The sequence below is a fragment of the Nioella nitratireducens genome, from assembly GCF_001879715.1.
Classification (GTDB): domain Bacteria; phylum Pseudomonadota; class Alphaproteobacteria; order Rhodobacterales; family Rhodobacteraceae; genus Nioella; species Nioella nitratireducens.
The window spans coordinates 112,733-162,032 of record NZ_MNBW01000010.1; the positions used below are offsets into that span (position 1 = coordinate 112,733).

Below are 49,300 nucleotides of genomic sequence, written 5' to 3' on the forward strand. Positions count from 1 at the left end.
GGGTGCAGCGGTTCGAAAAGGGCCTTGATCCTGTCGGTATCTGTCGCCTCGATAGCCTCCAGAACATTGTCATAGAGCGACGCGTCGAGCGCATAGGCGTCGTCCTGCGGCTCCGGTTTCTGGAGGTCTTCTATCGCCATGCGCACCCGCCCTTAAGGTCTTTTCCGCTTTTTCGGATACTATAGAGACGGCGGGCAGGATATGACAGGTGTGGAACCGACAAAGGACCCCGAAAATGCGCGAAACCCTTTTGATCGGGCAAATCCTGACCTTTTCCGCCGATCCGTTTGTCGCGGGCCTGGACGCGGTCCATCATGACAGCCGGGGCGCGATCCTGGTCCGCGACGGCGCGATTGCCGCCACCGGCCCCGCCGACGCCCTGATCGCCCGGCACCCGCAGGCCGAGCGGGTGGATCACGGTCAAGGCCTGATCCTGCCGGGCTTTATCGACGCCCATGCCCATTACCCGCAAACCGGCATCATCGCCTCGTGGGGCAAGCGCCTGATCGACTGGCTGAACAGCTACACGTTCCCGGAAGAACTGCGTTTCAGTGACCCAGCCTATGCCGCCGAGGCCGCCGCCTGCTATTTCGACCTGACGCTGGCCAATGGCACCACCACGGTGGCGAGCTACTGCACCATTCACCCCGAAAGCGTCGATGCCTATTTCAACGAGGCCAAAAAACGCGGGCTCCGCGCGCTTGGCGGCAAGACCTGCATGGACCGCAACGCGCCCGACGGCCTGCGTGACAGCGCCCAATCGGCCTATGACGACAGCAAGGCGCTGTTGGAAAAGTGGCACGGGGTGGACCGCCTCGGGTATGTCATCACACCGCGTTTCTCGCCCACCTCCACGCCCGGGCAACTCTCTGCCCTCGGCACCCTCTGGGCCGAGCACCCAGAGTGCCTGATGCAGACCCATCTCAGCGAGCAGACCGACGAAATCGCCTGGGTAAAATCGCTTTTCCCCGAGGCGCGCGATTACCTCGACACCTACGAAGCGCACGAGCTTCTGGGCGCGGGCGGGCTTTATGGCCATGCGATTCACCTCGAACAGCGCGAAATCGACCGGTTGAGCGAGGTCGGCGCCGCCCTCGTTCACTGCCCCACCTCCAACACTTTCATCGGCTCCGGGCTGTTCGACATGCGGCTTGCGGGGGCGCTTCGCGTGGGGCTGGCCACGGATACCGGGGGCGGCTCCAGCTTCTCGATGCTGCGCACGATGGCCGCAGCCTATGAAATCGGCCAGCTCAGGGGCAATCCGCTGCACCCGGCCCAACTCCTGTGGCTCGCCACCCAAGGCTCTGCCCGCGCGCTGCGCATCGACGACAAGGTGGGCCGCATCGCGCCGGGGATGGAGGCCGACCTCATCGTGCTCGACCTCGCCTCGACCCCGGGAATCGCACAACGCAGCGCCCGCGCCGAAACGATTTGGGAGGCGGTCTTTCCCACGATCATGATGGGCGACGACCGCGCCATCGCTGCGACCTACGTGGCCGGAATGCGCGCCTGATCCCTTCTTCTTGGTCGAAATACTCAACTGAACCCGCGCATCAGGCCCGACCGCATTCGACTGCGGGCCGCAACCAACGGTCCATGGCAATGCGGCCCGGCGAAGGCTCCCCTTTCAAGGGGGGCTTGAGACGGGTCGCGCCCCTCACCCCATCAGGCGCGTTGCCAGCCGCCGTTGTCGTTCCAGCACCATGGGCAGATCGAGGGTTGTCACCTGGCCGCCCGCCACCACCTGCCGTCCCTCGATGAAAAGATCGCGCACCTTGGCGGGCCCCGCCAGCAGGATCGCTGCGGCGTCCCAACTGCCCGCCGCCTCGACGCCGCGCAAATCCCAGACCGCAAGGTCCGCGCGCTTGCCCACGGCGATCTGGCCGCAATCGGGACGCCCCAGCACCTCGGCCCCGCCACGCGTGGCGATACGCAGCGCCTCTCGCGCGCTCATCGCGTCCGCCCCTTGCGACACCCGTTGCATCAGCATCGCCTGCCGCGCCTCGGCCACCAGATTTCCACTGTCATTCGAGGCAGATCCGTCGACGCCAAGCCCCACCCTGACGCCGGCATCGCGCATCGCCCGGACCGGCGCGATGCCAGATCCGAGGCGGCAATTGGAACAGGGACAATGGGCCACGCCTGTGTGGGATTTGGCGAAGAGGTCAATCTCTTGTCCATCCAGTTTCACACAATGGGCGTGCCAGACATCGGCGCCGGTCCAGCCCAGGTCTTCGGCATATTGCCCCGGCCGGCAGCCGAATTTTTCAAGGCTGTAAAGGATATCTTCATCGTTTTCCGCCAAATGGGTGTGCAACATCACCCCTTTGTCTCGGGCCAGGGCCGCGGCATCGCGCATCAGTTCACGACTGACAGAGAAAGGAGAACAGGGTGCAATCCCCACCCGGCACATCGCCCCTTCGGCCGGATCGTGGAACGCGTCGACAACACGGATACAATCCTGCAAGATCGCCTCTTCCCGCTCGACCAAGGCATCGGGCGGCAATCCGCCATCGCTTTCACCGATGCTCATCGCCCCGCGCGTGGGATGAAACCGCATGCCGATCAGACCCGCTGCCGCGATGGTATCGTCCAGCCGCGCGCCATTGGGATACAGATAGAGATGATCCGAGGTCAGCGTGCACCCCGACAGCATCAATTCGGCCATCCCGGTCAGGGCCGAAACATGCACTTCCTCGGGCCCGAAGCGTGACCAGATCGGGTAAAGCGTCTGCAACCAGCCAAACAGCAGGGCGTCCTGTGCTTCCGGCACCGCGCGGGTCAGGCTCTGATACAAGTGGTGATGCGTATTCACGAGGCCGGGCGTCACAAGGCAACCCTCGGCCAGATGCGCCTCGCCGCCGGTCAGGCCGGGACCGATTTCGGCGATCACCCCGTCCCGAATGCGGATATCGGCGCCCGAAAGCTCCGTGTTTCCGTCATCCATGGTCAGAATGCGATCGGCAGATTTGATGATGATATCGGACATGGCAACCCTCTTCGCTCCGACGCCCGTTTCGGTGGAGGGAGGCGCGGCACCGACAGAAAGGGCAAAGGACTCGGGGGGATCGCCGCAGATGAGGCCAGCCTATCGCGGCCCGCCCGCGCGGCTCAAGCCTCAGCCCGCCTGAAGCAGTTTCAGGGCGGCGCCATGCAATTCGGCACTCGCCGCCGCCAGAACCTGCCCGCCCTCATGCACCGGGCGCCCCTGCCAATCGGTGACGATCCCGCCGGCCGCTTCGATGACGGCAATCGGCGCGGAGATGTCATAGGCGTTCAGCCCGGCCTCGATCACCAGATCGACCTGCCCGGCGGCCAGCAGCCCGTAGGCGTAGCAATCCATGCCGTAGCGGGTCAGCTTGACCCTGTCGCGCACCCGCTCGAAGGCCAGACGCTCCTCAGTGGTTCCAACCTCGGGGAAGGTGGAAAACAGCGTCGCCTCGGACAAACGGCGCCCGCCGCGCACCGCCAAGGCTTGCGCTCCATGCGGCCCGGATACCGCCGCCTGCCCCAGCCCGCCTTCAAACCGCTCGCCGATATAAGGCTGGTCGATGATGCCGTAGAACGGCCCGTCGGCATCCTGAAGGCCGATCAACACCCCCCATGTGGGCGTGCCGGAAATGAACCCGCGCGTGCCGTCAATCGGGTCGAGCACCCAGGTCAGACCGCTGGTGCCCGCGACAACGCCATGTTCTTCCCCCAGAATCCCGTCATCGGGGCGTCGGTCGGCCAACACGGCCCGCATGGCAGTTTCCGCCTCGCGGTCGGCCACTGTCACCGGGTCGAACCCATCGGTCAGCTTGTTGTCCGCAGCCAGTCCCGCGTTGCGAAAATGCGACAGGGTCGCGCGCCGGGCGGCCTCGGCCAGCGCCCGGCCCGTGGCTACAAGCTCGGAGGCAAGGGATTGCGAAAGATCGGAACGGGTCAACATGGCGGGGCCTCGTGCGGGGTTTGTCCCGTCTCGGGTGGCACGCCGCCCCGACCCCGTCAAGCGCGGATCAGGCCGCCGCCCCCGACAGAACGCGGGCCAGTTCAAAGATCTGTTTGCGCTGATTTTCCGGGATCGCGTAATAGGAGCGCACCAGTTCCAGCGCCTCCTTGTCGGCCAGCACATCGCCCGGCAGGGTCGCGCCCGGGTCCACCCCGCCATCCAGACCCTCGAAGAAATATGCCACGGGCACCTCCAGCGCGGCGGCGATGTCCCACATCCGCGAGGCACTGACGCGGTTCATGCCGGTTTCGTATTTCTGGATCTGCTGGAACTTGATCCCCACGCGCTCGGCCAATTGCTGCTGCGTCATGCCTACCATCCACCGACGATGGCGGACGCGTTTGCCAACATGGATGTCGACAGGATGTTTCATTCTTATCTCCTTCGCAGCGCCGGGCCGGGTCCGCTTTGGACGTCGTCTAAGCCTGAGGAGTGATCTAGGCCGCCCGGGATACTTGGCAATAACAATAACCCTCTGCGGGAGCGCGCGCAAAAGGACGCATTGTCCCGGTTGCAACGGTCCGCTGGCACGTTAGCCTGCCCCGGCAACAGACCAGACAAGGACCACAGGATGCGCGCCTATCGCCTGACCAGCTTCGACACCCCGCCACGGATCGCGGACATCGACACACCGGCCCCGGCCAAGGGCGAGGCCCTCGTGCGGATCGCGGCCTGCGGGCTGAACTTCGCCGATCTTCTGATGGTCAAGGGCCGCTATCAGGACACGCCGGAACCGCCCTTCACCATGGGGATGGAAATCGCCGGCACAATCGAGTCGCTTGGCCCCGACACCGACGGCCCTGCCCCCGGCACCCGCGTTGCGGTCTTCGCGGGACAAGGCGGGCTGGCCGAATTGGGGTGTTTTCCGGTCGACCGGATCACGCCCATCCCCGATGGGATGCCGTTCGAGGACGCTGCCGCCTTCCTCGTGACCTACGGCACCTCGCACCTGGCGCTCGGACATCGCGGGCGGCTGCAAAGGGGCGAGCGGCTGCTGGTGCTGGGCGCGGCGGGGGGTGTCGGGCTGACCGCCGTTGAAATCGGCGCCCGCATGGGGGCCGAGGTCATCGCCTGCGCCCGTGGCACGGCCAAGCTGGCGGTCGCCAAATCCGCCGGGGCCACCCACCTGATCGACAGTGAAACGCAGGATATCCGCACCGAGGTCAAGGCACTTGGCGGCGCCGACGTGGTCTATGACGCCGTGGGCGGCGACCAGTTCAAGGCCGCGCTTCGCGCCACCAATCCCGGTGGGCGGCTTATTCCCATCGGCTTTGCCAGCGGCGAGGTGCCCCAGATTCCAGCCAATATCCTGCTGGTGAAAAACCTCGACGTGATCGGGCTTTACTGGGGCGGCTACATGCAATTCGCGCCCGAGGTGCTGACCGGCAGCCTGTCCGACCTCTTCGCCATGTACGAGGCTGGCGGGCTGCATCCTCATATCGGCGCGACGTATCCGCTGGATCAGACCGCCGACGCCATGGCGCTGATGAAGGCGCGGAAATCCACCGGCAAGGTCGTGGTGACGATCTGATCCAACGCGGCGCGCGGTCCTTTACATGCGCGCCGCCCACTCTCGCCTATTGATGCCGCAGGTCCAGGAAGCGCAAAACCGGTTTCCACATTTGCGCGCCATGATCTAGCGGCAGGCACTGGCGGCCTCCAACGCCGCCGTGCTCCACGGGCCGAGGTCACGGGCGACGAGTTGTGCGCCCTGCACGCGCGTTGCGAGAAGCCGCTGCCAATCGCTGTCGGCGGTCAAAATCTCGGGCCCCTGCCCGCAGTCGCGGATCGCAGAAGAGATATGCGCGTCGCCAATGCGGTGATTGGTCAGGCCCGAAACCGCCGCGACCTGGGTCAGCGCACCGGGTGTATACCGCCAGACACGTAGGGTGCGGGCCAGGTGCGGGCGGTCAATATACGCGATCTCCACCGCGCCATCGCCGTCAAAATCACCCGCGCCGACTATCGCCAGCCAACGGCGCGGCTGGCCGATATAGGGGGTGGCTGCGTCCAGAACCAAGTTACTCCCGGTCCAGCGATAGACCGCCAGCTGCGCACCAAACCGACGGTGACTGCGCGCGACGATCACCTCATCGGTGCCGTCGCCATCCAGATCGACCAGCCGGGGGGCCACGTCCTCGAACACGTGATCGGCCTCCAGCGTCAGCGCATGGCCGCACAGCCCGTGATTGCCCGGCGCATCGACCCAAAGCGTTTCGGGCTCGTCCTGTCGTCCAAGCACGAAATGGCGATAGCGTGTCACGGGATCGTCGAACCACGCGCGCCCGATGGCACCCCGTGTTGTCGCATCGACCGTGACGCTACCGGGATAGGCCGTCAGGCTGGCCTGATCGACCGTGCAGGCCGCCGCCCCACCCGCGCAGAACAGGGCCAGCGCACAGGCAAGCCCCACCCGCATCAGATCTGCTTTTCGGGCATCCGCACGACCAGCCCATCCAACTCGTCCGAGACCTTGAGCTGGCAGGTCAGGCGCGAAAACTCGTCCGGTTCATAGGCGAATTCCAGCATGTCCTCTTCCATTGGGTCGATGGCGGGCAGCTTGTCCTTCCACGCCGCGTCCACATGCACGTGGCAGGTCGAGCAGGCACAAGCCCCGCCGCAATCGGCCTCGATGCCCGGAATATTGTTGTCGCGCGCACCTTCCATCACGGTCAGACCGTTGGGAACGTCGACGACATGCTCGGTGCCATTGAACTCGATATAGGTGATCTTCGCCATGGGTGCCTGTCCTTAAACTCAGTCCGGGCATTACGTAGCGGCCCAAAACGGGCTTTGCCAGTCCGAATGCGTCACTTTTGCGCGGGGAAATTGCGCGCTTGCGTCATCTCTCTTATGTTCTATCTTTGTTCCCATGGAGCCCGATATTCGCCCCCCAGACTGGCCGCGCCCGCCCGTGGCGATCCAACACGCGCTGCTCGACCGACCGCCGCTGAATGCGCGGGTCACAGTGGCCGGGCTGGTCCTGGTGCGCCAGCGGCCCGGCACCGCCAAGGGGGTGATTTTCCTGACGCTGGAGGATGAAACAGGCGTCTGCAACGTCATCATCTGGCGCAAGATCTACGAACGCTTTCGCCGCGCGGTGATCGCCGGGCGGCTGTTGCGGGTGACGGGCCGGGTACAGCGCGACCACGGCGTCACCCATGTCGTTGCCGAAGAGGTCGAGGATATCTCGCATATGCTGGATGAGCTTCTGGCCCGCCCCGACGACCGTTAAGCCTTTGCCGCAAGGCCAAAACCCTGTATCCTATGCCCCAAGACAAGGGCCCCGCGCAGACGGGCCGACCGAGGCAGGCACAAGACAGGCGCACGGCAGACCCATGAAAGTTTCCCTTCCCCTTCTTGCGGGCCTGATGGGCTTGGCCGCCTGTGGCGCGGGCCCCGGTGCCGAAGTCGCCCGGCTGATGGAGCGGGACGGCACCATCATCTCGCGCGGGGAAGGCCCGGAAGACGCCCGTCCCGACGCTTGCTATGCCCGCGACCAGACGCCTGCCGTCATCGAAACGGTAACGGAACAGGTGATGGTCCAGCCACCGCAACTGGCCTCGGACGGGGCCGTGCGAGAGCCCGCGATTTTCCGCACCGAGACCCGGCAACGTATTGTTCAGGAACGACAAGAAGTGTGGTTCGAAACCCCCTGCCAATCCGAGACCGACCCCGCATTCATCGCCTCGGTCCAGCGGGCGCTTGCCGCGCGCGGCATCTACCAAGGCCCCGTCAACGGCGTGATGGACCGACCCACCCGCCGCGCGATCCGCCAGTTTCAAGACCCGCAAGGGCTGGATTCGGGCGTTCTGTCGCTGGCCGCTGCGCGCCTCTTGGGCCTAGCCGTCTGGGATCCGGTCGCCGCGGCACGTCCCGACTACGCGGCATCTGAAGAATAATCACAGCCTTGCTTGCCGGATCGACCTTGACTCGACTCATTTTTGACGTTGATCTCATTTTCATAAATGCGAGATCCAATGACCGAGACCACCCAAACCCCCGCACGCTTTGCCAAGGCACTGCTGATCCGCTGCAGGGGCGCCAGCAAGCGCGACCGCACCCGCGCACGCCTGCAAGCGGCGATGGCCGAACTGCTGGACGATCGTCCACCCGCAGACCTGAAGGTCGCCGATATCTGTCGCGTGGCGGGCAGCGCGCATGGCACATTCTACACCTATTTCCCCGACATTCGGGGCGCGCTGGCGGATACGCTGCTCGAATTCATCACCTTCCTTCAAGGTGAGATGCGACAAGCCGCCCGCAATGGCCCCACGCCCGAGGACCGCTCGCGCCGATCGACCGCCGCCTATCTTGATCTTTTCGCAGCCAATCGCGGGCTGATGCGCTGCCTCGTCACGCGGCTCGATGCTTTCCCCGAGGCCAGCGCTGCCTTTCAGCGCCTCAACCGCGACTGGGCCGAGACCGTGGCCGACGCTTGGGGGCGGCGGGGCGCAACATCCCGCGATGAACTGCTGCGCCGCGCCTACGCGCTTGGCGGCATGGTCGATCAATACCTGATCATGCTGCATTTCGGGGACGACCCCACGCTCGCCGCGCTGTCGCAGGACCGCACCGCGCTGATCGAGACCTTGTCACATATCTGGGAAAGAGGAATGACGGGATGAGCCTGATCGACGGGGCCGAATTTCAGAGGGCAGACGCCCTGCTGCCCGCGCAGCAGGCGGCATGGAACCGGCAGCGCGCCCATGTGGCGGACAACTCTGCCTTTTACCAACGGCTCTGGGACGGCGCGGCACCGCCCACCGACCTGCGCGATCTGCCAACCCTGCCGCTGTCGGACAAGGCTGGGCTACGGCTGAGTCAGGCTGCGCATCCGCCCTTCGGCGACTACCTTGCCACGCCGCGCGCCACCGCCAACCGGCTGCACCGCACCTCGGGCACCACCGGGCAAGCGATGAACCTTGCCCTTTCGGCCCGCGATGCCGCGATTACGGCGGCGGTCGGCGGGCGCTGCCACGGCGCGGCGGGGCTGACGGCGGATCACACGGTGGTGCATTGCCTGAACTACCAGATGTGGATGGGTGGCGTGACCGATCACATGACGTTGGAGGCAACCGGCGCGCTGGTCGTGCCCTTCGGCGTCGGCTCGACCGAATTGCTGATCCGCACGATCCAAGAGGTCGGCATCAACGCGATCTCCTGCACGCCCTCTTATCCGGCGGTGCTGGAACGGGTGCTCGACCGGCTCGGCATGGTTCCCCGCAATCTGGGTTTGAAACTCGGCCTATTCGGCGGCGAGCCGGGGCTGGACGACCCGGCTCTCAGGGACCGTATCCGGGAAACCTGGGGGATGGAGCCGCGCAATGCCAACTACGGCGTGTCTGACGTGTTTTCGAACTTCGCGGCGCAATGCGAACATGACTCGCGGCTGCATTTCATGGCTTGGGACGTGCTCTGGCCCGAACTGATCGACCCCGACAGCGCCACGCCCCTGCCCTTGCAGGCGGGAACCGAGGGCGAGCTTGTCCTCACCCATCTGGCCCGCGACTGCCAACCTTTGGTTCGGTTCCGCACCGGAGACATCATCGCGGTGGACGACACCGCTCCCTGCCGCTGCGGGCGCCATGGCTTTCGCTTCCGGGTGGTGGGACGCAGCGACGACATGGTGGTGGTGCGCGGGCTGAACCTGTTTCCCAGTATGGTCGCCGCCGTGCTGAGCGGGATCGAAGCGCTTTCGGGCGATTACCGGATCGTGCTGGACACGCCCCCACCCTATGACGCGCTGCCCCTGACGGCGGAACTGGCGCGCGGCGTCGCGGCCAGCGATGGGCTGCGCAACAGCGTGGAACAGGCCGTGAAACGCACCCTCGGCGCCAGCGCCCGCGTCACGCTGGTGCCGCACGGCACCTTCCCCGTAACCGAAGGCAAAACCAAACGCGTCCTGCGGGAGTACTGAGCGATGAGCGATTTCACCTATGACACCGTGCTCAGCGATCTGGTCGACGACGGCGTGCGCCGGATCGCCCTGAACCGGCCAGACCGGCTGAACGCGATGAACCTGACCCTCATCCGCGACGTGGCCCGCGCCTTCGACGATGCCAATGCCGACCCGGCGACACGGGCGATCATTTTCACCGGCGAGGGCCGCGCGTTCTGCGCGGGCGACGACCGGCAGGACCACACCCACCCCGCAAGCGAGGAAGAGGCCCGCAGTCTGGTCACCGCCATTCAGGCCGCGACCCGCGCGATCTGTTTCGGCCCCAAGCCGGTTGTGGGCGCTATCAACGGATGGGCCGTGGGCGGCGGGTTCGAATGGGCAATCAACTGCGATTTCCCGATCTGGGGCGACAGCGCCAAGGCGTTCTTCCCCGAGGTCTCGCTCAATCTCTTCGTCACCGGCGCGGTCACCACCCTGTTGCCCGCGATGGTCGGTCTTGCCAAGGCGCGCGAGATGCTGATTTTCGGCGACCGCTACACGGCGACCGAGTTACACAGCCTCGGCGTGGCCTGGCGCGTTGCCCCGGATGACGCGCTTGCGGACGAGGCGCTCGTCACCGCGCGCCGCCTCGCCGCGCTGCCACCGCTTTCGACCCGCGCGATGAAACGGGTGCTGAACGCGGCGGCCATGCCCGACATGTCCCGCGCGCTGGATCTGGAGACAGAGGCCACCGTGGCGGGCTTCCTCGACCCCGAAACCACCCGTCTCCTCAAGGATTTCAGATAAAAAATCCCCCGCCGGATCGTCTCCGGCGGGGGCTGCCCTGGCATGACTCAGGGGCTTTCAAAAGACCCGCAGGCCTTACTTGTTGATCGGCAGCGCCACGAACCGCGGGGTGCCGTCACGGCGGATCAGCAGCAGAACACTGTTCTGACCGGCATCTTCCGCTTCCGTCACTCGGGTCCGGAAGGCTTCAACATCCGACACCGGCTGTTGGCCGACCTCGGTGATGACGTCGCCCGCCATCAGCCCACGATCAGCCGCATCCGAGGTGGGATCGACCGATTCCACCAGCAGGCCGGTTTCGATGCCATTGGCCTGACGCGCCTCGTCGGTCAGCGGCGCCAGCGACATTCCCAGCACGTCCGAAGACGGGGCAGGCACCACCGGCGTATCGCCGTTCTGATCGGGGAAAGCCGCGTTTTCCGAGGTTTCGCGCCGACCAAGCGTCACCAGAAGCGTCTGAGTTTCGCCATCGCGGTAGACCACCACGCGGACGGTTTCGCCCACCGGCGCATCGCCCACGACCCGCACCAGTTCGCGGGTGTCATCGACGGCCACGCCGTTGAAGGTGGTGATCACGTCACCCACTTCCATCCCGGCCTCGCGGGCGGGGCCTTCGGGCACATCCGTCACCAGCGCGCCGCTGGCCTGATCCAGACCCAGACCTTCGGCGATATCGGCAGACACGTCCTGAATGCGAACGCCCAGCCAGCCACGGCGGGTTTCGCCGAAGTCCTGAAGCTGTTGCACCACGTGCGACACGACGTTGGACGACATCGAGAATCCGATCCCGATCGAGCCGCCATTGGGGCTGAGGATCGCGGTGTTCACACCGACCACCTCGCCATCCATGTTGAACAGCGGCCCACCCGAGTTGCCACGATTGATGGCGGCGTCGGTCTGGATGTAGTTGTCATAGGTGCCCGACAGCGCCCGTTCGCGGGCCGAGACGATCCCGACCGAGACCGAAAACCCTTGGCCGAGCGGGTTGCCCATGGCCATCACCCAATCGCCGACGCGGGCGCTATCGCTGTCGCCAAACGCAACATGGGTCAACGCCGAGGCCGGTTCTACCTTCAGCAGGGCGATATCGGTGTTGGGGTCGGTCCCCACGACGTCGGCCGGCAACCGGGTGCCATCGCGGAAGTCGATCATGATTTCGTCAGCCCCGTCGATGACGTGGTTGTTGGTGACGATATAGCCGTCTTCCGAGATCACGAAGCCCGAGCCGAGCGCATTCGAACGCCGGGGCGCCGGGGCCGGACCTTGGCCCGGGTTGCGGTTCATGAAGTCGTTGAAGAAATCCTCCAGCGGCGACCCCGGCGGAACCTGCGGCATAGGCCCTGTATTCGCAGCCACGAGGCTGGTGGTGGTGATATTGACGACCGCGTCGCCCACTTCATCGACGAGATCGGCAAAGCTGCCGGGCCCCGCGATCTGCGCCCGTGACGGCACCGCAGTGCCGGCCAGCGTGGCCAAGGCCATGGCGATGATCAGGAAAAGGGTCGTCACGGGATAGGCCAATGATCGGCCCTGGGGCCTGGTCAGCGCGACGGCCCTGGTATGTGCGGTTTGCATGGTCACTCGATTTCCTCCTGTCAAACCAAAGGTAGGCTGTCCCTGCCCTCTCGTGTTCAAGATATTTGCGGCACGGCGGCCGCATTCAACCGTCTCGTCTTTCATTTGAGTCACATGGGCGTGATAGCGCCCAGATCGTCGCGGTTCAGGCGCGGCAAAGACCGGCTCTCTTGATCTATACCGCAACTCAGGGCCAATGTTGGACCAATTCGGAGGAAACCATGCAACCCCGCATCGCCCCGGCCGATTGGGCCGGGTTCAGCGCCGTGATGGGCGACAAGGGCGGCTGCGGCGGCTGCTGGTGCATGCTGTGGCGGCTCTCGAAACGCGAGATGGAGGCAGGCCAGGGCGCGGGCAACCGCGCGGCGATGAAGGCGCTCTTCGACGCGGGCCATGTGCCGGGGCTGGTCGCTTGGGCCGGGGACACGCCGGTGGGCTGGATACAGGTCGACGCCCGCACCGCTTTCCCCCGGCTCGACGCCTCGCGCGTGTTGACACCGGTAGACGATCAACCGGTCTGGAGCGTGTCCTGCTTCCTGATCGACACAGCGCACCGCAAAAGCGGCCTCTCCGTCGATCTGCTCGCCGCCGCCTGCACCTTCGCCCGCGACCGCGGCGCAAGCGTGCTGGAAGGCTACCCGATCGACCCGCCGAAACCGAACTACCCCGCCGTTTACGCCTGGACCGGCTTTCTGGGCACCTTCCGCAAGGTCGGCTTCACCGAGGTCGCCCGCCGGTCCCCGACCAGACCGATCATGCGAAAAACGCTCTGATCCCTTCTTCTTGGCAAAAATACTCCGAGGGAGCGCGAGGGGGCTGGCCCCCTCGCCCGGATCGCCGCCGCAAGGCGGCGATCCTCATCCGGTCAGGACATGACTCAACACCGCCAGAACCGTCCCGATCACCAACGCGGCAAACCCGGCAATCCGCAGGGTTTCTTCCGGCTCGTGCTGCATCCGGCGCATCAGGTCCTTCATGACAGAAGGGGCCAGCGCATAGGCCAGCCCCTCTATCACAAGCACCAGTCCGAGCCCCCAGAGGATCGACTGGATCATGGGTCTTACTGCCCTTCCGGCAGGGCGGTACCCGTGTCCGCAGCGCCGCCTGCATCGGCTGGAGCCGCCTCTATTGCGGCAGGCGCGGCCGCCGCGTCCGGCATCACGAGGCTGCCACTGCGCCCCATCGGCGATCCGAAATAGTCGAAGAACGCGCTATCCGGGCTCAGAACCATCGAGGTGTTCTCACCCCGCAGCGCATTCTGGTAGGCGATCATCGCACGGTAGAACTCGAAGAAGTCCGGATCGGCGCCAAAGGCATCGGCATAGATCCGGTTGCGTTCCGCATCGGCTTCACCGCGGATGATATCGGCCTGCCGGTTTGCATCCGAGACCAGTTCGACCACGGTCCGGTCGGCCTGCGCCCGCACGCGCTGTGCGGCTTCTTCACCGCGCGCCCGCTCGTCCGTGGCTTCCCGTTCGCGTTCCGCCCGCATCCGGGCAAAGGTTGCTTCAAGGTTCTGCTGCGGCAGCGCGGTCTGTTTCAAACGCACATCAAGGATATCGAGCCCCAGCGGCAACGCCAACGTGCGCGCCTGCTCGGTGATCCGCTGCATCAACGCGGCCCGTTCGGGCGAAATGATGGTGTTCGAGGTCACGCCGTCAGACCCCAGAACTTCGCGGATTTGCGGGTTCAGGATGTTTTCCAGCAGGGTTTGCGCCCGCGAGAGTCCGCCGACACCCACGGCCAGGCGGAACTGCTCGGTATCCACGATCCGGTACCGTGCAAAGGCATCGACCACCAGACGACGATCGTCCGACGGCGTCACCTCGATCGGGCTGGTATCGAGGGCAAGAATGCGGTCGTCGTAATAGACCACGTCCTGAATGAACGGGATCTTGAAGTTCAGGCCCGGCTCGTCGATCACCCGACGGATCTGGCCGAATTGCAGCACCAGCGCGCGCTGACGCTCATCGACAACGAAGACCGAGCTCAGGATCACCGCCAGAATGACGACGATTGTGGGGATGATGAAGGTCGCTTTACGCATCAGTTGCTCCCCCGGCGAAGTTCATTGAGCGGCAGGTAGGGCACCACGCCCTGCGTGTCCCCGCCGGTGCCAGTGTCCAGAATGGTCATATCCATGGCACCCAACACGGATTCCATGGTTTCAAGGTACATACGCTGGCGCGTCACTTCCGGTGCCAGTTGATATTCCTGCAAGACAGACGAGAAGCGGCTGGCCTCACCTTCGGCAACGTTCACCACCTGTGCCCGATAACCTTCGGCCTCTTCGAGGTTTTGCGCGGCTTCACCACGGGCGCCTGCCAGCACCCGGTTGGCGTAGGCGTCGGCCTGGCGTTGCAGCCGGTCGCGCTCCTGCTCGGCGGCCTGCACGTCGCGGAAGGCGTCGATCACTTCCATCGGCGGGTCGGCCCGGTCAAGGTTGAGACGCACGATGTTGATACCGGCATCATAGCTGTCCAGCGTGTCCTGGATCAATTGCTGCACGGTATCGGCGATCAGCCCCCGGTCCCGGTTCAGGATCGGGGCCAGTTGCGAGGCGGCGATCACTTCGCGCATCGCGGATTCAGACACCGCACGCACGGTCGCGGCCGGCTCGGCAAGGTTGAACAGGAACCCGCGCGGGTCCGAGACATTCCACACCACTTCGAAGTCGATATCGACGATATTCGCGTCCGTGGTCAGCATCAGCCCGGTGGACGCGTTGCTGGAGCGGTTGGTGCCGATGGATTCGGTGCGGTTCGTCGTGACCTCGACCACCTCGGCGGTGACCACCGGCCACGGCGCAAAGTTCAGGCCCGGCTGTCCGAAGGACTGAAATTGTCCGAGGAACAGTTCGACCGACTGCTCTTCCGGCCGCACGGTGTAAACCGACACGTAAAGCCACAGACCCGCAGCCGCAAGCACGGCGGCAAGGATGGTGCCCTTGCCGAATTGCGGTCCGTCCCCGGACCCGCCGCCGCCAGTGCGCCCGCCGCGACCGCCCATCAGGACGCGCAGTTGCTCTTGGCCCTTGCGGACGATTTCGTCAATTTCGGGAATCTGCTGACCCTCGCCCGGGCGTCGCCCGCCGCGATCGTCATTGCCATTTCCCCTGTTGCCTCCGCCACCGGAGCCGCCACCGCCGCCCCAAGGGCCGCCAGAATTTCCAGCCATGCCGGTCTTTCCCCTTTTTATCCCAAGGGCGCCCCCCGAAGGGCGCGCCCACATCCATTAGCTAACTGTGCCCGAAGGCCCCAAAAATCAAGCCGTTCTCACCGGAGTTTTCAGCGTCACCAGTTCTTCGGCCATGGTCGGGTGCACCGCCACTGTAGCATCGAAATCTTCTTTCGTGGCCCCCATCTTCACGGCCACGCCCGCCAACTGGATCAGCTCGCCCGCGTGGTCGCCCACCAGGTGAACGCCCAGAACCTTGCGCGTATTGCCGCAGACGATGAGTTTCATCATCACCCGTTCGTCATGACCGGCAAACAGCGTCTGCATCGGCCGGAAGGCCGCGGCATATATCTCGATCGGACCGGCATCGCGCGCCTCTTCCTCGGTCAGCCCCACCGTGCCCAGTTCCGGCTGGGTGAAGACGGCCGAGGGGATCAGCTCGTGATCGGTCTTGCGCGGGGTGCCGCCAAAGACGGTATCGGCAAAGGCATGGCCTTCGCGGATCGCCACCGGGGTCAGGTTCACGCGATCGGTCACGTCGCCCACGGCATAGATCGAGGGGATGTTGGTCTGGCTGTAATCGTCGACCTTGATTTCGCCGTTGCGGCCCAGCACGACGCCCGCCTCTTCCAACCCCAGCCCCGCGCTGTTGGGCACCCGGCCCGTCGCGTAGAGCACCTTGGAAAACACCTGTTCCATGCCGTTCGTGGCCTTGACCCACAGGCCGCCTTCGACCTGTTTCACTTCCATCACGTTGCAGCCCACATGCAGGTCGATCCCGCGCGCCCGCATGGCGTCGGCCACATGTCCGCGCGCCTCGTCATCAAAGCCCCGCAGGATCTGCGCCCCGCGATAGAACTGCGTCACCTTGGTGCCCAGGCCATTGAAGATACCGGCAAATTCGCAGGCAATATAGCCGCCGCCCACAACCAGCACGCTTTCGGGCTGTTCATCAAGCTTGAACACCTCGTTCGAGGTCATCACCAGATCCGAGCCGGGAAAATCCGGCACGAAGGGCCAGCCGCCCGTCGCCACCAGAATATGCGCAGCGCTAAAGCTTTGCCCGTCCGCCAGCGTCACCCTGTGCGGATCGCTCAGCACCGCCCGCTGATCGTAGACGGTCACGCCGGACCGGCCCAAATTACCGCGATAGGCGCCTTCCAGCCGGTCCAGTTCCGCGTCCAGCTTGCCCCGGAATTTCGACCAGTCGAAGCGGCCTGCCGTGGCCTCCCAGCCATATTGCTGTGCATCATGGATCTGCCCCGGATAGCCCGAGGCATAGACCATCAGCTTTTTCGGCACGCAGCCCCGGATCACGCAGGTGCCGCCCATGCGGTATTCTTCCGCCAGCGCAACCCGTGCGCCGTGCTCTGCCGCGATCCGGCCCGCGCGCACGCCGCCCGATCCGCCCCCGATCACGAAGAGGTCATAGTCGAATTGGCTCATGCTCCGGCTCCCTGGTCATCTGAGTCGGCGTCGGTCTACCGCGCCCCGCCCCGTTTTGGCCACGCGCATGGGCGCACAGGCGCCCGCGCGGCGACACAGGGGTCAGTCGGCGATGTCGACAAAAAGGTTATCGGTGTCGATGATGTCAATCTGCTCGTGCTCGACCGTGCCGTTATTGATGTCGCGCACTTCGACGCTGCCATCGCCATTGCCGATCACGATGATGTCACAGATATCCAGAAACAGCCCGTTCTCGACAACGCCGGGGATCTGGTTCAGCGCTAGGCTCAGCTGTTGCGGGTTGCCGATCTTGCGCAGGTGCAGGTCCAGAATGAAGTTGCCTTCGTCGGTGCGGAACGGCTGGTCATTGGCCAGCCGCAGCGAGGTCGTCCGCCCCAGCACGTCGAAATTGCCCAGCATCTCCTCGATCAGCGCCTTCGAGGTCTGCCAGCCGAACGGGATCACTTCGACAGGCAGCGGGAAGGCGCCGAGCGTCTCCACCTGCTTGGTCGGATCGGCAATCACGATCATCTGGTCCGACGCCGTGGCCACGATCTTTTCCATCAGCAGCGCCCCGCCGCCGCCCTTGATCAGGTTGAGGCGCGAGTCATATTCATCGGCCCCGTCGATGGTCAGGTCCAGCCATTTCACGTCATCCAGCGTCGACACCGGAACCCCAACCTGCCGCGCCAGCTCTGCCGTGCGGGACGAGGTGGCGACGCCGGTGATCTTCATGCCCTCTTCGCGGACCAGTTCCCCCAGGCAGCGCACCATCCACGCGGCGGTCGATCCGGTGCCAAGCCCCACGCGCATACCGTCCTCGACATAGTCCACCGCGCGTTTCGCGGCGACGAATTTGGCTTTATCAATGGGGGAAAGCTCTGCGCTCATGGGTCTGCCGTCATTGTTGCGTCACGAAGCTCTTACACAAGCCCGCTCGCGCAGGCGAGGGAAAAACCCTCAAAACAGTGCCGAAAGCGCCGCCGAAAGTTGCTGTTTCGGCAGAATGACCAGCATGGCCGCCTGATCAACCGTAATCAGCACCTCGGGCGACGAGACCCGGTTCGACGTGCCGATCGCCCGCCCCGGCGCAAACGCGATTCCGTCGATGGGCCAATGCAGCCCTTCAGACCGCCCCGTGACCGGCGCCATGGGAAACAGCGACAGTCGCGTGCCGACGGGCAGATCAAGGCGCAACTCTGGCGGACACAGGAAGACGATATCCTCCTCTGCGACCACGATGCAGGCCGGCACCCGACAGCGCAGCAGCGTGTGCCATGCCGCCAATTCGTGATCGGTGCGCCGACCGGTCATGCCAAGCGCAATCACCCCAGGCGCGTCGATATGGCCAAGCGCCTTTTCGAAATCCGTGCTTTCCTGCTCGGTCACATGATGCAGCGCACGATCCGGGATCTTGGCGCGTGCCGCCGCACTCAGCGAGTCGAAATCGCCCACCACCGCCTCGGGAAAATGCCCTAACGTCAACGCCCTGTCAGCCCCGCCATCCGCTGCCACAAGGGCCGGGGCCAGCGACAGCGACAGGTCGAGGTCAGACCGACTCACCTGACCTCCGCCCAATAATGTCACCAAAGTGTCATACTTCAACGGCCCCGCATCGGCTGGCCCATTCTCGCCATTTTTTCCGTTAGAAATCACCGAATAGCCCCAATGACGTCGCCTTTGACTGGAATACGTTTGTTACACCTTTTGAGAAGATGGTAAATTCCGGGACCGAGCCCGGGCGAGCAGAGATTGACCCTATGAGTGATGAAAACAAAATTCTGACGGTCTCCTACGGCACCTTTTCCTGTACGCTGGAAGGGTTCGACGATCCGTTCTCGGCGATGAAGGCCATCGCGGAATACTTCCGTGACCTGGCAGCCGGAGACCGCTTTTTCGGGGCCGAACCGCCGACGCCGGACACCGAGATGCTGCACCGCATCACCGAAGAGGCGATCAAATCTCGCGTTGACGCCCGTATTATAGAAAGCGGCCTGCTGCTGCGCCCGCATCTTGAGGGCCCGCAGGACAGCGCCGAGGAAGAGTCCCAGCCGCTCGACGCCGGGGACGTGACCGAAGCCGCCACACCCGCCATGGAAGACGCCGAAATCGCGACGGACGAGGCCAGCCCGGCCACGGACGCCCCGGATACGATCGCGGAAGAAAGCGCGCCCGAAGAAGAAGAGGCGCTGCCGGAAACCGACGCCGCGCAGGACGATGCCCCCGAGGCAGCCGCCCCCGCCGCGCAAGAGCCTTCGACCGAAGACCGCGCGGCAGACCCTGCCCCGCAGGACCAGCCGCTGACCGCCTCGTTCGAGGAACCGGTGGACGTGCATCTCGACGCGGGCTTTGACACCACCGAAGACGACCGGGCGACCGAGGACGGTGCCGAAGCACCCGACGCCGACACAGATGCCGAACCGCCCCAAGTTGCCGCCGCGCACCCGTCGCGCCCCAGCACCGCCATCACCAGCGCCGCCACGATGGCAGGCTTCGCCGCCGCCGCCGCCATGGCCCCGATCCCATCGGACGCCGACGCGCCCCAAACGGATCAGGCCGACACCGGCGCGACCGACGATGCCGCGTCCGGCGACACCGCCACCATGGAAGAAGAACACGACACCAGCGGAGAAGACACCATCTCTGCCGTGCTGTCCGCGATGGCCTCGGACGACCGCGACTCCGCCGAGGACGCGGCCGTTCAACCGGAAGCTGAGGCCGAAGAGGTCATACCCCGCGACGAAGACCAGGACGATCTGGCCGAGCGGATCGCAGAGGCTGGCGACGACACGTTGGTCTCGCACCAAGACAGCATCGCGCAGATAGAAGAACCCGCCCCCGCCCCTGATATGGCCGCGGACGAGGCCGACGAAGCAACGCTTGAAGAGCCCGCCCTCGCACAAGACGACGCCGCCCCGATGCCGGACGAGGCCCCTGCATCCAGCCCCTCCTATGCCGACCCCGACAGCGTCGCGGCCAAGCTCGCCCGCATTCGCCGTGTCGTGGCCATGGAAGAAGCCGAGGAAAACGCCCCGGAGACCGCCGAGTACAGCGAGGACGAAGACAACAGCGCCCCTTTTACTCAGGCCCCCGCCGCTGACGCGGCCCCCGAGGTTGACACCCCAGACACCGCCGCCGCCCCGGCCACAGAAAGCGCCGCAGCGCAGGCCGTCGAAGACACCGAGGCCGAGGCCGAACCGACCGCAGACACCCCTGCCGAACCGGACGATCACTCGCAGCCCGAAGCGGCCCCCGAGACCGCAGAGGATTCGCAGCCAGAGCCCGCCGAAGATCCGCAGGCCGCCGCACAGGCAGCTGCCCCCCAGCCGCAGCGCAACCCGCGCGTCTGGGTCATCCGGGGCCGTCCGCCGCAGGAAACCGAAACCGCCGACGACGAGGCCGACGCCGACAACACCCCGCAAGCCGAGGCCGAGGCCGAACCGGAAGCCACCCTCGCCCCGGATGCCGAGGCCGATCTTCAGCGCGAACTGGCCCAGATCGAGGCAGAACGCCAGGCCCGCCGGGCCGAACGCGCCGCCCGCCGCCAGCACATGGAAGGCGAGGCCGACGTAACCGAGGCCAATGTCAGCCGTCTCTTCGACGCCACCGACAGCCGCCTGTCCACCGATGAAAACGCCCGCCGCCGCGCCAATATCGAACATCTCAAGGCCGCCGTCGCCGCACGCGCTGCCGAAGAACAATTGACCGGCCCGCAGGAACCGCAGGACGACACCGCCCGCTACCGCGAGGATCTGGCACAGGTCATGCGCCCGCGCCGGGTCCAGAAGGATGGTCAGCGCCGTTCGAACCGGCCCGCCGCCGCCAATCGCCCGCGCCAGACGCCGCTGGTTCTGGTGTCGGAACTGCGCGTCGATTCAAGCAGCGGTGGCAGCGCCCCGCGCGCCTCGGTCGTTCGCCCGCGCCGCATCGTGCGCGGCAACGCGGCCATCGCCGAACACCCCGAGGATGAGACCCGGACCGAGGCCATGCTGCCGCGACCGGTGGCCCCGGCCCGCCCGGCACCGACCGCCGTCGCCGAACCGCAACCGGACGAGCCCCAGACCTTCGCCGACTACCTCGTCGCCCAGGACGCCAGCGACCTGCGCGACATCGCCGCTGCCGCGACCGGCTACGCGACGCACGTGATGGGCCAAGAGGTGTTCCAGCGCTCCGAGATCATCCGCATGATCATCGCGGGTTCGAACGACACCGCCGGGCGCGAAGACGCGCTGCGGGTGTTCGGTATCCTGATCAACGACGCAGAGATCGAAAAAGTCAGCCGCGGCCAGTTCCGCCTGACCCGGCATTCGCCCTACCACCGCCGCTGATCCCGTTATCACAGGACCGTTTCCGACCGGCGCTGCCCGCAGCCCCGGCCTTTGGCGTCACTCGTCCGACGACGCGTCGGGGTCGGCCTGACCGACCCCCTTGAACACGGCGCGGAAGGGCACGGCCCAAACCACGCCGAGCGCGATATATATTCCCAGTTCCAGCAGGATGGACGGCCGCTCGAACAGGCTCAGCAAGAACCAAGCCAGCCCGATATAGACCGGCAGCCCAACCAGAAGGATGACGAGCGACCAGCGTCGCCGGGCTTTGTAAGACAGGGCCATCAGTCGGCAAACGGATCGGTGACAAGGATCGTGTCGTCGCGTTCGGGGCTGGTCGACAGCAGCGCCACAGGGCACTGGATCAACTCTTCCACGCGGCGCACATACTTGATCGCATTCGCAGGCAGATCGGCCCAGGACCGCGCCCCTTCGGTCGAGTCCGACCAGCCGGGCATTTCCTCGTAGATGGGCGTGCAGCGCGCCTGTTGGTCGGCGGCGGTCGGCAGGTAGTCCAGCCGCTTGCCGTCCAGATCGTAACCGACACAGATTTTCAGCGTCTCGAACCCGTCCAGCACGTCGAGCTTGGTCAGCGAAATGCCGTTAATTCCACTGGTCGCGCAGGTCTGGCGCACAAGACACGCATCGAACCAGCCACAGCGGCGCTTGCGGCCCGTTGTGGTGCCAAACTCATGCCCGCGCTCGCCAAGACGCTGGCCATCGGCGTCTTCCAGCTCGGTCGGGAACGGGCCTTCGCCGACACGCGTGGTGTAGGCCTTGACGATCCCCAGCACGAAGTCGATCGAATTCGGCCCGATCCCCACGCCCGTCGCCGCCTGTCCCGCGATCACGTTGGACGAGGTCACGAAGGGGTAGGTGCCGAAGTCGATGTCCAGCAGCGCGCCCTGCGCCCCCTCGAACAGGATGCGTTTGCCCGCGCGGCGCTTCTCGTTCATGACCTTCCAGACCGGCGCGGCAAAGGCCAGAATCTGCGGCGCAATCTCTTTGAGCTGGGCGATCAGGGCGTCACGGTCCACCTGTTCGATGCCAAGCCCCCGGCGCAACGGGTTGTGATGCTGCAAGGCCCGGTCGACCCGCGCCTCCAGCGTCGCGTCATCGGCCAGATCGGCCACCCGAACCGAGCGGCGCCCCACCTTGTCTTCATAGGCCGGTCCAATGCCGCGCCCGGTGGTGCCGATCTTGGTGCCGGTGCTGGCCGCTTCCTCTCGGGCGCGGTCAAGCTCGCCATGGATGGGCAGGATCAGCGGGGTGTTTTCCGCGATCATCAGCGTCTCGGGCGTGATCTCGACCCCTTGTTCGCGCACCGTTTCAATCTCGCCCATCAGGTGCCACGGGTCCAGAACCACGCCATTGCCGATCACCGACAACTTGCCCCCCCGCACCACGCCCGACGGCAGCGCGTGCAGCTTGTAGACCTTGCCGTCGATCACCAGCGTATGTCCGGCGTTGTGCCCCCCCTGGAAGCGGGCGATGACGTCGGCACGCTCGCTCAGCCAGTCGACGATCTTGCCTTTGCCTTCGTCACCCCACTGGGCGCCCACGACAACCACATTGGCCATGATAGAGGGTCCTTCCTGTCTCTCCGGGCTCAAACCGGGGCGTGTATAGCGGTGCGCCCGGTCCGGTGAAACAGGAAACTGCGCCCCGCGTCAGGATGCATCGCACCGGTCGGCGCGGCCCCGGCCCCCGCCCGCGACAGGCGCCTTCCGTCTGTACGGGGGGTGTACAGGGGGTGTACGGGGGTGCACGCATGGCGACACCCGGTTTTGGCCCGGCGCGGCAACCGCCGGTTGCAGCCCGCCCCGGTGCCGCATCTGCATAATGAACCTCTTGCGGCAGGCTGCCGCATCTCATAAGTAGGCGCAAAGAATTCAAGGCCCGGGAAGCTCGCTCATGGAAAACGTCATCCTCGTCGTCCACCTGATCCTGGCCATCTGTCTGATCGGGGTTGTGCTGCTGCAACGGTCTGAAGGTGGCGGACTTGGCATGGGCGGCGGCGGCGGTGTGATGACCGGCCGTCAGGCCGCCACGGCCCTTGGCAAGATCACCTGGGGCTTCGCGATTGCCTTCCTCGCCACCTCGATCACGCTCACCATCATCTCGGCACAGAACTCGACCGGCACCTCGGTGCTCGACCGCGTTTCCGACACGGTCCCCGCGAGCACGACGGACGCCCCGGCCGACACCCCGGCCCTGCCGACCGACACGCCGCTGGTGCCGCCGGCCGCAGACGCCCCGCTGGTCCCGCCACGGGCCGACTGAACCCAGTAAATCTTGGGGCTTCGGCCCCATCCTCCAACATCATATAGCGGCCGGGTTGCCTTGTCCGCGCGAATCCTGTTATCCTCAAATCCCGTGATATGGGAACTGAGGACCGGGATTTGCTTTTTTGAGGCGCCGGTCCGGCACGGGAGACTTTGCACCAAATGGCGCGCTTCATTTTCATCACCGGCGGGGTCGTCTCGTCGCTTGGGAAAGGTCTGGCATCGGCTGCGCTCGGCGCCCTTTTGCAGGCCCGTGGCTTCACTGTGCGGCTGCGCAAACTCGACCCCTACCTGAACGTCGATCCGGGCACGATGTCGCCCTTTGAACATGGCGAGGTGTTCGTCACCGACGACGGCGCCGAAACCGACCTAGACCTCGGCCACTACGAACGCTTCACCGGCGTTCCTGCCTGCAAGACCGATTCCGTCAGCTCGGGCCGAATCTATTCCAACGTGCTCGAAAAAGAGCGCAAGGGCGCCTACCTGGGCAAAACCATTCAGGTGATCCCGCATGTCACCAACGAGATCAAGGATTTCATCTCGATCGGCGAAAACGACGTGGATTTCATGCTCTGCGAGATCGGCGGCACCGTCGGCGACATCGAAGGCCTACCCTTTTTCGAGGCTATCCGTCAGTTTTCGCAGGATAAACCGCGCGGGCAATGTATCTTCATGCATCTTACGCTGTTGCCCTATATCAAGGCCAGCGGCGAGCTGAAGACCAAGCCGACCCAGCACTCGGTCAAGGAATTGCGCTCCATCGGGCTGGCCCCCGACATTCTCGTCTGCCGCTCCGAAGGGCCAATCCCGGCCAAGGAACGCGAGAAACTGGCGCTCTTTTGCAATGTCCGATCCGAGTCCGTCATTGCCGCGCAGGATCTGTCCTCGATCTACGACGCGCCGCTCGCCTACCACAACGAGGGTCTCGATCAGGCGGTTCTGGACGCCTTCGGGATCAGCCCCGCCCCCAAGCCCGACCTGACCAAATGGGAAGATGTGAGCGACCGCGTGCACAACCCCGAGGGCGACGTGAAGGTGGCCATCGTCGGCAAATACACCCAGTTGGAAGACGCCTATAAATCCATCGCCGAGGCGTTGACCCATGGCGGCATGGCCAACCGGGTCAAGGTCCGGGCCGAGTGGATCGACGCCGAGATTTTCGAACGCGAAGACCCCGCCCCCTATCTGGAAGATTTCGATGCCATCCTCGTGCCCGGCGGTTTTGGCGAGCGCGGGACCGAGGGCAAGATCAAGGCCGCGCAATTCGCCCGCGAACGCAAGGTGCCCTATCTCGGCATCTGTCTGGGGATGCAGATGGCGGTCATCGAATCCGCCCGTCACCTTGCCAACCTGGGTGATGCCGGGTCGGAAGAGTTCGACCACGAGGCCGGCAAGAAACGCTTTACCCCCGTTGTCTATCACCTCAAGGAATGGGTGCAGGGCAACTACACCGTCAAACGCAACCTCGATGACGACAAGGGCGGCACCATGCGGCTTGGCGCTTATACCGCGTCGCTCAAGGACGGCTCGCTGGTATCCAAGGTCTATGGCAGCAATTCGATCGAGGAACGCCACCGCCACCGCTACGAGGTCGATATCAAATATCGCGAAGCGCTTGAGGATCAGGGCCTGATCTTCTCGGGCATGTCCCCCGATGGCCGCCTGCCGGAAATCGTCGAGGTCAAGGACCACCCGTGGTTCATCGGCGTCCAGTTCCACCCCGAGCTGAAGTCCAAACCCTTCGACCCGCATCCACTATTTGCCGATTTCGTTCGGGCCGCCAAGGACAACTCGCGGCTGGTGTGACGCCCAATCCATTGAAAACAGACACCAATTCAGCCCCTGCGCCCGATCCGGTCGCGGGGGCTTTTTCTTTGAACCACAAGCAGCGCTGCCGCGACCTATGCCTGTAAGCAATTCAAACCGTGCTCGTTTCACCGCCGAGCATTCCGGCATCCACAGAAAGACTTTTCCATGACCAAAACCTTTACCTCTCTTTCCTCCGCCGCTGCCGCTCTTTTACTTGGCCTTGCCTCGGCCCCTGCCGCCTTCGCTGACGCCGCGATGTTCGATGGGTTCTATGGCGGTCTGTCGCTCGGATCTGTCTCTCCCGACGCGAATTTCATTCCCAACACCATCGACTCGGCCTTTGGCTACAGCCTGTTCGCCGGATACAACCATGCCCTCAGCAATGACTGGGTCGTCGGTGGCGAACTCAGCTATGGCGCCTCTGGGGCGCATGGTATTTCGGGCTCGGCTGTCACGCTCGATTTCGAAAACGCCCTGACCATCAGCGCCCGGGCGGGTTACGTGATCAACCGCACGATGATTTACGGTCGCGTCGGCTACCAGACCGTGGATGTTCAGCCCTCGACCCTTGCCACCAGCATTGGCGCCGAAGGGGCGACCTTCGGTCTGGGTGTCGAGCACATGTTCACCGAAAACCTCTCCGGGCGTATCGAGTTTTCCCACAGCATCCTCGATCTCGACTCGGGCCCTCCGGGTGCAGAGTTCGACACCAACACGGTCTCGATCGGCATCGCGATGCATTTCTGACATCTGTCCATTTTGCTGCAACACAATGGGGCGCTTCGGCGCCCCATTGTGCGCGAGGGTTGCATCGCCAGCAGAAATCAGGACCAACTGAGCGCATAGATCGCCAGAGGTATTCATGACGTCCCTGCCCTTCGCCACCTACGACGTGTTCACGGACACGCCCTATACCGGCAACCCGTTGGCCATCGTGGAAGAGGCCGGAGCCCTGACCACATCGCAAATGCAGACCATCGCACGCGAATTCAACCTGTCGGAAACCATCTTCGTCCGCCCGCCCGACGACCCGGCCCACACGGCCAGCGTGCGTATTTTCTTTCCCACCTCCGAAATTCCCTTTGCCGGGCACCCCACCATCGGCTGCGCGATTCACCTTGCCACGCAACAGCACGGCGACGGGGATTTTGAGACCCTGATCACGCTGGAGGAGCAGGCCGGGCTGGTCCCTGTCCGCGTGGTGCGCCAAGACGGCATCGTCCGCGCACAGTTCACCGCGCCGCAGGGGCCCGTGCCACTTGGCGGCGACACCAGTGCCGAGTTGATCGGCCCCGCGCTTGGCCTGTCGCCCAACCAGATCGGCTATGGCGACCGCCACGTCCCGCGAGTATGGAAGGCCGGGCCCGATTTCCTGTTCGTTCCACTGGCGGGGCCGCATGGGCTGGCTGCCGCGAAACCGACGCAGCCGCATTGGGCGGAACTGGCGCGCAACACCAACGAATCGGTCTTCCTTTACACGCCCGCAGGCGAACGCACCTTCCGGACCCGCATGTTCGCCCCAGACCATGGCATTCCCGAAGACCCGGCCACCGGCTCTGCCTCGGCCATATTGGCGGCACAGCTTTTGCTGGGCGGCGACCTGGACCCGGATGGCGAGACCGAGTTTTCGCTGATCCAAGGGGTCGAGATGGGGCGCCGCTCGGAAATCGGCCTGACCGTGGCTTGCGACGGCGGCAAGATCGCCGCGATCCGCATCGCGGGCACGGCGGTTCCGGTCATGTCAGGGCAGATCGCTCCCCCAAATGTGTAAGAGAACCTGCTTGGCAGTTCCGGCCCGGGGGCTTATCTGACGCTTTATGTTCGGAGATCTGATCAAACGCCTGACGGCGCCCGCCCCGGCCCAGTTGCCCGATTACGACGCTCGCCTTGCGCTTGCGGCCCTGCTGGTGCGGATCGCGCGCAGCGACGGGTCTTACGATGACGAGGAGATCCGGCGCATCGACCGCATCCTCGCCGAACGCCATAGCCTGTCTCCGTTCGAGGCGACCAAGCTGCGCGGCGAGGCCGAGGTGCTGGAATCCGAGGCCCCCGACACCGTCCGCTTCACCCGTGCGATCAAGGATGCCGTACCCTACGAGGACCGCGAAGGCGTGATCGAGGCGCTTTGGTCGGTGGTGCTGGCCGATGGCGAACGCGACCACGAGGAGGACGCGCTGCTGCGTCTTGCCGCCAACCTGCTTGGCGTAAACGACCGCGACAGCGCACTGGCCCGCCAGCGGGTCGAAAGCGAGGGCTGATTCATGACCCTGCACGCCTCGCTGCCGATGTACGACCGCCCCGAGATGCGGGATGCCACCGACGGGTTCTGGACCCTCATCCGCGACGCATTGCGCGACCATGGTGTCGCCGCTCCCGAGGCCCTGAAACGGGACGAACCGAAGCTTTGGGCGATGTGGACCAGCCCCGACCTGCTGTTCTCGCAGACCTGCGGGCTGCCGGTCCGCACCACGCTGCACGACAAGGTGCAATTGATCTTCACCCCCGACACCGGCCTGCCGGGCTGCCCGCCGGGTCACTACAATTCGGTGCTGCTGACCCGGCCCGAACTGGCCGAGCGCCCGGTAGACGCGTTGCTGAGCCTGCGCCTTGCGATAAATGAACCCGAGAGCCAGTCCGGCTGGGGCTCGATCAACCGCTACGCCCGCGACCGGGGTGTCGCCATCAACCGCCCGCGAATCTCCGGTGCCCACGCGGAATCGGTGCGGTTGCTCTTGGCCGGTGAGGTCGATCTGGCTGCCGTCGATGCGCACACATGGCGCCTGTTGCAACGCTATGAGCCGACCGTCGCCCACCTGGTCGAACGCGACCGCACCCGTCCCACACCGGCCACGCCCTATATCACCGGGATGGCACAAGACCCTGCCCTGCTGCGGGCCGCCGTCGAGCAAGGCTTTGCCGCATTGCCCGAGGCGCACAAGGAAACCCTTGGGATCAGGGGATTCGCGCGGATCAACCTCGGCGCTTACATGGCGCTGCCGATCCCGCCATCGCCCGGCGATCTGCCCGTCTGACGGGCATTTCCGTCGGGTGACCTAGGGTCCACCGGCAGATGCACGTTGCAATTGCGCAGTTTTTGCGCAGAAATCCCTAAAGTCTACAGGGAACAACAAGCGTGACTGAAAAAGCACCGCCCGTCATCGAAATCACCGGTCTGCACAAGAGCTTCGGCAACCTGCATGTGCTGCGCGGCGTCGACATGTGCGCCAATGCAGGCGACGTGGTGTCGCTGATCGGCTCGTCCGGTTCCGGCAAATCCACCCTTTTGCGCTGCGCCAACCTGTTGGAAGACAGCCAGGAGGGGCGCATCCTCTTCGAAGGAGAAGAGGTGACGTGGAAGGGCAATGCCCATCACCGCGTGCCCGCCGATTCCGCGCAGGTCAGGCGCATCCGCACCAACCTGTCGATGGTGTTCCAGCAGTTCAACCTGTGGGCGCACATGACCATCCTGCAAAACGTGATGGAAGCCCCGGTGACGGTTCTTGGCCAGACCAAGGTCGAGGTGGAAACCCGCGCCCGTGCCCTGCTGGACAAGGTGGGGATCGGCGACAAGGCCGATGCCTGGCCCGCGCAGCTTTCGGGCGGGCAGCAACAGCGGGCGGCGATTGCCCGCGCCCTGTGCATGGGGCCGCGCGCCCTGTTGTTCGATGAACCGACCTCGGCCCTCGACCCCGAACTGGAGCAAGAGGTGGTCAAGGTCATCCGTGACCTCGCCGCCGAGGGGCGCACCATGATCCTTGTGACCCACGATATGCGATTGGCGCGCGATCTGTCCGATCACGTCGTCTTCCTGCATCAGGGCCGCATCGAAGAAGAAGGGCCGCCGGACGAGCTCTTCGGCAATCCGAAATCGGAGCGGCTGCAACAATTTCTCAGCCACACAACGTCACAATAAGACGACCAAAATCAGGGAGTATCCAAATGAAAAAACTCATCCTTTCCGCCGCAATCCTGACGCTTTCCGCAGGTGTTGGCTTGGCGCAGGACCGCACCATCCGCATGGGCACCGAGGGCGCCTACCCCCCGTATAACTTCGTCAACGACAATGGCGAGGTTGACGGCTTCGAACGGGTTCTGGGCGACGAGCTGTGCGCCCGCGCCGGTCTGACCTGCGTGTGGGTGACCAACGATTGGGATTCGATCATCCCGAATCTGACCTCGGGCAACTACGACACCATCATCGCCGGCATGTCGATCACCGAGGAACGCGATGCGGTGATCGACTTCACCCAAGACTACATTCCGGCAACCCCGTCGATCTATGTCGCCATGGATGCGGATGCCGACCTGATGGGCGGCGTGATCGCGGCGCAGGCCAACACGATCCAGTCGGGTTATATCGCCGATTCCGGGGCCACCTTGCTGGAATACGCCACCGCCGATGAAACCGTGGCCGCCGTCCGCAACGGCGAGGCCGACGCGGTCTTTGCCGACGGGGATTTCCTGACCGACATCACCGACGAAGACCCCGACCTGATGGTGGTGGGCGATCCGGTGTCGATTGGCGGCGGTATCGGCATGGGCCTGCGCGAAACAGATACCGAACTGCGCGCCACCTTCGATGCGGCCATCACTTCGATGAAAGAGGACGGCAGTCTGAACGCCCTGCTGCTGGAATGGTTCGGCGAAGGCGTTCCGCTGTACGACTGATCTGAACCCGGCGCGCGGCGGGCCGACCCTGCCGCGCGCCAACCCCTCCGAGGTCCGATGTTCGAATTCTGCGCCGATCCCTCTTCGCTCGAAACCGGCCAGTGGTTCGCCTGTTACCTGACAAACGGCGTTCACCTGCGGTTTTACCAAAGCTTTGTCACCGTTCTGACGCTGCTGGCGATCACCGCCCCCGTGGCGCTGACCTTCGGTTTCATCGGCGCGGCGGCCAGCCGATCGCACATTGCGCCGCTCAGATGGCTGGGCAAGCTTTACACCTCGATGGTGCGCGGCGTGCCGGACATCGCCTTTTTCCTGTTTTTCGTGATCGCCCTCGATCAGGCGCTGGAATGGGTCAATCACCAGATCCGTTGCCCCGATTGGGATGAGCCGATCCGTCAGGGCGCGAACTTTATCGTCTGTCAGGCGGCAAAAATTCCACTCAACTCGGCCCCGCAATGGGTGCACGAGACCTATAACTATTTCATCGCGGTCTTCACCTTCTCGATTGTGTTCGGCGCCTTCGCCTCGAACGTTCTGTTCGGCGCCATGCGGGCCGTTCCCCACGCGCAGCTTGAAACCGCCGAAGCCTATGGCATGACCCGTCGCCAGACCTTCTGGCGCATTCTCGTTCCGCAGATGTGGGTCTACGCGTTGCCGGGGCTGTCAAACCTGTGGATGATCCTGATCAAGGCCACACCGCTGCTGTTCCTGCTGGGGGTCGAAGATATCGTCTACTGGGCACGGGAACTGGGCGGCAGCCGCACCTCGCAATTCGCCTATCCGCATCCCGACTGGCGACTTTGGTATTTCCTCGCCCTTCTGGTCTTTTACCTCGGCTTCACCAAGATCTCGGAAACCGTGCTGTCCCGCATCACCCGTCGGCTCAGCCACGGACAGGCGACGATGGGCGGCGAAGCGCAACGAAAGGCCGCCGCATGAGCTGTTGGGAGACGATCCAGGCCTATGGGCTCCGCTCGCTCGGGATGGGGGAACGCCTGTTGCCGCGCGGCGATATTGGCCTGTGCGAACAGATCACCCTGATCGGCTCGGGCATGATCTGGAACATCTATTTCGGGGCATTGGCGCTGTTCTTCGGGTTCTTCCTGGCCGTGACAGTGGCAGTGGCCAAGAACGCGCGGCCGGCGCTGATCCGCAAACCGGCGGAATGGTTTATCTTCGTGTTCCGGGGCTCGCCGCTCTTCATCCAGTTCTTTCTGGCCTATTTCGCGCTTGTGCGCCTGCCCGAGGAGATTCAGACGGCCAACGGCGTGGTCGACATCAGTTGGCTGACCGACCCGTTTTCGCGTGCATGGCTGGGGGCGTTGATCGTCCTTTTCCTCAACACGGCGGCCTATGCGGGGGAAATCTTCTACGGTGCGCTCCGCTCGGTTCCCAAGGGCGATCTGGAGGCCGCCGACGCCTATGGCATGACCGGGTTCAAGCGGTTCCGCCGAGTGGTTTTTCCCACCATGATGCGGCTGGCATGGCCCGCCTACACGAACGAGGCGATCTTCCTCTTCCACGCAACGACACTGGTCTATTTCTCGGGCTTTCCGGCCTTTCGACAGCAGGGGGACGCGCTCTATTACGCCAGCTATTTCGCAGACCGGACGTTCAACCCTTTCGTCCCCTACCCGATCGTGGCCGTCTTCTTCATTCTGCTGACCCTGACAGTGATTACGGTCTTCGGGCTGATCAACCGCCGCCTTAACCGCCATCTGCCGGCCGAACGCCGTCGCAAGATCCGCTACCGGCCCAACCTGATACGGTGATCCCATGCGCATCGGCATCCTCTTGGCCGAACAATTCACCGGCCCGATTGCCGCCGCTCTTGGCCCATACGAGGGGCTGTTCGCGCGCTTGCTGGACGGTAACGGCTTTGCCTACCAGACCTACCCTGTCGAACAGATGGTGCTGCCCAAATCCCCGGACGAGGCCGATGGCTGGCTGATCACCGGGTCAACCGCCGGGGCCTACGAGGACCATCCGTGGATCGGCCCGCTGCAAGATTTCATCGCGCAGATCCAGGCCAGCGGGCGTCCCTTGGTGGGCATTTGTTTCGGTCACCAGATCATCGCGCAGGCGCTTGGCGGCACGGTGGAGAAATTCTCGGGCGGCTGGTCGGTCGGGCCGGAAGGCTATCAGATGGGCGAGGCGCTGTTCAGCCTCAACGCCTGGCACCAGGATCAGGTGACCGAAATCCCGCCGGGCGCTCAGGTCATTGCCCGGTCCCGACGCTGCAAGAATGCTGGCCTCGCCTATGGTGACACGATCGTCAGCTTTCAGCCGCATCCCGAATTCAACCGCGAGGTGATGGAGGTCATGTTGACCCATCTGGCGGACGGACCAGTGCCTGCCGACGTGATGCAAGCCGCGCGCGACCGCCTTGCCACCCCTATCGCAGACGCCACCATAGGCACCCAGATTGCCGCGCATTTCCTGAAAAACCGGCCCTGATCCGCGTCATTTTGCCGGTTCCGACCGAACGACGTCGCGTTCTGTCTTTGAAACTTCACGAATCCGATGTAAAGAAAATCGAAATTGAGATTTTCAAAAAGGTGAAATCATGGCGCTCGCCCCCAATGTCTATGACGCCGAGCCGATCCCTGACTCTGCCCGCGCCGAGATTGAACGGCTGCTGCAATCAGGCGACCTTTTCCGCTACACCGCGCCGGAAGACGCCCCCGTCTCGCTGTTGGAGCGTGAATTTGCCGACATGATGGGCACCAAATACGCGCTGGCTGTCTCGTCCTGCTCTGCCGCGCTGTTCCTGTCGCTTCTGGGTCTCGGGCTGAAGCCGGGCACCAAGGTGCTGATCCCCGCCTTCACATTCGCCGCCGTGCCGTCGGCAGTGGTGCACGCCAATTGCCAGCCTTTGCTGGTCGAGGTGGCGGATAACTACCGCATCGACATGGACGACTTCCGCGCGAAACTGACCGATGAAATCGGCGCGGTGATCATCAGCCACATGCGCGGCCACACCTCGGATATGGATGCGATCATGGCGCTTTGCGATGCGGCAGGCGTGCCCGTGGTCGAGGACGCTGCGCATTCGCTCGGCACCATGTGGCACGGGCAGAAAATCGGCACCATTGGCCGGGTCGGCTGTTTCAGCTTTCAGTCCTACAAGCTGATCAATTCCGGCGAAGGCGGCATCCTGATCACCGACGATGCCGATCTGGTGGCGCGCGCGGTCATCATGTCCGGCGCCTACGAGCATAACTGGGCCAAGCACAAGGCGCCCGAGGGCGACAACACTGGTGATCTGGCCGCCGCCTTTGCCCGCTGGCAAAACAAGCTGCCACTCTACAACCTGCGCCTGTCGAACTTGTCCGCCGCCATCGTCCGTTCGCAGTTGCCCGAAGTAGGCCGCCGCGTGCGCGATGGCCGCGCCAATCATGACTACGTGGCCAGGCTGTTGAACGCGTCGCCGTGGCTGCGCGTGCCGCCGGCCCTTGGACCGGAACAGCGGGCGCCGGATTCGATCCAGTTCAACCTTGTTGGGTTTGCCAGCGATGAAGAGGCCCGCGCCTTTGCCCAATCCGCGGCCGAACGGGGCGTGAAGGTTCAGATTTTCGGCCTGTCCACGGACAACGCCCGCGCTTTCTGGAACTGGCAGTTCATCCCCGGCGGTCAGCCCGAGTTGCCGCAGACCAAGGCAATGCTGATGCGCGCCTGCGACGTGCGCCTACCGGCCCGCCTGACCAAGGCCGATCTCGACGTCGTGGCAAGCGCGCTGCTGGCCGCGGCGGAAGAGGTCAAGATCGAACCCCGCGCCTACGGAACCTGAGGCGCGCTTTTTCAGAAAAGCTTGCCTCACCCAAGCGGCAGATTTTTCACAAAAAATCATCCGCTACGGGCGGGACGGATTTTCCGGAAAATCTGGCCCTTTGCGGTCAAAGCTTGGACAGTTTCGACTGAAGCTCTGCCAGTTGCTTCTTGATTTGCGACAGCTCGTCTTCGGCGCCGTCCGACTCTTCGGAGTCGCCCGTGCCCGGCCCCGACCACTGACCGGACACTCCGCCGGTCATCGCCTTCATGAAGGCTTCTTGCTGCGCGCGCATCGCTTCGAAGCCGGGCATCGACGCCAAAGGGTTCATCGCGGCCATGTTCTCGACCATTTTCGACTGGCCGTCGCGCAGCAAGTCGAAGGACATCGCCAGAAATTCCGGCACGACGCTATGCGCCTGCGTGGTGTAGCTGCGCACGAGGTCGGTGAGCACCCCGATCGGCAGCACGCTTTCGCCACGGCTTTCATGTTCTGCAATGATTTGCAGCAGATACTGGCGGGTCAGGTCATCGCCTGACTTAAGGTCAACGATCTTTACTTCCCTGCCATCGCGGATGAATCCCGCGATGTCTTCGAGGGTCACATAATCTGACGTCTCGGTATTGTAGAGCCTGCGGCTGGCATATCGCTTGATCAGCAGCGGTGCATCGGTCTCAGCCATGGCAACCTCCTTGTCCCTTTCACTGCATTGCAGCAAAGGCGAGCCTAGTCCCTTATCCACAAAAAGCAATCGCTTGGGCGAACAAAAGAAAAAGGACGGGCCCGCGGTGCGGGTCCGTCCTCTGGCAATCACTCGAAACGGGAGGAGATTCGAGCGAATGAGCCGATCGCTTGGCCTTAGGCGGCGGTTGCGGCTTTCTTGGCAGCGGTGGTCACGTCCGAGGTGGCTTTCTTGACGGCTGCGGTGGCTTCTTCCGAAGCTTCCTTTCCGGCAGCCATCATCAGCTCGACGGTTTCCATCTGCACTTTCTTGGCGACTTCAGCGAAGGCGGCCAGGGTCTCGGCAGACATTTCAGCCTGAGCCGAAGCGAAATCGGTCATGGATTTCGTGTAGGCGGTCGGCTCGTCCTTGACCTTGGTCACGTCGGCCAGTTTCGTCAGGGTGTCTTTGGTCCACTGGGTCGAGATCTCGGTCGACTTCTCAGCGGCTTCCAGAGCCACTTTCGAGAACTTCTCGCCAAGCGCGGCCTGCGATTTGAAGGCTTCGTTGTAGGCGGACATGTCAACCGGGAAAGCTGCCATGGCTTCGTTGACGTATTTGGTGAAATCGTTGGTCTTGGCCATCTGTCTATCTCCTGTTTGTCCGGTGTGGGACTGGAAGGTTTCTGTTCTGCGTCTGCAAACAATATGAATGCTGCGGTGCAGAAAATCAAGTTTTTTCTGCACCGCAGCAATTATTTCACAATCCCTTGAAAATCAGGCTTTTTTGCCTTCCAGAACGTAGCTTCCGGGTGCGTCCAACAGCGGCGCATAGCCCGACTCACCCGGATTTCGGGCCTCGACCTGCGCCCCGGACCGGCGCTTCAGCCAGTCTTCCCAAACCGGCCACCACGACCCTTCGTGGAACTCGGCCCCCTCCAGCCACTCATCCGGGGTGCCCTTGACCTTGGGGTTGGTGAAATGGCCATATTTCTTCTTCGAAGGCGGGTTGATGATCCCGGCGATATGGCCGGACTCGGACATGATGAAGGTCTTGTCGCGGCTACCGAATTGCTCGAACCCGCGATAACAGTTCTTCCACGGCGCGATGTGATCGGTCTTGGTGCCGACAGAACAGACCGGCAGCTTGATGTCCTTGATCGTCACGGTCTCGCCAAGGATCTTGAAGCCACCTTCGGCCAGCTCATTTCCCTGACAAAGCTGCCGCAGATACTGAATAACCATGCGGCCCGGCAGGTTGGTGCTGTCGCCGTTCCAATACAGCAGGTCGAACGCGGGCGGGGCTTCGCCCATGATATAGCTGCGCACGGCGGGTCCGTAGACCAGATCCTTGGAGCGCAGGAAACTCATGGTTTTGGACATGAAGAAGCTGTCGAGAATGCCCTTCTCCGTTACTTGCCGTTCGATCGCGTCGACGAAGTCGTCTTGCAGGAAGACCACGAACTCCCCCTGATCCGAAAAATCCGTCAGCGTGGTAAAGAACGTGGCTGACCGCACGGATTTGTCGCCGCGTTTCTGCATCACCGCCAGCGCCGCCGACAGGGTGGTGCCCGCGATACAATAGCCGATCACGTTCACCTGCTTTTCGCTGGTGATCTCTTTCGCCACGCGGATCGCCTCGAAATATCCCTCTTCGACATAGTCCTCCAGCCCCACCTCGGCATAACTCTCATCGGGGTTCTTCCAGCTCACCACAAACAGCGTATAGCCTTGGTCCACGATCCAGCGGATCAAGGAATTCTGCGGCTTGAGGTCCATGATGTAGAACTTGTTGATCCACGGCGGGAAGATGATCAACGGTGTGCGATGCACGGTTTCGGTGGTGGGGGCGTACTGGATGACTTCCATCATCCGGTTGCGAAAGACCACCTTGCCGTCCGCTGTCCCGATATTGCCGCCAACCTCGAAGGCATTGGGGTCCGACAGGGTCGGCAACAGCTCACCGCCATTGGTCTCGATATCACGCACGAGGTTTTCCATCCCGTCGACAAGGCTCTGCCCGTCGGTATCCAGCGCCTTTTGCAACGCATCGGGATTGGTGGCGAGGTAGTTGGTCGGCGAGAACAGGTCGATGATCTGGCGCGAGAAAAATTCGACCCGGCTGCGTTCCTTGCCGTCCAGACCGTCCAGTTCCGACACGGCCTGTTCGATGGCCTCGGAATTCAGCTCGTATTGCTTGCGCACGTACCGGAAATAGGGATGTGTGCGCCACATCGGGTTGGAAAACCGCTTGTCCGCAGGGGCGTCGTCGTCATCCTCGGGCAGATCGAACTGCCCCGAGGCAAGCGCCTGTTGCGTTTCGATGAAATTCTCGACTGCCTTGGACCAATAGGCCACTTGCTGGCCCATCATCTTCGTGGGGTTGGTCATCATGTCATTGAACAGGGCCGAGCCCGCCTTGACGTAAAGATCCTGCCCCGGCCCGGTCAGCCCGGCATCGTGGGTTCCATCCTTTTGTCCAAGTGCGGCGACCAGCCGTTTTGACAGCTCTTCCATCTTGGCCAGGTTGGCGTTGAGCGTTTCAAGCTTGTCCCCCATTTCGGCCTCTCCTCCTTCAGGCTGCTGTCCCATGCTTGATTTTGCCCTCTCAATGCTGCATTTGCATAGTAAGCCTTGCCAGGGTGAGGGGGCAAAGCGACGAAATGAACCGGGTCCGGCTATCGGACCGGTCGTTCCCTAGTTTTGCAGGAGTCACGACGCGATGAAACATCTTCTTACCTACGACATGATGGAATCGATCCGTGTGACCAACCAATGGCTCGGGTCCACGGCGCGCGCGATGTGCTCCTATCCGCAGCTCGGGTTGATCCCGAATCCAATGTTCAAGCTTACCGCAGCCTGGGGCGAGGTGATGGAGCGCAGCTTCGAGCGCATGATCGCCAAGCCTGACTGGAACATCTATACGATTCCCGGCGACGACGGCCGCGACCACATCATCGAGGTCGAATGCGTGCTGCCCAAAGCCTTCGGTGACCTGATCCGCTTTCATGTGCAGGGCCGCGAGCCGACCGGCCGCAAGGTTCTGCTGGTCGCGCCGATGTCGGGCCACTATGCGACGCTGCTGCGGTCTACCGTGGTCAGCCTGCTGCCCGACTGCGATGTCTACATCACCGACTGGCACAATGCCCGCGACATCCCGGTGTCCGAGGGCAAGTTCGACATCGAGGATTATACGCTCTACCTTGTTGATTTCCTGCGCGAAATGGGCCCCGACACCCATGTGATCGCCGTCTGTCAGCCGGCTCCGCTGGCGCTGGCCGCCACCGCCTACCTGGCCGAGGAAGACCCCGACGCACAGCCCCGCACACTAACCCTGATCGGCGGCCCCATCGACCCCGACGCTGCGGCCACCGACGTGACCGATTTCGGCAACCGTGTCACAATGGGCACGCTCGAACGCCATGTCGTGCAGCGGGTCGGCTTCAACTACATGGGCGCGGGCCGCATGGTCTATCCGGGGCTGCAACAGCTCAGCTCGTTCATGGCGATGAACGCCGAAAAACACGCCAAGGCCTTTTCCGACCAGATCCTGCGCGTCGCCAAGGGCGACGCCAAGGAACACGACAAGCACAACAAGTTCTATGACGAGTATCTGGCGGTCATGGACATGACGGCGGAATTCTACCTCTCAACGGTGGAACGAATCTTCAAGGGCCTCGAAATCGCACAGAATCGATTCACCGTGAACGGCAAGCGGGTGGATATCGGCAAGATCACCACCGTGGCTGTGAAAACCGTCGAGGGCGGCAAGGACGACATCTCGGCACCCGGACAATGTGTCGCCGCATTGCGCCTGTGCACCGGCCTGCCGGAAGAGAAGAAAGCCAACTACCTTGAACCCAATGCCGGCCATTACGGTATTTTCGCCGGGAAAAGCTGGCGCACCAACATCCGCCCGCTGGTTTTGAATTTCATCGACGCGAATTCCGGCACCTCTCGCGTTTCCGAAGCTGCCGAATAAGACCGATGGCGGCAGGTCAGCCCAGCCCGTTCACCTGCCGCTGCGGCACCGTCACCGGATTGCTGCACGATGTGCGCCCGTCCGAGGGCACCCATGCCATGTGCCATTGCAACAGCTGCCGCCGCGCGATGCAGCTTTCCGGGCTCGGGGACGCGGCAGCCGAGGGGGTCGATATATGGCAGACGACCCCCGACCGGGTCGAGATCACCGCAGGTGCCGACCAGTTGCAGCCGATGCAGCTTTCGCCGAAGGGGCTGTATCGCTGGACAGCGCGCTGCTGTGACACGCCAATCGCCAACACGTTCAGCAGCCCCGGCCTGCCGTTTGCCGGCATTCTCGTCCACACCTTGACCGACCCTGCGCCCCTCGGTCCGATCGTCGCCCATGGCTTTGTCACCGGGCCGGACGGCAAGCAACGCCACCAGAACGGGCGCAAGGTGATCTGGCGGTTCCTGAAACGAACGGTCGCCGCACGCCTGTCTGGCCGCTGGCGGCAGACCCCCTTTTTCGACAGCGACGGCCAGCCCATTGCCCCGCCGCGGCTGGCCCCAAAGCCTGACTAAAGCGTCAGCCAAGCCTCAAGTATGTCCTGCATCTCGCCGGGTTTTTCCAGGCTCGGCAGGTGCCCGGCCTCTTCCAGAACCACCAGATGCGCGCGGGGGATCAGGTCGGACAACAGTTGATGCCGACGTGGCGGCATCAGGGTATCGCATTCACCGCAGATCACCACGCAAGGCACCGAAATGCGCCGCAAGGTGCCTTGCTGATCAGGGCGGCGTTGCATGGCGCGGGATTGGCTTTGGAACGCCTCCGCGCCCGCCGCACGGCCCATCTCGCGCACCAGATCACAGATCGCGCCCCGCTCCGGGCCGGGGGCAAGTGCCGCGACAGGCACGGCTTCGGCCATCGCATCATCAAGCCGCCCGGCGCGCGCGCGGGTCATCATGCCTTCACGCGCGGCGGCGATACCGGGGCTTTCCGCCAAGGCGTCCGTCGCGATCAGGGCCAGACGCGTGACCCGTTCGGGGGCGCGGCGCAGCACCTCCATCGCGACCATGCCGCCAAGCGAGGCCCCGACAAGGGCAAATCGCTCCGGGGCCGACTCCAGCACCCGTTGCGCCATGTCCCGAACCGTGTCCAACCCGAAGAGCGGGGCAATCTGCACGGGCCGGTGGCGCGACATGACGTCGACCTGTGGGCCGAACAGCCGCACATCGCTCATGAACCCGGGCAGGAAAAGGACAGGTTCCACCACACACTCCCTCGAATGACTCGGATCTTGGGCCATCTGCGGCCAGCACACGGGACGGGTCAAGCCGTCCTGCGCATTCCCCGGCGGTCAACCGCCCACCCGCACAAATTCTGTGCCGGTCGCGCACCACATTCCCCGGTGCCGTCGCCCGGAACACCCCCGCTGCCGCCTCCCGTGGCGGGCCGGGGGGCAACATCGCGCACGGCTGGCCATCGCCAAATGGATCAATCGGTAAAGTCCGCGGCCCAGTCCACGATGGCGTCGGTCATCGGCCCGGTCATTGCCGGGCTGAGGATGTCCCCGCCAATCACGTGGCAGGACGGGTCCATGCCCTCGGTCGGTGGATCTTGCGGCAACACCGTGACCGCCCCGCCCCAGCCCCTGACAAATTCGCGCGTTGCGTCGGGAGAGACGACCTGATCGCGGACGCAAAACATCGCCAGCAGCGGCACAGTCACATCCCCGTAGTCGCGCCCGCGCGTCTCGCGCATCAGCGCCCCGAGGCTGGCCAGCACGGGCGAACCATAGCGCGTGGTCCAATAGCGGGCCTGATCGGCGTTATACGGCTCAAAGGACCGTTCCGGCCCCACCAAAAGCGGCACATAGGAGCGCGCAAAGCCGAGTTCCATCAACACGCCCGCCGGGTCGACCACCCGGAAATTGGGCGAGATCATCGCCACCCCGATCACATCCTCGGCCATGTCCGGCTCGGTCATCGCGTAGGCCGCCAGCGTCGCGCCCGTCGAGGTTCCGAGGATCAGCACCTGGTCGCCCACGGCGCGGGCCAGTTGCAGGTAAAAGGCCGCGTCATCCGCCCACTCCCCCGCCCGCGCAACCGCCAGGGCCGCCCCGTCGCGCCCATGGCCGCGCAACCGGGCGAAAACCAGGTTTGCGCCAAGCGCTTCGGCCACGCGGTCGGGCACGGGACGCAGTTCCTCGGCGGTGGCGGAAAAGCCGTGCAGGTAAAGCACCACAAGCGGCGTGCGGTCGCCCGGCGTGCCAGCCCAAACGATGCGCCCTTCCGCCCCCGGCGTGATGTCGTCGAACGCCGCTTCATGGGCTGCCAGAACCGCCTCTGCGTCCTCTACCTGCGATGCGGGACCGTGACGGGCCACCTCGTCGCGCGGACCGAAGGCCAGTGCGGCGGCCAGCAGCGCGATCAAGCCGATCACGCCGAGGCCAAGACGTTTTATCCACCTAAACACGGGCCAGCACCTCCTCTACCGCGCCGACGATGAGCGCGAGGCAATCGTCATCGGAAAAGCGGTGATCGGCCCCTTTCACCAAATGCAGCCGCACATCGTCGCCCTCCAGATGGTCGAGCAGCCGCAGCGCCACGGACATGTCCACATCCGTATCCGCCGTGCCCTGCAACAACCGCACCGGCGCGTCGATGCGCAGCGGGGACCGCAGCACCAACTGGTTGCGCCCGTCTTCGATCATGCGTTTGGTGATGACATAGGCGTCGCCGTAGTCCGAGGGCAGCGCCACACGTCCGGTCTGCTCCATCTCGGTCTTTTGCGCGTCGGAAAAGCCTGCCCACATCCCGTCTTCGGTAAAATCGGGGGCCGCGGCGACACCGACGAGGCCGGCCAAGATCTCGGGGTGTCGTTTTGCCATCAACAGCGCCTGCCAGCCGCCCATGGACGAGCCCACCAGAACCTGGGGGCCTTCGGTGAGCGTCAGGATCGCGGCCTCGGCATCCTCGGCCCAGTCACCGATGCAGCCGTCGGTAAAGCTGCCCGAGCTTTCGCCATGCCCGGAATAGTCGAAACGCAGAAAGGCGCGGCCGCTGCGCTTGGCCCAAGCCTCCAGGTGGACCGCCTTGGTGCCCTGCATGTCGGATTTGAGACCGCCGAGAAACACCACCCCCGGCCCTTTCCCGGTTGTCTGGTGAAAGGCGATGGTGCGGCCCTGATGCGTTGTCAGCGTCTGCGGGGTCATGGGATCGCGTCCTCCTGTTTTGTCCCTGTTTGTGCCCTTGGCAGCGGGCGGGAACAAGATTTTATGCCTCCGGCGGGAGTATTTTCGCCAAGAAGAAGGCGGGGCACGCGGGGGGGTGTTAACCTTAACGAAAGTTGAAAGCGGGGCTGCGGTCTTGACAGTCGCGGGCGAAGACGTCACCTCTTCGGCCGAACCAAATACCCGCAACCGGGCGTTCCGTGGGCGCCAAACCGACGAGGAGCTTGAGGCCGATGGCCCAGATTTCCCTGACTTTCCCCGATGGCAATTCCCGTGACTACGCGGCTGGCGTGACGCCGGCGGACGTGGCCGAGAGCATTTCCAAATCCCTGGCCAAGAAGGCCATTTCCGCCACCGTCAACGGCGCCCACTGGGATCTGCAATGGCCGATCGAGGGCGATGCCGCTGTTGCCATCCACACCATGCAGGATGAAGATCAGGCGCTGGAACTGGTCCGGCATGATTGCGCCCATATCATGGCCCGTGCCGTGCAGGAGATCTGGCCCGGCGTGAAGGTCACCATCGGCCCCGTTATCGAGAACGGCTGGTATTACGATTTCGACCGGGAAGACCCCTTCACCCCCGAAGACCTTGGCCAGATCGAAGCCAAGATGCGCGAGATCATCAACCGCCGCGATCCGGTAACGACCGAGCTTTGGGATCGTGACCGGGCTGTGGCCTATTACGAAGCCAATAACGAGCCCTACAAGGTCGAACTGGTCGGCATGATCCCCGAAGATCAGCCGATCCGCATGTATTGGCACGGCCATTGGCAAGACCTCTGCCGTGGCCCGCATCTGCAACACACCGGCCAAGTGCCCGCCGACGCATTCAAGCTGATGACGGTGGCCGGCGCCTATTGGCGTGGCGATTCCAACCGCCCGATGTTGCAGCGCATCTACGGCGTGGCGTTCAAGAACAAGAACGACCTGAAGGCGCATCTGACGATGCTGGAGGAGGCCGCGAAGCGCGACCACCGCAAACTCGGCCGCGAAATGGAACTCTTCCACATGCAGGAAGAGGCCCCGGGGCAGGTTTTCTGGCATCCCGGCGGCTGGACCATCTACACCGCCTTGCAGGACTACATGCGCCGCAAGCAACGCGCCGGCGGCTATCGCGAGATCAACACGCCGCAAGTCGTGGACCGCAAGCTGTGGGAGGCCTCGGGTCACTGGGAGAAATACCAGCATCACATGTTCATCGTCGAAGTGGATGAAAGCCGCGACGGCGAAAATGACGATGCCGAAGCCAAGAACCGCGACCAGACGCGGATCAATGCGCTGAAGCCGATGAACTGCCCCTGCCACGTGCAGGTGTTCAACCAAGGGCTGAAAAGTTACCGCGACCTGCCGCTTCGTCTGGCTGAATTCGGGTCTTGCGCCCGGTTCGAGCCCTCGGGGGCGCTGCACGGCATCATGCGGGTGCGTGGCTTTACCCAGGACGATGCGCATATCTTCTGCACCGAGGACCAGATCCAGTCGGAATGCGCGCGCTTCATCGACTTCCTCGCCAATGTCTACAAGGAACTGGGCTTCGACGATTTCGAAATCCGCTTCGCCACCCGGCCCGAAAAGCGCGTCGGCACGGATGAAAGCTGGGATTATGTCGAAGGCGCGCTGGAAAACGCGATCAAGGCCGTGGGCCGCGATTATACGCTGGAACCGGGCGACGGCGCATTCTACGGCCCCAAGCTCGACTTCTATCTGACCGATGCCATTGGCCGGGTCTGGCAATGCGGCACGTTCCAGGTCGATCCCAACCTGCCCGAGCGCCTCGGCGCCGTCTATATCGGGCAGGACGGCGAGAAACACCGCCCCTTCATGCTGCACCGCGCCTGCCTTGGCTCGTTCGAGCGTTTCATCGGCATCCTGATCGAGAACTGGGAGGGCAAGCTGCCGTTCTGGCTGGCCCCACGTCAGGTGGTGGTGGCCTCGATCGTGTCCGAGGCCGACGATTTCGTGCAGGAAACCGTGGCAAAACTGCAAGCCGCCGGTGTTCGGGCCGAGGCGGATATTCGCAACGAGAAGATCAACTACAAGATCCGCGAACATTCCGTGGGCAAGGTGCCGGTGATCCTCGCCATTGGCCGCAAGGAGGTCGAGGATCGCACCGTAACCGTTCGCCGTTTGGGCGAAAAGCAGACGTCGGTCGTCTCGCTGGACGACATCGTTGCCAGCCTCGGCGGCGACGCGATACCGCCGGATTTGCGCTGATCTTCCGCGAGGACAGCCCTTCGCTGTCCTCGCCTCGCCTTGACGCAGGTCATATCCGGGGGTGCAGGCAGGCGGCATGGTGCAGGAAACCGATCCAACGGCACGAGGCACCATGACCGACCCGACGTCCAGCACGTTCCTTGTCACTGGCGGCGCCGGGTTTCTGGGGATCAACCTGATCCGTGACCTGCTGGCGCGCGGTCATCGTGTCCGCAGCTACGACATCGCCCCCTTTGCTTACCCCGAGGCAGAGCGGATCGAGGTTTTGCAAGGCGATATCCGTGACACCAGCCTGCATGACCGTGCCTTTGACGGCGTGGACGTTGTCGTCCATTGCGCCGCCGCCCTGCCCTTGGCAGCGCCGTCCGAGATCCACTCGACCAATGTCGATGGCACCAAGGCCCTGCTGGACACCGCGCGCCGGAAGGCAACGCCGCGCGTCGTGCACATTTCCTCCACCGCCGTTTACGGCATCCCCGATCACCACCCGTTGGTCGAGGATGATCCAATGCAGGGCGTCGGCCCTTATGGCGAGTCCAAGGTGCAGGCCGAGAGGATTTGCCAGAGCTTTCGCGCAAGCGGCATGGTGCTGCCCATCCTCCGCCCCAAGAGCTTCGTCGGCCCGGAACGGTTGGGCGCGTTCGAGTTGCTCTACGATTTTGCCGCCGACGGCCACGGTTTCCCGGTGCTCGGCTCGGGCGCGAATCGCTACCAGTTGCTCGACGTGGCCGATCTGTGCGACGCCATATGCCTGACCGCCTTCGGCCCGACCGACACCGCCAACCAGACCTTCAACATCGGGGCGGACAAATTCGGCACGATGCGAGAAAGTTTTCAGGCGGTTCTGGACCGCGCCGGGCACGGCAAGCGGATCGTCGGCCTGCCCGCCGCCCCCGCGATCTGGACGTTGCGGGCGCTAGAGGCCGTGCATCTGTCGCCCCTCTACAAATGGATCTACGAGACCGCCGCAACCGACAGTTTCGTCAGCATCGACCGCGCGCGGCAAACGCTCGGATTTGCGCCGCGCTATTCCAATATCGACGCGCTTCTTCGGAACTATGACTGGTATCTCGCCAATCGGGGCCGCATTGCAGCGCAGGCGGGTGTCACCCATCGGGTGCCGTGGAAACGCGGTGCCCTGTCAGCGCTGCGCGCGGTGCTGTGACCCTCAGAAGTGGCTGACTTCTTCGTCGGGCTTGCCCGCCGCAATCGCCAGAACACCGCCAAGCCCGGCCAGCGCGATCGGGAACATGGTGAAAACGCCAAAGCCAAAGGCGTAATACATCCCCGCCGCCGAGAGCAGCAGAAAGATCCCGCCCCACAGCGCCCGCGCCCGTGCCATCGCACCACCGGCAATCGCAAGGATCGGCGACACGAGGCTGGCCGCCTTGATCAGGTCGGGGTTGTCCACCTGCCGGGCCAGATCCGGCACTTCGCCGAACATGTCAATGAAGACGACGTAGCCATAGCCGAAGAACCCCACGATCATTCCCAGAATACCGGCGATGATCCCCAGAACGAGGGCCGCATTGCGCATGGGGTGTCTCCTTTTTCTCGCGATTTCGATCCTCCAGATAAGACCTCACCGCTGTCGCGCCAAGGCGAAAGATTGAAACATTCTTCTTTGAACGCCGCAGGATCTGTTACGGACCGCACGACCGCGCGCCCACGGGGAAAGCTCCAACCATCTGATATCATTTTATATTTCAATCAATATGCTCGCCCATTGGTTGTCACGCGGGCCTAACAACCCGTCACGCGGTCGTGCTTGACGGCCCTGTGACTGGCCAGTGAGCGGCCCCGCGACCTACCAATTCCCCATCACCCGATCATGGGTGGGACAGAGTAACGGACGAAACCTCTAGGGAGACTTCACAATGTCGACTCACATGAAATCGCTGGCGCTGATGGGCGCCGTGGCCGCCGCACTGGGCACTGTTGCCGCAACCGGCGCCAACGCCCAGGACATGGAAAAATGCTACGGCGTGTCGCTGGCGGGCGAAAACAGCTGCGCCGCCGGACCGGGCACCACCTGCGCCGGAACGTCGACCATCGACTACCAGGGCAACGCCTGGACCCTCGTTCCCGCCGGCACCTGCGCCGACGTGAGCCTGCCGGGCGACCGCCACGGCGCATCCGAAGCCGCGCTTGAGGCGGACGGCTATATCGGCCTCGCCCGCGACCTGCCCGAGGGCCTCGCAGCCGACGTTCTCGCGCAGTATCGCCCCACCGAGATGATGGACGGCTGACACGTCCCCTGACACCTGACGCCCCCGGTCCGGGACAGGTCCGGGGGCGTCTTTCGACCCGCAGGAGCAAGACCCATGTTCGATACAGGCCATGACGCCGCCCTGCCCGCCCATGTGGGCATCGGCTACAAAGCACAGCATTTCACCGACCTGACAACAGCCCCCGGCCCGGTCAAATGGCTGGAAATCCACGCGGAAAACTACATGGGGGATGGCGGCCGCCCCTTGGCGCAACTGCGCGCTTTGACCGAGCGTTTCCCGATTTCGGTGCACGGCGTGGGCCTGTCCATTGGCGGCGAAGCGCCCCTCGACACCGACCACCTCAGCCGCCTGCGCCATCTTTGCGACTGGGTGCACCCCGCCAGTTTTTCCGAGCATCTTGCTTGGTCCACCCATGGCGACCATTTCCTGAACGACCTGCTGCCCCTGCCCTATACGTCGGCCACTTTGGCCCGCGTCAGCGCGCATATCGACCAGGTGCAAGAGGCGCTCGGTCGGACGATGCTGTTGGAAAACCCGTCCACCTATCTCGCTTTTGACGAGTCCACGATGGACGAGGTCACGTTTCTTACGGAAATCGCCCAACGCACCGGCTGCGGTCTGCTTTTGGACGTGAACAATGTCTTTGTCTCCGCCACCAACCAGCAATGGAACCCGACCGCTTATATCAACGCCTTCCCGTTGGCGCAGGTGGGTGAAATCCATCTCGGAGGCCACGACGAGGAGACCGACGAACACGGGGCGCCGCTGTTGATCGATTCCCATGGCCGCGAAGTGGTGGACCCGGTCTGGTCGCTCTACGCCCATACCATCGCCCAAGGCGGTCCAAAGCCGACCCTGATCGAATGGGACAATGATGTGCCCGATTTTCCGGTGCTGCGCGACGAGGCCGCCCGTGCCGCCGCGATCCTGACCCCGGCGAGGGCCTGAGCCATGGACCACAGCACCTTCGCCGCCGCCTTGCTCGACCCCGCCGCCCCGATGCCAGAGGGGATGACCGACCCGCAGGGCCGCCCCGCGGGCAAACGCTTCGATGTCTACCGCAACAACGTCACGGCGTCCCTGATCGACGCGTTGCAGACAGGGTTTCCCGTGCTGCACAAGCTATTGGGGGACAAGAGCTTTCGCACTCTTGCCCTGATGGCGGCACGCCATGATCCGCCGCGTTCTCGACAACTCTCGCAGTATGGCGCGTCCCTGCCCGACCTGATTGCACGGCTTCCCGCACTCGGTGCCTACCCCTATCTGCCGGACATCGCCCGGCTGGAACTGGCAATGCGCAGTGCCTACCACGCCGCCGATCACGACGCCTTGCAGACCGATGGCCTGTCACCCGAGGCGCTGATGGACCTGACCCCATGCCTTGCGCCCTCGACCCGGGTCGTCGCCTCGCCGCATCCGATCCTGTCGATCTGGCGCCGCAATACCGACCCGGACGCGCCCGCACCGCAACCGGGCGCCGAGGCGGTGCTGATCGCGCGTCCCGGCTTTGACCCGGTGCCCCATCTGCTGCCCAAGGGCGGTGTCACTTTCGCAGAAGCCCTGACAGGCCACACGCCGCTGTCCCTTGCCCTCGAACGCGCCATCGACGCCGCGCCGGGGCTGGACGTGGCCGCGCTTCTGACCGTTTTCCTGACCTCGGGCGCGCTTTGCCTGCCCCAACCGGAAGATCAATGATGCGCCTTCTCCACCTGCATGACCGCCTGTTCGCCATGATCGAGGCCCATCTGGCCCCGCTCCTGCCGGTTCTGGCCCGGCTCGTTTTTGCCGCCACGCTGATGTTCTATTACTGGAATTCGGCCCTCACCAAGCTGGGCGACGGGCTGTTCGGGATCTTCCGCCCGAGTGTATCGGCCTATGTCCAGATCCTGCCCCGCATGGCCGAGGCCGTCAGCTATGACACCAGCCAGATCGCCTTGCCGTGGCACCTGCTGGTGCTTGGCGCGACTTGGGGCGAGTTGCTGTTTCCGCTGCTCATCCTTCTGGGCCTCTTCACCCGGCTCGCCGCGCTTGGGATGATCGGTTTCGTGATCGCGCAAAGCTGGGTCGATGTGGTCGGCCATGGCGTTGCCGCTGACGATCTGGGCCGCTGGTTCGATCGCGTGCCAGATAGCCTGATCCTCGACCAACGCGCCTTCTGGGTGTTTCTGCTGCTGACGCTGGTTCTGCGCGGGGGCGGCGTGCTGTCGCTCGACACCCTACTGCGGCGAGGTCAAAGCAGCGCTGCCTGAACCTCCTTGCCCCAGCCCAGATAGAGCGTTCCGTCGCGCGCGCGGATCACCGGGCGCTTCATCATCGCCGGGTGCGCCTGCAACAGCGCCAGCGGCGCACCGGCGCGGTCTTCCTCGCTCAGGCCGCGCCACGTGGTCGAGCGGGTGTTGACCAGCGACGGCCCGAAGGCATCGAGGAAATCGGCCAGGTCGGCGGTCTCCAACGGGTCGCCCCGCACGTCACGGAACGTCACCTCATGCCCGCCCGCAGCCAGCGTTTTCAGGGCCTTTCGGCATGTGTCGCATGTTTTCAAACCATAAAGCTGCATGTTGCCTCCGTGCCGCGCCCTGCCATGACAATCCCATGAAACAGGCCGAAAAATTCTTGCGTTTTTCTGAAATCACCTCATCTTGCGTGCCGTGACAACAGAATTTTGCGAAACCGCGCTCTCAAGAAAGCCGGCCTGAATCATCTGTCGGCACCGTACCGCCGCAGTTCCGTGGGCGGAAAAAAGGACTTGAGAAGGAAGACGGATATGCCCACTGGCACCGTAAAATGGTTCAACACCACCAAAGGCTATGGCTTCATCGCCCCCGACGATGGCGGCAAGGATGTGTTCGTGCACATTTCCGCCGTGGAACGCTCTGGCATGACCGGCCTCGCCGATAACGAGAAAGTCAGCTACGAACTGCGTGAAGGCCGCGACGGTCGGGACTCTGCGGTCGAGTTGCAAAAGCTCTGAACCATAAGGTCGCCGGACCTGTTTGACTGCGCCGCCGGGTCCGCGCCCCGCGCGGCGCTTTTCATTGCCGCCCCAGCAGATCCATGGTCAGCGGGCAGTGCGCGCCGCCATAAAAGGTGTCGAGGACCTCCCCGAACACCGCACCGCCCCCCGCCGCCTCGAACAGTGAGCTACCCCCCCGAATTTCGGACACTGACATAAGCTACGAATTGCAGTTTGCTGATCTTCGACGAGAAGGAGATCAGAGATGTCGAAACGCAAGCAGCACGCGCCCGAGTTCAAGGCGAAGGTCG

At 64.0% G+C, this 49,300-nt stretch carries 53 protein-coding genes (1 of these 53 only partly in view); 30 read left to right on the plus strand and 23 right to left on the minus strand.

Annotated elements, in window-relative coordinates; all coding sequences use genetic code 11:
- On the minus strand, positions 1 to 140 hold the beginning of the coding sequence (gene mgtE / locus BKY27_RS11910; RefSeq protein WP_071674710.1) for a magnesium transporter. 1,246 nt of this gene lie to the left of the window's left edge; only the first 140 of its 1,386 coding nucleotides appear in the window; its start codon is at positions 138 to 140; the stop codon falls past the left edge of the window.
- 95 nt (positions 141 to 235) lie between these two features.
- Between mgtE and guaD the strand changes: the two genes are divergently transcribed.
- Entirely contained in the window at positions 236 to 1,513 is a 1,278-nt protein-coding gene (gene guaD, locus BKY27_RS11915) for a guanine deaminase (RefSeq protein WP_071674711.1), read from the plus strand.
- 144 nt (positions 1,514 to 1,657) lie between these two features.
- Here the strand turns inward: guaD and BKY27_RS11920 are convergent, their stop codons facing one another.
- The 3 genes from BKY27_RS11920 to BKY27_RS11930 all read right to left on the minus strand — a co-directional run bounded on the left by BKY27_RS11920 (position 1,658) and on the right by BKY27_RS11930 (position 4,364).
- Complete coding sequence (locus tag BKY27_RS11920; RefSeq protein WP_071674712.1) at positions 1,658 to 2,989, minus strand: 8-oxoguanine deaminase; 1,332 nt, start codon at positions 2,987 to 2,989, stop codon at positions 1,658 to 1,660.
- Between the two features lie 129 nt (positions 2,990 to 3,118).
- On the minus strand, positions 3,119 to 3,931 hold the full coding sequence (gene hisN / locus BKY27_RS11925; protein WP_084667954.1) for a histidinol-phosphatase: 813 nt from the start codon (positions 3,929 to 3,931) through the stop codon (positions 3,119 to 3,121).
- Between the two features lie 67 nt (positions 3,932 to 3,998).
- On the minus strand, positions 3,999 to 4,364 hold the full coding sequence (locus tag BKY27_RS11930) for a helix-turn-helix domain-containing protein (protein WP_071674713.1): 366 nt from the start codon (positions 4,362 to 4,364) through the stop codon (positions 3,999 to 4,001).
- Positions 4,365 to 4,562: 198 nt separating this feature from the next.
- Between BKY27_RS11930 and BKY27_RS11935 the strand changes: the two genes are divergently transcribed.
- On the plus strand, positions 4,563 to 5,522 hold the full coding sequence (locus BKY27_RS11935) for an NADPH:quinone oxidoreductase family protein (protein ID WP_071674714.1): 960 nt from the start codon (positions 4,563 to 4,565) through the stop codon (positions 5,520 to 5,522).
- 105 nt (positions 5,523 to 5,627) lie between these two features.
- On the opposite strand, the gene BKY27_RS11940 is transcribed toward BKY27_RS11935, so the two are convergent.
- Together BKY27_RS11940 and BKY27_RS11945 are read right to left on the minus strand one after the other, a co-directional pair.
- Positions 5,628 to 6,410 carry an FG-GAP repeat domain-containing protein gene (locus tag BKY27_RS11940; RefSeq protein WP_071674715.1) on the minus strand — a complete coding sequence of 261 codons (783 nt, stop codon included), beginning with the start codon at positions 6,408 to 6,410 and terminating at the stop codon, positions 5,628 to 5,630.
- Entirely contained in the window at positions 6,410 to 6,730 is a 321-nt protein-coding gene (locus tag BKY27_RS11945) for a 2Fe-2S iron-sulfur cluster-binding protein (RefSeq protein WP_071674716.1), read from the minus strand. The genes BKY27_RS11940 and BKY27_RS11945 overlap by 1 nt, the downstream gene beginning before the upstream one ends.
- Positions 6,731 to 6,863: 133 nt before the next feature.
- Between BKY27_RS11945 and BKY27_RS11950 the strand changes: the two genes are divergently transcribed.
- The 5 genes from BKY27_RS11950 (at position 6,864) to BKY27_RS11970 (ending at position 10,679) form a co-directional block, all read left to right on the plus strand.
- The gene (locus BKY27_RS11950) at positions 6,864 to 7,226 is read left to right on the plus strand and encodes an OB-fold nucleic acid binding domain-containing protein (protein ID WP_071674717.1); all 363 of its coding nucleotides are present in this window, start codon (positions 6,864 to 6,866) and stop codon (positions 7,224 to 7,226) included.
- A gap of 103 nt (positions 7,227 to 7,329) precedes the next feature.
- Positions 7,330 to 7,893: a peptidoglycan-binding domain-containing protein gene (locus BKY27_RS11955; protein WP_071674718.1), complete on the plus strand. Its 564-nt coding sequence runs from the start codon at positions 7,330 to 7,332 to the stop codon at positions 7,891 to 7,893.
- Between the two features lie 78 nt (positions 7,894 to 7,971).
- Complete coding sequence (locus tag BKY27_RS11960; protein WP_084667955.1) at positions 7,972 to 8,619, plus strand: TetR/AcrR family transcriptional regulator; 648 nt, start codon at positions 7,972 to 7,974, stop codon at positions 8,617 to 8,619.
- Positions 8,616 to 9,911 (plus strand): phenylacetate--CoA ligase family protein, encoded by a 1,296-nt coding sequence (locus BKY27_RS11965; protein ID WP_071674720.1) that lies wholly within the window; start codon positions 8,616 to 8,618, stop codon positions 9,909 to 9,911. The genes BKY27_RS11960 and BKY27_RS11965 overlap by 4 nt, the downstream gene beginning before the upstream one ends.
- Positions 9,912 to 9,914: 3 nt before the next feature.
- Positions 9,915 to 10,679: an enoyl-CoA hydratase/isomerase family protein gene (locus tag BKY27_RS11970; RefSeq protein WP_071674721.1), complete on the plus strand. Its 765-nt coding sequence runs from the start codon at positions 9,915 to 9,917 to the stop codon at positions 10,677 to 10,679.
- Between the two features lie 75 nt (positions 10,680 to 10,754).
- Here BKY27_RS11970 and BKY27_RS11975 read toward each other — a convergent pair whose 3' ends face one another.
- Positions 10,755 to 12,254 (minus strand): Do family serine endopeptidase, encoded by a 1,500-nt coding sequence (locus BKY27_RS11975; protein WP_071674722.1) that lies wholly within the window; start codon positions 12,252 to 12,254, stop codon positions 10,755 to 10,757.
- A 221-nt stretch (positions 12,255 to 12,475) separates the two neighbouring features.
- Here BKY27_RS11975 and BKY27_RS11980 point away from each other — a divergent pair, with 221 nt between their 5' ends.
- Positions 12,476 to 13,027 (plus strand): GNAT family N-acetyltransferase, encoded by a 552-nt coding sequence (locus tag BKY27_RS11980; RefSeq protein ID WP_071674766.1) that lies wholly within the window; start codon positions 12,476 to 12,478, stop codon positions 13,025 to 13,027.
- 84 nt (positions 13,028 to 13,111) lie between these two features.
- Here BKY27_RS11980 and BKY27_RS11985 read toward each other — a convergent pair whose 3' ends face one another.
- From BKY27_RS11985 to BKY27_RS12010, 6 genes are all read right to left on the minus strand, one after another.
- A complete protein-coding gene (locus BKY27_RS11985) occupies positions 13,112 to 13,309 on the minus strand; it encodes a DUF2065 domain-containing protein (protein ID WP_071674723.1) in 198 nt (65 codons plus the stop codon).
- A gap of 5 nt (positions 13,310 to 13,314) precedes the next feature.
- Entirely contained in the window at positions 13,315 to 14,301 is a 987-nt protein-coding gene (gene hflC, locus BKY27_RS11990) for a protease modulator HflC (protein ID WP_071674724.1), read from the minus strand.
- Positions 14,301 to 15,431 carry an FtsH protease activity modulator HflK gene (gene hflK / locus BKY27_RS11995; protein WP_071674725.1) on the minus strand — a complete coding sequence of 377 codons (1,131 nt, stop codon included), beginning with the start codon at positions 15,429 to 15,431 and terminating at the stop codon, positions 14,301 to 14,303. The genes hflC and hflK overlap by 1 nt, the downstream gene beginning before the upstream one ends.
- Before the next feature lie 87 nt (positions 15,432 to 15,518).
- On the minus strand, positions 15,519 to 16,877 hold the full coding sequence (gor, locus tag BKY27_RS12000; RefSeq protein ID WP_071674726.1) for a glutathione-disulfide reductase: 1,359 nt from the start codon (positions 16,875 to 16,877) through the stop codon (positions 15,519 to 15,521).
- A 102-nt stretch (positions 16,878 to 16,979) separates the two neighbouring features.
- Positions 16,980 to 17,768 carry a ribose-5-phosphate isomerase RpiA gene (gene rpiA / locus BKY27_RS12005; RefSeq protein ID WP_071674727.1) on the minus strand — a complete coding sequence of 263 codons (789 nt, stop codon included), beginning with the start codon at positions 17,766 to 17,768 and terminating at the stop codon, positions 16,980 to 16,982.
- A 69-nt stretch (positions 17,769 to 17,837) separates the two neighbouring features.
- Positions 17,838 to 18,482 (minus strand): thiamine diphosphokinase, encoded by a 645-nt coding sequence (locus BKY27_RS12010; RefSeq protein WP_071674728.1) that lies wholly within the window; start codon positions 18,480 to 18,482, stop codon positions 17,838 to 17,840.
- 155 nt (positions 18,483 to 18,637) lie between these two features.
- On the opposite strand from BKY27_RS12010, the gene BKY27_RS12015 reads away from it, so the two are divergent.
- Positions 18,638 to 21,205 carry a prolipoprotein diacylglyceryl transferase gene (locus BKY27_RS12015; protein WP_071674729.1) on the plus strand — a complete coding sequence of 856 codons (2,568 nt, stop codon included), beginning with the start codon at positions 18,638 to 18,640 and terminating at the stop codon, positions 21,203 to 21,205.
- Positions 21,206 to 21,262: 57 nt separating this feature from the next.
- On the opposite strand, the gene BKY27_RS12020 is transcribed toward BKY27_RS12015, so the two are convergent.
- Both BKY27_RS12020 and BKY27_RS12025 read right to left on the minus strand, forming a co-directional pair.
- Positions 21,263 to 21,490, minus strand: coding sequence for a DUF2842 domain-containing protein (locus tag BKY27_RS12020; RefSeq protein WP_071674730.1), 228 nt, complete (start codon positions 21,488 to 21,490; stop codon positions 21,263 to 21,265).
- Positions 21,490 to 22,785 carry an adenylosuccinate synthase gene (locus BKY27_RS12025; protein ID WP_071674731.1) on the minus strand — a complete coding sequence of 432 codons (1,296 nt, stop codon included), beginning with the start codon at positions 22,783 to 22,785 and terminating at the stop codon, positions 21,490 to 21,492. The genes BKY27_RS12020 and BKY27_RS12025 overlap by 1 nt, the downstream gene beginning before the upstream one ends.
- A 334-nt stretch (positions 22,786 to 23,119) precedes the next feature.
- Between BKY27_RS12025 and secG the strand changes: the two genes are divergently transcribed.
- The 12 genes from secG (at position 23,120) to BKY27_RS12085 (ending at position 33,757) form a co-directional block, all read left to right on the plus strand.
- Entirely contained in the window at positions 23,120 to 23,488 is a 369-nt protein-coding gene (secG, locus tag BKY27_RS12030; RefSeq protein ID WP_071674732.1) for a preprotein translocase subunit SecG, read from the plus strand.
- 164 nt (positions 23,489 to 23,652) lie between these two features.
- Positions 23,653 to 25,296, plus strand: a complete 1,644-nt coding sequence (locus tag BKY27_RS12035; RefSeq protein WP_071674733.1) for a CTP synthase — start codon at positions 23,653 to 23,655, stop codon at positions 25,294 to 25,296.
- Between the two features lie 168 nt (positions 25,297 to 25,464).
- A complete protein-coding gene (locus BKY27_RS12040) occupies positions 25,465 to 26,046 on the plus strand; it encodes an outer membrane protein (RefSeq protein WP_071674734.1) in 582 nt (193 codons plus the stop codon).
- A 115-nt stretch (positions 26,047 to 26,161) separates the two neighbouring features.
- Positions 26,162 to 27,070 (plus strand): PhzF family phenazine biosynthesis protein, encoded by a 909-nt coding sequence (locus tag BKY27_RS12045; protein WP_071674735.1) that lies wholly within the window; start codon positions 26,162 to 26,164, stop codon positions 27,068 to 27,070.
- A 46-nt stretch (positions 27,071 to 27,116) separates the two neighbouring features.
- Positions 27,117 to 27,557, plus strand: coding sequence for a tellurite resistance TerB family protein (locus BKY27_RS12050; protein ID WP_071674736.1), 441 nt, complete (start codon positions 27,117 to 27,119; stop codon positions 27,555 to 27,557).
- Between the two features lie 3 nt (positions 27,558 to 27,560).
- On the plus strand, positions 27,561 to 28,331 hold the full coding sequence (locus BKY27_RS12055) for a phosphate/phosphite/phosphonate ABC transporter substrate-binding protein (RefSeq protein WP_233491827.1): 771 nt from the start codon (positions 27,561 to 27,563) through the stop codon (positions 28,329 to 28,331).
- Positions 28,332 to 28,432: 101 nt separating this feature from the next.
- A complete protein-coding gene (locus tag BKY27_RS12060) occupies positions 28,433 to 29,212 on the plus strand; it encodes an ABC transporter ATP-binding protein (RefSeq protein ID WP_071674737.1) in 780 nt (259 codons plus the stop codon).
- A 26-nt stretch (positions 29,213 to 29,238) separates the two neighbouring features.
- A complete protein-coding gene (locus tag BKY27_RS12065) occupies positions 29,239 to 29,967 on the plus strand; it encodes a transporter substrate-binding domain-containing protein (RefSeq protein ID WP_071674738.1) in 729 nt (242 codons plus the stop codon).
- 57 nt (positions 29,968 to 30,024) lie between these two features.
- A complete protein-coding gene (locus BKY27_RS12070) occupies positions 30,025 to 30,906 on the plus strand; it encodes an ABC transporter permease (protein ID WP_071674739.1) in 882 nt (293 codons plus the stop codon).
- Positions 30,903 to 31,739 carry an ABC transporter permease gene (locus BKY27_RS12075; RefSeq protein ID WP_071674740.1) on the plus strand — a complete coding sequence of 279 codons (837 nt, stop codon included), beginning with the start codon at positions 30,903 to 30,905 and terminating at the stop codon, positions 31,737 to 31,739. The genes BKY27_RS12070 and BKY27_RS12075 overlap by 4 nt, the downstream gene beginning before the upstream one ends.
- 4 nt (positions 31,740 to 31,743) lie before the next feature.
- Positions 31,744 to 32,424 (plus strand): type 1 glutamine amidotransferase, encoded by a 681-nt coding sequence (locus BKY27_RS12080; RefSeq protein ID WP_071674741.1) that lies wholly within the window; start codon positions 31,744 to 31,746, stop codon positions 32,422 to 32,424.
- Between the two features lie 109 nt (positions 32,425 to 32,533).
- Entirely contained in the window at positions 32,534 to 33,757 is a 1,224-nt protein-coding gene (locus tag BKY27_RS12085; RefSeq protein WP_071674742.1) for a DegT/DnrJ/EryC1/StrS family aminotransferase, read from the plus strand.
- Positions 33,758 to 33,863: 106 nt separating this feature from the next.
- Here the strand turns inward: BKY27_RS12085 and phaR are convergent, their stop codons facing one another.
- The 3 genes from phaR to BKY27_RS12100 form a co-directional block, all read right to left on the minus strand.
- A complete protein-coding gene (gene phaR / locus BKY27_RS12090; RefSeq protein WP_071674743.1) occupies positions 33,864 to 34,418 on the minus strand; it encodes a polyhydroxyalkanoate synthesis repressor PhaR in 555 nt (184 codons plus the stop codon).
- Between the two features lie 176 nt (positions 34,419 to 34,594).
- Positions 34,595 to 35,041, minus strand: coding sequence for a Phasin (locus BKY27_RS12095; RefSeq protein ID WP_071674744.1), 447 nt, complete (start codon positions 35,039 to 35,041; stop codon positions 34,595 to 34,597).
- A 132-nt stretch (positions 35,042 to 35,173) separates the two neighbouring features.
- Positions 35,174 to 36,955 (minus strand): PHA/PHB synthase family protein, encoded by a 1,782-nt coding sequence (locus BKY27_RS12100; RefSeq protein WP_233491828.1) that lies wholly within the window; start codon positions 36,953 to 36,955, stop codon positions 35,174 to 35,176.
- A 163-nt stretch (positions 36,956 to 37,118) separates the two neighbouring features.
- On the opposite strand from BKY27_RS12100, the gene phaZ reads away from it, so the two are divergent.
- Together phaZ and BKY27_RS12110 are read left to right on the plus strand one after the other, a co-directional pair.
- The gene (gene phaZ, locus BKY27_RS12105) at positions 37,119 to 38,378 is read left to right on the plus strand and encodes a polyhydroxyalkanoate depolymerase (protein WP_071674746.1); all 1,260 of its coding nucleotides are present in this window, start codon (positions 37,119 to 37,121) and stop codon (positions 38,376 to 38,378) included.
- A 5-nt stretch (positions 38,379 to 38,383) separates the two neighbouring features.
- Positions 38,384 to 38,941 (plus strand): DUF6151 family protein, encoded by a 558-nt coding sequence (locus BKY27_RS12110; RefSeq protein WP_071674747.1) that lies wholly within the window; start codon positions 38,384 to 38,386, stop codon positions 38,939 to 38,941.
- Here BKY27_RS12110 and BKY27_RS12115 read toward each other — a convergent pair.
- From BKY27_RS12115 to BKY27_RS12125, 3 genes are all read right to left on the minus strand, one after another.
- Positions 38,938 to 39,630: an alpha/beta fold hydrolase gene (locus BKY27_RS12115; RefSeq protein ID WP_324609998.1), complete on the minus strand. Its 693-nt coding sequence runs from the start codon at positions 39,628 to 39,630 to the stop codon at positions 38,938 to 38,940. The genes BKY27_RS12110 and BKY27_RS12115 overlap by 4 nt on opposite strands.
- Positions 39,631 to 39,854: 224 nt before the next feature.
- Positions 39,855 to 40,835, minus strand: a complete 981-nt coding sequence (locus BKY27_RS12120; RefSeq protein WP_084667958.1) for an alpha/beta hydrolase — start codon at positions 40,833 to 40,835, stop codon at positions 39,855 to 39,857.
- Entirely contained in the window at positions 40,828 to 41,574 is a 747-nt protein-coding gene (locus BKY27_RS12125) for an alpha/beta hydrolase (protein WP_071674749.1), read from the minus strand. The genes BKY27_RS12120 and BKY27_RS12125 overlap by 8 nt, the downstream gene beginning before the upstream one ends.
- Positions 41,575 to 41,825: 251 nt before the next feature.
- Between BKY27_RS12125 and thrS the strand changes: the two genes are divergently transcribed.
- Positions 41,826 to 43,805, plus strand: a complete 1,980-nt coding sequence (gene thrS, locus BKY27_RS12130) for a threonine--tRNA ligase (protein ID WP_071674750.1) — start codon at positions 41,826 to 41,828, stop codon at positions 43,803 to 43,805.
- Positions 43,806 to 43,917: 112 nt separating this feature from the next.
- A complete protein-coding gene (locus tag BKY27_RS12135; RefSeq protein WP_071674769.1) occupies positions 43,918 to 44,970 on the plus strand; it encodes an NAD-dependent epimerase/dehydratase family protein in 1,053 nt (350 codons plus the stop codon).
- Positions 44,971 to 44,973: 3 nt separating this feature from the next.
- On the opposite strand, the gene BKY27_RS12140 is transcribed toward BKY27_RS12135, so the two are convergent.
- Entirely contained in the window at positions 44,974 to 45,342 is a 369-nt protein-coding gene (locus tag BKY27_RS12140) for a hypothetical protein (RefSeq protein WP_071674751.1), read from the minus strand.
- Between the two features lie 340 nt (positions 45,343 to 45,682).
- On the opposite strand from BKY27_RS12140, the gene BKY27_RS20650 reads away from it, so the two are divergent.
- From BKY27_RS20650 to BKY27_RS12160, 4 genes are all read left to right on the plus strand, one after another.
- Positions 45,683 to 46,054 carry a BufA1 family periplasmic bufferin-type metallophore gene (locus tag BKY27_RS20650; RefSeq protein WP_071674752.1) on the plus strand — a complete coding sequence of 124 codons (372 nt, stop codon included), beginning with the start codon at positions 45,683 to 45,685 and terminating at the stop codon, positions 46,052 to 46,054.
- Positions 46,055 to 46,129: 75 nt separating this feature from the next.
- Entirely contained in the window at positions 46,130 to 46,984 is an 855-nt protein-coding gene (gene bufB / locus BKY27_RS12150; protein WP_071674753.1) for an MNIO family bufferin maturase, read from the plus strand.
- A 3-nt stretch (positions 46,985 to 46,987) separates the two neighbouring features.
- On the plus strand, positions 46,988 to 47,731 hold the full coding sequence (locus BKY27_RS12155; protein WP_071674754.1) for an HvfC/BufC N-terminal domain-containing protein: 744 nt from the start codon (positions 46,988 to 46,990) through the stop codon (positions 47,729 to 47,731).
- Complete coding sequence (locus tag BKY27_RS12160; protein ID WP_071674755.1) at positions 47,728 to 48,285, plus strand: DoxX family membrane protein; 558 nt, start codon at positions 47,728 to 47,730, stop codon at positions 48,283 to 48,285. The genes BKY27_RS12155 and BKY27_RS12160 overlap by 4 nt, the downstream gene beginning before the upstream one ends.
- Here the strand turns inward: BKY27_RS12160 and BKY27_RS12165 are convergent.
- Positions 48,267 to 48,593, minus strand: coding sequence for an arsenate reductase family protein (locus tag BKY27_RS12165; protein ID WP_071674756.1), 327 nt, complete (start codon positions 48,591 to 48,593; stop codon positions 48,267 to 48,269). The two genes, BKY27_RS12160 and BKY27_RS12165, sit on opposite strands and share 19 nt — an antisense overlap.
- Before the next feature lie 207 nt (positions 48,594 to 48,800).
- On the opposite strand from BKY27_RS12165, the gene BKY27_RS12170 reads away from it, so the two are divergent.
- Positions 48,801 to 49,007: a cold-shock protein gene (locus BKY27_RS12170; RefSeq protein ID WP_071674757.1), complete on the plus strand. Its 207-nt coding sequence runs from the start codon at positions 48,801 to 48,803 to the stop codon at positions 49,005 to 49,007.
- Positions 49,008 to 49,300: the final 293 nt, after the last annotated feature.

What these genes read in the sequence shown, in the direction of transcription:
- BKY27_RS11920 (WP_071674712.1), bottom strand. Translation starts at nt 2,989, where the DNA reads ATGTCCGATATCATCATCAAATCTGCCGATCGCATTCTGACCATGGAT.
- BKY27_RS11960 (WP_084667955.1), top strand. Translation starts at nt 7,972, where the DNA reads ATGACCGAGACCACCCAAACCCCCGCACGCTTTGCCAAGGCACTGCTG.
- BKY27_RS11940 (WP_071674715.1), bottom strand. Translation starts at nt 6,410, where the DNA reads ATGCGGGTGGGGCTTGCCTGTGCGCTGGCCCTGTTCTGCGCGGGTGGG.
- BKY27_RS11965 (WP_071674720.1), top strand. Translation starts at nt 8,616, where the DNA reads ATGAGCCTGATCGACGGGGCCGAATTTCAGAGGGCAGACGCCCTGCTG.
- BKY27_RS12065 (WP_071674738.1), top strand. Translation starts at nt 29,239, where the DNA reads ATGAAAAAACTCATCCTTTCCGCCGCAATCCTGACGCTTTCCGCAGGT.
- BKY27_RS12140 (WP_071674751.1), bottom strand. Translation starts at nt 45,342, where the DNA reads ATGCGCAATGCGGCCCTCGTTCTGGGGATCATCGCCGGTATTCTGGGA.
- phaZ (WP_071674746.1), top strand. Translation starts at nt 37,119, where the DNA reads ATGAAACATCTTCTTACCTACGACATGATGGAATCGATCCGTGTGACC.
- secG (WP_071674732.1), top strand. Translation starts at nt 23,120, where the DNA reads ATGGAAAACGTCATCCTCGTCGTCCACCTGATCCTGGCCATCTGTCTG.
- BKY27_RS12040 (WP_071674734.1), top strand. Translation starts at nt 25,465, where the DNA reads ATGACCAAAACCTTTACCTCTCTTTCCTCCGCCGCTGCCGCTCTTTTA.
- BKY27_RS11930 (WP_071674713.1), bottom strand. Translation starts at nt 4,364, where the DNA reads ATGAAACATCCTGTCGACATCCATGTTGGCAAACGCGTCCGCCATCGT.
- BKY27_RS12110 (WP_071674747.1), top strand. Translation starts at nt 38,384, where the DNA reads ATGGCGGCAGGTCAGCCCAGCCCGTTCACCTGCCGCTGCGGCACCGTC.
- rpiA (WP_071674727.1), bottom strand. Translation starts at nt 17,768, where the DNA reads ATGAGCGCAGAGCTTTCCCCCATTGATAAAGCCAAATTCGTCGCCGCG.
- hflK (WP_071674725.1), bottom strand. Translation starts at nt 15,431, where the DNA reads ATGGCTGGAAATTCTGGCGGCCCTTGGGGCGGCGGTGGCGGCTCCGGT.
- BKY27_RS11950 (WP_071674717.1), top strand. Translation starts at nt 6,864, where the DNA reads ATGGAGCCCGATATTCGCCCCCCAGACTGGCCGCGCCCGCCCGTGGCG.
- BKY27_RS11955 (WP_071674718.1), top strand. Translation starts at nt 7,330, where the DNA reads ATGAAAGTTTCCCTTCCCCTTCTTGCGGGCCTGATGGGCTTGGCCGCC.
- guaD (WP_071674711.1), top strand. Translation starts at nt 236, where the DNA reads ATGCGCGAAACCCTTTTGATCGGGCAAATCCTGACCTTTTCCGCCGAT.
- BKY27_RS12170 (WP_071674757.1), top strand. Translation starts at nt 48,801, where the DNA reads ATGCCCACTGGCACCGTAAAATGGTTCAACACCACCAAAGGCTATGGC.
- BKY27_RS12050 (WP_071674736.1), top strand. Translation starts at nt 27,117, where the DNA reads ATGTTCGGAGATCTGATCAAACGCCTGACGGCGCCCGCCCCGGCCCAG.
- BKY27_RS12160 (WP_071674755.1), top strand. Translation starts at nt 47,728, where the DNA reads ATGATGCGCCTTCTCCACCTGCATGACCGCCTGTTCGCCATGATCGAG.
- BKY27_RS12070 (WP_071674739.1), top strand. Translation starts at nt 30,025, where the DNA reads ATGTTCGAATTCTGCGCCGATCCCTCTTCGCTCGAAACCGGCCAGTGG.
- BKY27_RS12135 (WP_071674769.1), top strand. Translation starts at nt 43,918, where the DNA reads ATGACCGACCCGACGTCCAGCACGTTCCTTGTCACTGGCGGCGCCGGG.
- BKY27_RS11945 (WP_071674716.1), bottom strand. Translation starts at nt 6,730, where the DNA reads ATGGCGAAGATCACCTATATCGAGTTCAATGGCACCGAGCATGTCGTC.
- BKY27_RS20650 (WP_071674752.1), top strand. Translation starts at nt 45,683, where the DNA reads ATGTCGACTCACATGAAATCGCTGGCGCTGATGGGCGCCGTGGCCGCC.
- BKY27_RS11970 (WP_071674721.1), top strand. Translation starts at nt 9,915, where the DNA reads ATGAGCGATTTCACCTATGACACCGTGCTCAGCGATCTGGTCGACGAC.
- BKY27_RS12075 (WP_071674740.1), top strand. Translation starts at nt 30,903, where the DNA reads ATGAGCTGTTGGGAGACGATCCAGGCCTATGGGCTCCGCTCGCTCGGG.
- BKY27_RS12025 (WP_071674731.1), bottom strand. Translation starts at nt 22,785, where the DNA reads ATGGCCAATGTGGTTGTCGTGGGCGCCCAGTGGGGTGACGAAGGCAAA.
- bufB (WP_071674753.1), top strand. Translation starts at nt 46,130, where the DNA reads ATGTTCGATACAGGCCATGACGCCGCCCTGCCCGCCCATGTGGGCATC.
- phaR (WP_071674743.1), bottom strand. Translation starts at nt 34,418, where the DNA reads ATGGCTGAGACCGATGCACCGCTGCTGATCAAGCGATATGCCAGCCGC.
- BKY27_RS12085 (WP_071674742.1), top strand. Translation starts at nt 32,534, where the DNA reads ATGGCGCTCGCCCCCAATGTCTATGACGCCGAGCCGATCCCTGACTCT.
- hflC (WP_071674724.1), bottom strand. Translation starts at nt 14,301, where the DNA reads ATGCGTAAAGCGACCTTCATCATCCCCACAATCGTCGTCATTCTGGCG.
- BKY27_RS12080 (WP_071674741.1), top strand. Translation starts at nt 31,744, where the DNA reads ATGCGCATCGGCATCCTCTTGGCCGAACAATTCACCGGCCCGATTGCC.
- hisN (WP_084667954.1), bottom strand. Translation starts at nt 3,931, where the DNA reads ATGTTGACCCGTTCCGATCTTTCGCAATCCCTTGCCTCCGAGCTTGTA.
- BKY27_RS12095 (WP_071674744.1), bottom strand. Translation starts at nt 35,041, where the DNA reads ATGGCCAAGACCAACGATTTCACCAAATACGTCAACGAAGCCATGGCA.
- BKY27_RS11975 (WP_071674722.1), bottom strand. Translation starts at nt 12,254, where the DNA reads ATGCAAACCGCACATACCAGGGCCGTCGCGCTGACCAGGCCCCAGGGC.
- BKY27_RS12015 (WP_071674729.1), top strand. Translation starts at nt 18,638, where the DNA reads ATGAGTGATGAAAACAAAATTCTGACGGTCTCCTACGGCACCTTTTCC.
- BKY27_RS11980 (WP_071674766.1), top strand. Translation starts at nt 12,476, where the DNA reads ATGCAACCCCGCATCGCCCCGGCCGATTGGGCCGGGTTCAGCGCCGTG.
- BKY27_RS12165 (WP_071674756.1), bottom strand. Translation starts at nt 48,593, where the DNA reads ATGCAGCTTTATGGTTTGAAAACATGCGACACATGCCGAAAGGCCCTG.
- BKY27_RS12125 (WP_071674749.1), bottom strand. Translation starts at nt 41,574, where the DNA reads ATGACCCCGCAGACGCTGACAACGCATCAGGGCCGCACCATCGCCTTT.
- thrS (WP_071674750.1), top strand. Translation starts at nt 41,826, where the DNA reads ATGGCCCAGATTTCCCTGACTTTCCCCGATGGCAATTCCCGTGACTAC.
- BKY27_RS12100 (WP_233491828.1), bottom strand. Translation starts at nt 36,955, where the DNA reads ATGGGGGACAAGCTTGAAACGCTCAACGCCAACCTGGCCAAGATGGAA.
- gor (WP_071674726.1), bottom strand. Translation starts at nt 16,877, where the DNA reads ATGAGCCAATTCGACTATGACCTCTTCGTGATCGGGGGCGGATCGGGC.
- BKY27_RS11985 (WP_071674723.1), bottom strand. Translation starts at nt 13,309, where the DNA reads ATGATCCAGTCGATCCTCTGGGGGCTCGGACTGGTGCTTGTGATAGAG.
- BKY27_RS11935 (WP_071674714.1), top strand. Translation starts at nt 4,563, where the DNA reads ATGCGCGCCTATCGCCTGACCAGCTTCGACACCCCGCCACGGATCGCG.
- BKY27_RS12020 (WP_071674730.1), bottom strand. Translation starts at nt 21,490, where the DNA reads ATGGCCCTGTCTTACAAAGCCCGGCGACGCTGGTCGCTCGTCATCCTT.
- BKY27_RS12155 (WP_071674754.1), top strand. Translation starts at nt 46,988, where the DNA reads ATGGACCACAGCACCTTCGCCGCCGCCTTGCTCGACCCCGCCGCCCCG.
- BKY27_RS12045 (WP_071674735.1), top strand. Translation starts at nt 26,162, where the DNA reads ATGACGTCCCTGCCCTTCGCCACCTACGACGTGTTCACGGACACGCCC.
- BKY27_RS12035 (WP_071674733.1), top strand. Translation starts at nt 23,653, where the DNA reads ATGGCGCGCTTCATTTTCATCACCGGCGGGGTCGTCTCGTCGCTTGGG.
- BKY27_RS12055 (WP_233491827.1), top strand. Translation starts at nt 27,561, where the DNA reads ATGACCCTGCACGCCTCGCTGCCGATGTACGACCGCCCCGAGATGCGG.